The following is a 57671-nucleotide window of genomic DNA, read 5'->3' as shown; positions in this document are numbered from 1 at the left end:
CCGGGAGATCGGTGCGAGACCCGGAGGAACGCCCGCTACGGGACGTTCGACGCGATCTCGGGCCGATCACGGGCCGACGCACGCGGAGGGTGGTTGACTCCCCGGGGAACATCGGGGAGGGCACGCGGTGATCGTCGGGAAGGTCGTCCGGGGGCGGGCCCGTGCCTGAGCTCGGGACGCTGCGGCGCCTCGTCGTCCCGGTGCTGCTGCCCGCCGCGGTGTTCGGCGTCGGGCAGGGGGCCGCCGTCCCGGTCGTGGCCCTGCAGGCCAGGGAGCTCGGCGCCTCGGTCGGCGTCGCGGGCCTCGTCGTCGCCCTGCTCGGGCTGGGCCAGGTGCTCGGCGACCTGCCGGCCGGGCGCATCGTCGCCCGCATCGGCGAGCGGGCGGCCGTGCTGCTCGGCAGCGCCGTCGGGGCCGCCGGAGCGGCGCTCGGCCTGCTGTCCTGGTCACCGGTCGTGCTCGGGATCGGGGTCGGCCTGTTCGGCGTGGCGAGCTCGGTGTGGGGGCTCGCCCGGCAGGCCTACATCATCGAGACGGTCCCGCTCGCGCAGCGGGCCCGGACGCTGTCGGCCATGGCGGGCCTGTCCCGCCTCGGCACCCTGCTCGGACCGTTCCTCGGAGCCGGGGTCGTGCTGCTGCTCGGTCCGCGCGGCGGCTTCCTGGTGCAGCTCGCCGCCGTGCTGGTGGCGGCGGCTCTGATGGCCGCGATGCCGCGCGTGAAGGCCGACCGCCGCGCCGCCGGCCCGACCCGGACGTTGCGCGCCGTGCTCGCCGAGCACCACCGGGTGCTGCGCACGCTCGGCACGGGCGCGCTGCTGCTGGGCGCCGCACGGGCCTCCCGCACCGCGGTGCTGCCGCTGTGGGCCGACCACATCGGGCTCGACGCCGCCACCACCAGCCTGCTGTTCGGGGTCGGGGCCGCCGTCGACGTCGCGCTGTCCTACCCGGCCGGGCGGTGGATGGACCTGCGCGGCCGCCGCCCCGTCGCCGTTGCGTCGCTGGTGGCGTTCGCCGCGGCCCACGTCGTGCTGCCGTTCGCGGGCGGGCTGGTCGCGCTCGGCGTCGTCGCGGTGCTGATGGGCCTGGCCAACGGCCTGAGCAACGGCGTGATCATGACGCTCGGCGCCGACGCCGCGCCGGTGCAGGGGCGCGCCGAGTTCCTGGGCGCCTTCCGGCTCTGCCACGACATCGGCATGCTGACCGGGCCCCTGCTGCTCGCCGGCGTCGCAGCGGCGGCCACGCTGAGCGCGGGCTCCGTGGCGCTGGGAGCGGTGTCGACTCTGGGCGCCGCCGGCATGGCCCGCTGGGTGCCGCGGCGCGGGGCCGCATCCGGATGACGACCGGCCGCGGCGCGCCCAGCGTGGCGGGCCTCGTCGCCCCCGCCCCCGCCGGGCCCTCCCGTAGGGCGTCTACCCCGGGATAGACGCTTGCGTCTATCCCGGGGTAGACTTAGAATTTGAGCAAGCCGAGGGACATCGTCAAGCGCATCAGCCGGGAGGCCAAGCGCCAGAACCTCGACTTCGCCCTCCACCGCGAGGGCGCCAACCACACGATCTACACGCTCGACGGGCTGAAGATCCCGATCCCACGACACCGTGACGTCAACGAGATGACCACCGAAGGGATCTACCGCGAGTGCGAGCAGAAGCTCGGGAAAGGCTGGTGGAGACGATGAGCACGTACACGGCGCACGTCACCCGCAGCGGCCGCTACTGGCACATCCACATCCCCGAGATCGACCGCGTCACCCAGGCGCGCAACGTCGGCGAGATCGATGTCATGGCCCGCGACCTGATCGCCGTCATGCTCGACATCGAACCGGACTCGTTCACCGTGGATGTCCAGGTCACCATGCCCGCCTCAGTCCGGGAGCACCTCGACCGCGCCGAACAACTGCGCGCCGAGGAACTCCGCCTGCGCTCCGAAGCGGCCGCAGAGGTGCGCGCCGCGGCGCTGGAGCTGAAGGAGTCCGGCATCCCGCTGCGGGACCTCGGGAAGCTCCTCGGCGTGTCGCATCAGCGAGCACACCAGCTCGTCAGCTCCTGAAGTTCGCACCACGCTCGCGCACCTCCGGGATGCCGGGCGTCAGTCGTCGGACTCCGTGCCCGACAGGGCCCGGCCGTCCACCAGGTGGGGCCGCAGGCGGTTGTCGAACATCGTCAGCGCCGAGCCGATCGCCATGTGCATGTCGAGGTACTTGTAGGTGCCCAGCCGCCCGCCGAACAGTACGTTGGCGTTGGCCGTCTCCTTGCGCGCGAGGTCGCGGTAGCGCTGCAGCTTCGCGCGGTTGTCCGGGGTGTTGATCGGGTAGTACGGCTCGTCCCCGGACTCGGCGGACCGGGAGTACTCGCGCACGATCACCGTCTTGTCCGAGCGGTAGTCGCGCTCGGGGTGGAAGTGGCGGAACTCCAGCACCCGGGTGTAGGGCACGTCGGCGTCGTTGTAGTTCACGACGGCGGTGCCCTGGAAGTCGCCGGTCTCGACGACCTCCTGCTCGAAGTCGAGGGTGCGCCAGCCGAGCTCGCCCTCGGAGTAGTCGAAGTAGCGGTCCAGCGGACCGGTGTAGACGGTGGGCGTCCCGGCCGGGATCTGGTCGCGCACCGCGAAGTAGTCGACGTCGAGCCGCACGTCGATGTTCGGGTGGTCGGCCATCTTCTCGAGCCACGCGGTGTAGCCGTCGACCGGGAGGCCCTCGTACGTGTCGTTGAAGTACCGGTTGTCGAACGTGTAGCGGACCGGGAGCCGGGTGATGATCGACGGGTCGAGCTCCGTCGGCTCGGTCTGCCACTGCTTGGTCGTGTACCCCTTGACGAACGCCTCGTAGAGCGGGCGACCGATCAGCGAGACCGCCTTCTCCTCGAGGTTCGCCGCGTCCTTCGTGTCGATCTCGCCGGCTTGCTCGGCGATCAGCGCCCGCGCCTCGTCAGGGGTGTGGGAACGGCCGAAGAACTGGTTGATCAGCGCCAGGTTCATCGGGAACGCGTAGACCTGCTCACCCACCCGGGCGAAAACGCGGTGCTGGTAGCCGGTGAAGGCGGTGAAGCGGTTGACGTACTCCCAGACCCGCTCGTTCGAGGTGTGGAACAGGTGGGCGCCGTACCGGTGGATCTCGATCCCGGTCTCCGGCTCGACCTCCGAGTAGGCGTTGCCACCGATGTGCGAGCGCCGTTCGAGCACCAGGACGCGTTTGCCCAGTTCACCGGCGGCCCGCTCGGCCACCGTGAGGCCGAAGAACCCGGAGCCGACGACGACGAGGTCGTATCCCGCGTAGGTCACGGCCACCGAGGGTAGCGGGGTGGTGGACGCCTCCCGGGCACGCCCCGGCGGGTTCGCAGGACGCCCACGTCAGACGTGTAGGTTCGCGCCGGTTGCCGGCGATCCGGTGACGGCGGCGATCCGGGGGTTCGGGCGGTGGGAGCAGGCGGCCACGTCGTGGTGCTCTACGTGCTCGCACTGTGGGTACCGGGCCTCGTCCTCGCCGCGCTCGCCGGGGTGCGCGGGTGGACGCTCGCCGCGTTCGCCCCGCTGCTCACCTACGCCGTCGTCGGGCTGTTCGGGCCGCTGTTCGCCGCGATCGGCATCGACTGGTCGCCCACGAGCGCGGGCCTGCTGCTCGTCGTGCTCTGCGCGGTGGCGGTGGCCGCCCGCGTCACGATCCGGTACCGCTCCGGCGCACCGCCGCCTGCCGCGCCGCCGTTGTGGAGCCGGTGGGCCCACGCCGCGGTGGCGGTGTCGCTCGCCGGGATCGTCGTGCTCGGCGGCACCGTCATCTGGTCGGGACTGGGCCACCTGTCCGCGATCCCGCAGGACTGGGACGCCGTGTTCCACGCCAACGGCATCCGGTGGATCGCCGAGACCGGCGACAGCAGCCTCGTCGGGATGGGCCAGGTCAACTGGTTCCTGAACGGCGTCGAGGTCTTCTACCCCAACGCCTACCACCTGCTCGCGGCGCTGGTCCTGCAGATCAGCGGCACGGATGTGCCCACCGTGCTCAACGCGCACACGGTGCTGCTGCCCGGCATCGGCGCGCTCGTCGTCGTCGCGCTCGTGCACCGCTTCGGCGGCCGGGCCGTGCTCGCCGTCGCGGCCGCGGGCTGCAGCGTGGCGATCACCTTCTTCTACGACATGCTCTGGCGCGGACCGCTGCTGCCGTTCGTCACCGGCGCCGTGCTGATGCCGCTGGCCGCCGTGCTGCTCGTCGACCTGCTCGACGCCCGGGGCCGGCTCTCCCGCGTGCTCGTGCAGGGGCTGCTGTTCGGGATGGGGCTGCTCGGCATGATCGCCCTGAACCCGGCCATCCTGTTCACCGCGGCCCTGTTCGCCATGCCCGCCGTGGTCCAGCGCTGGGCGACCGACCCCCGACTGCTGCGCCGCGAACCGCTCGTCGTGCTCGCGGCGGGGGCCGGTGCCGCCCTGCTCGCGCTGCCCCAGCTGCTCGGTTCCCTGGGCAGCGCCTCGGGTGAGCCGCCCTACGACTGGCCGGCCGAGATGACCCAGTCCGAGGCGGTCGGCGAGCTGGTGGCGCTGGCGCACGACGGCCTGCGCCCGCAGTGGTGGCTCGTGGCCGCCGTCGGTGTCGGCCTCGCGCGCTTCGCCCACCTGCGCGGCCTGCGCTGGACGGCGGCGTCCGGCGCCGCGTTCGCCGGCCTGTTCGTGGCCGTCGCCTCCTCGGACGCCTGGTGGGTCACCGCCATCACCCGCCCCTGGTGGAACGACGAGTGGCGCCTGGTCGGGCTGTGCGTCGTCCCGATCGCGGTGCTGGCCGGGCACGGTCTCGCCGAGCTGCAGCGGGGGGCGGCCACGGGGATCAGGGCGCTCGCCGAGAAGGTCGGCGCCGGCCCGCCGGAACCGGCCCGGCAGGCCGCCTCGATCGTCGCGACCGGGCTCGTGTTCTCCCTGTTCTTCGTGGCGAGCAACGAGCTCTACCTGGCGCGCAACGTCGGACGGATGCAGCTGGCCGCACCCGACGGCCCGGTCGTGTCCTCCCTCGAGGTCGACGCGATGCACGAGCTCGCGAAGGTGGTGCCGCCGGGCCAGCGGGTGCTCAACGACCGCGGCGACGGCTCGGCGTGGATGTACGCGATCGCCGGCGTGCTGCCCATCGCCGGGCACTACAACGCCTCCCAGATCGACGACAGCATCCACCTGCTCAACGCGCGGTTCAACCGCTACCCCGACGAGCCCGAGGTGCGCGCCGCGGTGGAGGAGCTCGGCGTCCACTACGTGATGCTGGGCCGCGGGTACGTGCGATCGGACTGGCGGCGCGCCCCCGGGTTCATCGGGCTGGAGAACGCCGACTGGCTGCAGGTCGTGTACCGCAACCGCGATGCGGTGATCTACCGGATCCGGCCCGACGCGCCGGGCGGGCGGTAGTGGCGGCGGGCGCTAGCGTGGCGCCGGTGACGCGGACGGACCGGCCGGGGTGGTCCCCTGCCCCCGCTCCCCGCGCCGTCCCGCCGTGGCTCGCACGCGTCGGCCTCGGCGCAGGAGAGGTGCTCGTGGCGCTGGGCGCCGCGCTCCTCTCGGTGCAGCTGAGCCGCTCGGTGGTCGTCGACCCGCTGGACCGCATCGGGCAGGTCAGCGGACTGGCCGCGCTCGACCTGCGGTTCGTCGTGCTCGGCCTCGTGGTCGTGCTGGCCGCCGTGGCGGCGAGCCGGCACCCGGCGGTGTGGGCGGTGGTCAGCCGGCTCGCGTGCGCCGCGGTGGCCGGGCTCGCCACCGGGCTGGTCGCGGGTGGCGTCCTGCTCGCGCTGCGGGGCACGGACTGGCCCCTGTTCGCCAACTGGGGGGACTCCGGGCAGCTCATCCGCTGGGCCGACGACATCCTCGCCGGACGCGGCGTCCCCGCCGACTACCCGCCTGCCGTGCTGCACGTGATCGCCCGGTGGGCCGAGCTCACCGGCGACTCCACCGCGAGCGCGCTGCGGACCGTCCAGGTGGTGGCCACGGCGCTGTTCGGGCCGCTGGCCTACCTGTCCTGGCGGCTCGTGCTGGCCCCGGTGTGGGCGCTGGCCGCCACCCTCGTCGCGGCGATGCCGATGCTCGAGCCGTACAAGCCCTACACCACCGTCGTGCTCGTCGCGCTGGTCCCGCTCCTGATCGCGTTCCTGCGGGTGCTGCGCCGCGCCGAGGCGCTGACCTGGACGCGCGTCGCGCTCGTCGGCGTCGCGACCGGCGCCGGCCTCGGCGTGCTGTTCTGCCTCTACTCCGGGTGGTTCCTCTGGTCGGCGCCCGGCGCGCTGGTGGCGGTGCTGGTCGTGTTCCCGTGGCGCGCCGCGCCGCTGCGCGGTCTCGCGCTGCTCGGGCTGGCCGCCGCGGGCCTGGTCGCCGTGGCGTGGCCCCACCTGCTCGGGCTGCTCGGCGCCGCCGGCACGGTGCAGGACCGCTACTTCTACTTCGACACCGCCGTCGAACCCGCCTACATCGCGATGTGGCGCAACGACCTGCCCGGCGACGTCGGCCCGTGGCCGCCGCCGGGCGAGCTCGCCGGGGTGGGCGTCTTCACCGTCCTGCTGGTGGTCGGGCTGGGCCTGGCCGTCGCCGTCGCGGGACGGCGTACGGCGGTGCTCGCCCTCTGCGCGCTGATGGCGGGCGCGTGGCTGATGCGGTTCTGGATCGCGTCGCAGATGTACGCCACGCTGACCGTGCAGCTCTACCCCCGCACGACCGCGCAGATCCTGTTCTGCCTGCTGCTGCTGGCGGTGTTCGCGGCGCTGTACGGCGGCCGGCGGGTGCAGGAGGTGTGGCACGCGCGGTTCGGGTCGGGCGACCGCGTCCCGGCGCGTCCGGTGGTCACGGTCGGGGCGCTGTGCGCCGCGCTGCTGCTCGCCCTGTCCATGGGCTCGGCGACCGCGGACCGCTACCTGCCGCGCGACGACGGCTCGGTCGGGCTGCTCGCCCACGTGGCCCAGCACGTGCGGCAGCCGGACGGGACCTGCCCCGACTACAGCGTGGCGGACGGGTGCGCGCCGGATCCGGGGGCGCTGCTGGGGGGCGGGTGGCAGCCGTACGGTGAGCCGATCACCCGCGGATCGCGCTGACCGTCACCGGCCGGGCGGTGGCACGAGCACGTCCCCGCAGGACGCCCGCGGCGAACGGCGCGCGGCGTCGTCGGCAGCCGCTGCCGCGCTCGCGCGGTCCCGCAGCGCCTCCAGGTCACCGGGCTCGAGCACGTCCCGGCGCACCCGGTCGGTGAGGCCCGCCGTGCTCGTCCTGATCTCCACGTAGTCGGCGGCCAGGCGGGGATCGTCGAGCAGTCCGGTGAGCCGCGCCCAATCGGAGTTGAGCGTGAGGAAGGTCGGACGCACGTCCTCGAAGACGTGGTCGCGCAACCCGGCCATGTCGCCGTTCCCCCAGAACCGGGCGATGCGGCGGTCGGCGAGCCCCGCCACGTCGACGACGCGAAGGCCGCTCACGAGCGCCGCACCACCGATGTCGGGAGCAAGCAGAACGGCGTCGGGCACATCGACGACATCGGCGTAGGCGTTGATCGCGTTCCCGGTGTTCTGGGCGACCAGGCACAGCGGCGCGGTCGGCGCGGCGCGGAACGCACGGGCGGAATCGACGAGCGCGAGACCGGACACGAGAGCGGCCCCGACCGCGAGCACCGCCCCGACCACTCGCGCGCGCATCGACAGCACCGGCGCCACCACGACGGCGGCGGTCATTCCCGCGAGCGCCGCCAACGGCCAGACGGGGGTCGCGAATCGCAACTGCCCCATCCAGTCCGGCTCCAGCACCCCGAACGCCAGCACCGCGAGCGCGAGCGGTACGAGCAGCGCCACGAGGGCCCGGTGCCCGGGTCGCGTCACCACGGCCCCGATGGCGGCCACGGCCAGCAGTGCCGCGGGCCACCCCGCGTAGCCGATCAGCTCGGCGGGCCGCAGGGCGGCGGCCACCCCGGGCAGCCCCTGCGACTTGGCGATCGCGGTGTTGGGCAGGTACTCGCCGAAGGTCGCGAGCCGCCAGGCCAGGTACGCCCCGACGGGCACCGCGAACACGAGCACGCCGAGCACGACGGAGCGCACGGCCCGGGCGAGGTCGGCGCGACGCAGCAGGAGGAGCACCACGAGCGGGAACGCCGCGACGTACACGAGGCCGTCCGGGCGGGTCAGCGCGGCCAGCGCGGCGAGCAGCCCGCACCACACCGGCGTCGATGGCGCGTACAGCCGGCCCGCGGCGACCGCGCGCACGAGCACCGCCGCGAGCCCGGCCGCGGCGAACGCGAGCAGCGCGTTCTCCAGCCCGGACACCGTCCAGATCACGAACGACGGGACCGCCGCCGTGACCAGTCCGGCGAGGACCGTCACCAGGACCGGGCGGCGGGTCAGCGCCGACGCGGCCGCGTAGCAGCAGGCGAACACGCCGGCGACCAGCCCGAGCGCCAGCAGCTTCGGGAAGGCGACGAGGTCGGGCACCCCGAACCACGCGCCGCGGTCGAACAGCCCGATCCACCGGCCGAGCACGAGCACCGCGAGCCATGCCGGGTTCGAGTACCCCTCGACGGGCTCGGCACCGGGCTGCAGGACCGGCCCCTCACCCGTGGCGATCGACCGGGCGTAGGCGAACGTGATGGCCGCGTCGTCCACGATCCACCGGCCGTAGAGCAGGGCGTGGACGCCGACGGCGACCGTGGGCACCGCCACGGCGACGAGCGCCCAGGGCCACGGGCGCAACGGCGCGGGTGCGTCGGTGGCGGCAGCCGGTGGGCGCGCCACGGCGCGGATCACGCGCCGAAGGCGTGCCGGGCCAGCGTGCGCACCCCGCCGACGCCGCCCCGGCGCGCGGCGGCCGGCAGTCGCGTCAGCGCGTTGATGCGCGAGGAGAGGTGCCGCCGGGCCGCGCGGGACGCGCGCGGCCAGCCGCGGGCCGCCATCCGGTCCGCGGTCTCGACGAAGAACTTCCGTTCCTCGGAGAACCGCCTGCCGTCCGCGGCGTGGGCCGACGACACCGACGCCCGGTGGCGCCGGTAGCGGAAGCAGACCTCGGGCTGCACGAGCAGCGACTCGCCGTCGAGGACGAGGTCGAGCACGAGCGCGAGGTCCTGCACCACGTCGACGCCCTCGCGGAAGCCGGTGCGGCGCAACGGCTCGGAGCGCCAGCAGATCGACGGGAAGTACAGCCAGTTGCCCCGCAGCAGGCTCACCGCGAGCTCCTCGCCCGCCAGCACGGTGGACCCGGACACCCGCGGCGCGTAGACCCAACGCTTGCTCAGGTCCACCAGCGTGCGGGCCGGCGCGCCGTTCTCGTCGACCACCTCGACCCCGGGCTGGACGATCGCGACCTCCGGGTGCGCCGCGTGCGCCCGCCGGACCGCGCCCACGTAGCCCGGCAGCATCAGGTCGTCGTTGCCGATGATCACAGCGAGGTCGTGTTCGACCAGGTCCACGCACTGCTGGAAGTTGCGGTTGATGCCCAGGTTGCGGGGGTTGCGGTGGTAGCGCACCCGCTCGTCGCCGAGCCCGGCGCACCAGCCCTCGACGGCGTCGTCGGCGAGCTCGCCGGAGTCGTCCACCACCGTGAGCCGCCACCGCGGGTCGTCCTGGGCGAGCACGCTGCGCACGGTCTCCTGGAGCAGGTCCAGCCGGCCGTAGTGCGGCAGCATGACCTCGACCGTGCCGACGGGGGCGTCGTCGCCGGTCGTCACCGCCCGCCGTCCTCGGGCGCGACGGGCGCGCGGTCGCCGTCGCCGGTGGCGACGCTGACGACCTGGGCCGAGTGCAGACCACGCTCACGGTTGATCAGCTCCGCCTCCCGGATGGCGACGGTGCGCGCCAGCTCGGTGTAGCGCCGGTCGACCACGCGGAAGCGCTGGTACATGCTGAACATGCCGGCCATGAACGCCACGACCAGCGCGTAGAGCACGAGGTCGGTGCCGCGGCCCACACCGAGGAAGTGCGCGATCACCGAGAGGTCGTTCGGCCGCATCACCGCGTAGACGTTCGCGACCGCGAACAGCACGAGCCCGATCCGCTTGCTCGCCTGCACGTAGACCGCGCCTGCGCTGCGGACGAAGACGTACAGGATGACCATGACCGCGATGACGAGGATGAACTGGATGAGCACGGCGGGTCAGCCTCCCCGGTGGCGGACGGACAGGTCGAAGAGGATGTTGACGCCGTTCAGCAGCGACTGGCCCTTGCTGCGCGAGTACTCGGTGTAGCGGATCGACACCGGGATCTCGCGGACCCGCCACCGGGAGCGCCCGAGGTAGGAGACGATCTCCGAGGCGTGCGCCATCCCGTTCATGGTGATCTGCAGCTGGTCGGCCACCGGCCGGGTGAGCACGCGCAGGCCGTTGTGCGCATCGGTGAGCCGCAGCTTGCGGCCCGCCGGGCTGAGCATCACCGCCACGCGCAGCACGATGCGCTTGAGCAGCGGCACCGACGCGGCGTGGTCGGCGAAGCGGGTGCCGAGCACCACGTCGGCCTGCCCGGAGCGGGCCACCTCGAGCATCGCGGCGGCGTCCTCGAGCCGGTGCTGGCCGTCGGCGTCGTAGGTGACGATGTACTGGGCGCCCGGCTGCACCCGCGCGTAGGACAGGCCCGTCTGCAGCGCGGCGCCCTGGCCGAGGTTCACCGGGTGGCGCACGAGGTGCGCGCCGGTGCGCAGCACGACCTCCGCGGAGCCGTCGCCGCTGCCGTCGTCGACGCACACGACGTTCGGGAAGACCTCGAGGACCTGCCGGATCACCGACTCCAGCACCGGCGCCTCGTTGAAGACGGGGATCACGACCCAGACGTCGTCGTTGCGCCGGCTGTCGGCGGTGGTCACACCGTCCTCCTCCTCGTGGCGTGCTTCGGGTGATCCGGACATGGCCGCGCCAACCTACCGGCGCCCCGTCGCGGAGGACGCACCCACGCCCGTCCGCACCGCGCGCAGCGCCCGCAGGACCCCGACGAGGAGCACCGCGAGCACCACCAGTGGCCCGACGAGCTGCGCGAGCAGCGCGGCCGGGATCGGCTCCGGTCCCACCACCAGTACCACCAGGAACACGACCGCACCCACGATCCACCCGGTCGTGACCGTGCGCTGGCGGTTCAGCGCCACCAGCGTGGGCTGCACGACGAGTGCGAGCATCATCACCAGGGTGGCCGCTCCGAGCATGCCGAGCGTGGTCACCGACGGGCGGTACGCGGTGTTGAACAGGACCTCGGCGGCCCAGGGTCCGAGCCACACGCAACCGCCCACCCCGAGCAGCCCCAGGGCCGTGACCAGGGCGAGCGCCTGCCGGAGCCGGTGCGTCAGCTCCACGTGGTCGCCCTGCGCTGCCGCCCGCGTGACGTGCGGCAGCAGCACCGCCTGCACGGGCGCGAACAGGAACAGCGGCACCCGCGCCAGCACGAACGTGGACGCGAAGACGGCGGCGGCAACCAGGTCGTCGGGTGAGCGGTAGGTCACGACGACCGGGGCGAGGTTGGCCAGCAGCTGGCTGAGCGCGATGGCCCCCACCAGGTAGAGCAGCGACCGGCCCATGCCGTCGGGCGGGCTCGCCCCCTCGGGCGCCGGCGGGAGCCGCAGCGCCGCGACCACGCTCAGCGCCGCGATCGCCGACCCCACCGCGAACGCGAACCCGTACGCGGACGGCCACTCCAGCGCGAGCGCGAGCAGCACCAGGCACGGCAGCAGCCGGACCGCGCCTTCGACGTAGAGCGTGCGGGCGTAGGGCCCGAAGCGCTGCTGCCCGCCGAGCAGCCCGCGCGCCCAGTACACACCGCCCGATCCGGCGATGGCGACGAGCAGCGCCAGCAGCAGCCCCACCCGCCACTCGAGGACCCGGCCGAGTACCAGCGGCCACGCGACGAGGACGACCGCGACGAGCGCACCGAACGACCACAGCGCGAGCACGCCGGCCCGGCGCGCGATCGGGCGCAGGGGCTCGCCGCGGGCGGCGGCGGCGCTGACGGCGCGGCTCGTCTCCTGCTCCAGCGCGGCGAAGATGCCGGGGCCGATGATGTTCACGAGCATGTACAGCGAGACGAGCGCGTTGAGCGCGCCCGCGTCGACCGGGCCCTCGAACACGTGCCCGACGACGGCGACGAACGCGTAGCCGGCCGCACCGAGCACCCCGAGCCCCGCGGCGAGGTGCGCCGCGGTGCCGAGACGGCCTGCGGGTTTCACGTGCCCACGGTAGCGGCCGCTCAATTCCGGGCGAGGGTCACGAACTCGTTGTACGGGAAGACCCGGCCCGCCGGGCGCGGGAACGGGAACGAGTACTGCCGCGCCACCGTCAGGCCCACGGTCTCGCACAGGGCCGCGACCTCGGCGAACCCGCAGAAGCGCACGTGCGTGGCGTCGGTGGTGTAGCCCTTCTCCTGCGGCGTGATCAGCACGACCTTGCCGCCCTTGCGCACGAACGGCAGGTAGGTGCGCAGCAGCCCGACCGCGTCCTCCTCCGTCATGTGCTCGACGACGTGCGCGGCCAGCAGGCTGTCGAACGCACCCTCCCGCGCCTGGGGGCCCTGGAGGAACTCGTCGCTGGTGTAGGCCTCGAGCCCGCGTTCCCGGGCCACCGCCACCGAGGAGGCGTTGTGGTCGACGCCCACGCCGTCGCCGCCGAGGTGGGCGAGGTTGCGGCCCAGCCCGCAGCCGATGTCGAGGGTGCGGCCCAGGCCGAGGCGGCGGATGTTCCAGCGGTACGGCGCCTGCACGTCCAGCCACTGCTTCCACCGGGCCTGCTCCAGCGTCTTCAGGCGTTCGGCGTAGTCGGGGGCGTCGGTGCCGGGGCGTCCCTCTGGTTCCGTCACACAGGCAGTGTGACGGGCGAGGGACGCCGCGGGCGAAACCACCCCCACCGCGGCCGACCGCGGGCTCGCACACCGATTCCTGCGCTGACACACCGACTGCAGTCGGTGTGCGGGCACCACGATCGGTGTGCGAGGGAAGCGATGCAGGGCTCGCCCGCGCCGAGGGGCGGCCGGCGTCCGACGATCGCGCGCGAGGCCCTGGACCGCTACCTGAGCGGCCGGGCGTAGTCCGGACACGCGTCACCGCGCGCCGGTCGCCGCCGACCCGGCAGCTACCATCCCCGCCGTGCGTGCGGTCGTGACCGGTGGAGCCGGCTTCATCGGGTCCCACCTCGTGGACTCCCTGGTCGCCGACGGCGCCGACGTCCTCGTCCTGGACGACCTCAGCCACGGCTCGACCGCCAACCTCGCCGGCTCCCCGTCGGCGGAGCTCGCGCAGGTCGACGTCCGGGACGCGGCGGGCGTGCACCGCGCCGTCACGGGCTTCGCGCCCGACCTGCTGTTCCACCTGGCCGCGCAGATCGACGTGCGCAGGTCGATGGCCGACCCGGGCACCGACACCTCGATCAACGTGCTCGGCTCGGTGAACGTCTTCTCCGCGGCGCTCGCGGCGGGGGTGCGGCGCGTGGTGAACACCTCCACCGGAGGAGCGATCTACGGCGAGACCGACGTCGTGCCCACCCCGGAGACCGTGGCCACCGACCCGCTGTCGCCCTACGGGCTGGGCAAGCACACCGTGGAGCGCTACGGCAGCTGGTTCCGGCGCAGCCAGGGGCTCGACGTCGTGACGCTGCGCTACGGCAACGTGTACGGCCCGCGCCAGGACCCGCGCGGCGACGCCGGCGTGATCGCGATCTTCTGCGACAAGGTGTTGGAGGGCGGCCGGCCCACGGTGTTCGGGGACGGCCGCCAGACCCGCGACTACGTGTTCGTGGGCGACATCGTCGCGGCGAACCGGGCCGCCGCCGCGGCCGCCGACCTGCCGCACGACGCCTACAACGTCGGCACCGGCACCGAGGTCGACGTGCTCGCCCTCACCGCGGCCGTCGCGGCCGCGGCGGGGGTGGACCCCGCCGCGTTCGCCCCCGAGTTCCGGCCCGCGCGCGCCGGCGAGGTGCTGCGCAGCTGCCTCGACGTCTCCCGCGCCCGCACGGAGCTCGGGCTGCCCGCCCCCACCGACCTGACCGCCGGGCTGCGCGCCACCCTCGACTGGGTGCGCACCCTCCCCCGGGAGACGACGGCATGACCGACACGCTCCAGGTGCGGCAGACCTCCATCCCGGGGCTGCTGCACGTCGACCTCGTCGTCCACGAGGACGGCCGCGGCTGGTTCAAGGAGAGCTTCCAGCGCGCGAAGCTCGAGGCGCAGGGCTTCCCGCCGTTCGAGATCGTGCAGAGCAACGTCTCGTTCAACGCCGAGGTGGGCGTCACCCGCGGCATCCACGCCGAGCCGTGGGACAAGTTCATCTCGCTGGCCCACGGGCGGGCGTTCGCCGCGATCGTCGACCTGCGGGCCGGGGAGACGTTCGGGCGGGTGGAGACGGTCGAGCTGCACCCGGGCAACGCGCTGTACGTGCCCCGCGGGTGCGGCAACTCCTACCAGACCCTCACCCCGGACGTCGTCTACTCGTACCTGGTGAACGAGCACTGGTCCCCGGACGCCCGCTACACGCTGATCCAGGCCTACGACCCCGGCCTGGGCATCGACTGGCCGATCGGCGAGGACGCGGCCATCCGCTCGGACAAGGACCGCGGGCACCCGCCGCTGGCGAGCGTCGCCCCCATGGAGGTGTGACCGTGCGCGTGCTCGTACTCGGCGCCGGCGGGCAGGTCGGGCGCGCGCTGGTGGCGGCGCTGCCCGGCGTCACGGCGCTCGGGCACGCTGAGCTCGACATCGCCGACGCGGCGAACGCCGCCATCGACTGGCCCGCATACGACACGGTCGTGAACGCGGGCGCGTTCACCGACGTGGACGCCGCCGAGACCGACGAGGGCCGCGCCGCGGCATGGCGCGCCAACGCCGCCGGTCCCGCCGCGCTCGCCGCGCTGTGCCGGCGCGGCGGCGCCACGCTCGTGCACCTGTCCACCGAGTACGTGTTCGACGGCCGCGCGGCGCAGCCGTACCGGGAGGACGCGCCGGTGGCCCCGCTGTCGGCCTACGGCGCGTCCAAGGCCGCGGGCGACCTCGCCGTGCAGTCCCTCGAGCGGTACTACCTGGTGCGACCGACCTGGGTGGTCGGCGAAGGCCGCAACTTCGTGCGCACGATGCTGGGCCTGGCCGCGAAGGGCGTCGAGCCGACGGTGGTGGCCGACCAGGTCGGGCGCCCCACGTTCGCCACCGACCTCGCGGCCGCGATCGTGCACCTCGTCGCGGACGGGGCGCCCTACGGCACCTACCACGTGACGGGCGGCGGCGAGCCGGCGTCGTGGGCGGAGGTCGCGCGCGCCACGTTCGCGCTGGCCGGCCGCTCCGACCTGCGCGTCACCGACACGACCACGGCGGAGTACTTCGCCGGCAAGCCGCAGGCCGCGCCCCGCCCGCTCAACAGCGTGCTGGACCTGTCCCGCGCGTCCGCGGTGGGCGTGGAGCTGCCGGACTGGCGCGAACGGCTCGCCGAGTACGTCAGCTCCCACCCTTGAGGGGCTCCCACCACGAGCGGTGGTCGCGGTACCAGCGCACGGTGGCGGCGAGCCCCTGTGCGAACGGCACCCGCGGCGCGTAGCCGAGCTCGTCGGCGATCTTCGACCAGTCCACGCTGTAGCGGCGGTCGTGGCCCAGGCGGTCGGCCACCGGCTCGATCATCGACTCGTCGGCGCCCACGGCCTCGATCAGCCGCAGCGTCAGCTCCTTGTTGGTGAACTCGGTGCCACCGCCGATGTTGTAGACCTCGCCGTCGCGGCCCTTCTCGGCCACCAGCTGGATGCCGCGGCAGTGGTCGTCGACGTGCAGCCAGTCGCGCACGTTCAGGCCGTCGCCGTAGAGCGGCACCTTCTTCCCGTCCAGCAGGTTCGTGACGAACAGCGGGATGACCTTCTCCGGGAACTGGTGCGGCCCGTAGTTGTTCGAGCAGCGGGTGATGCAGACCGGCAGGCCGTGCGTGCGGTGGAAGGACCGCACCAGCAGGTCCGAGCCCGCCTTCGACGCCGAGTAGGGCGAGTTGGGCTCCAGCGGGTGCGTCTCCGGCCAGGCACCCTCGTCGATCGAGCCGTACACCTCGTCGGTGGACACGTGCACGAACCGCGAGACGCCGCTCTGCAACGCCGCCTGCAGCAGCACCTGCGTGCCGACGACGTTGGTGGAGACGAAGTCGGCGGCCCCGGCGATCGAGCGGTCCACGTGCGACTCGGCGGCGAAGTGCACCACGACGTCGGTGCCGGACATGACCCGCGCGACGGCGTCGGCGTCGCGGATGTCGCCCTGGACGAACCGCAGCCGCGGGTCGTCGGCGACGGGCGCGAGATTGGTGCGCGTGCCCGCGTAGGTGAGCAGGTCCAGCACCACGACGTCGGCGTCGGCGTACGCCGGGTAGGCGCCGCCCAGGAGCGACCGCACGTAGTGCGAGCCGATGAAACCGGCTCCTCCCGTCACCAGGACCTGCACGCGAACCTCCTCAGCCGGCGAACGACTTCGCCACGTCCATCACGTACTCGCCGTAGCCCGACTTGGCCTGCCGCTCGCCCAGCGCGTAGCAGGCCGCCGGGTCGATGAAGCCCATCCGCATCGCGATCTCCTCGATGCAGGCGATCCGCACACCCTGGCGATTCTCCAGCACCCGCACGTACTCGCCCGCCTCCAGCAGCGACTCGTGGGTGCCGGTGTCCAGCCAGGCGAAACCCCGGCCCAGGTCCACCAGCCGGGCACTGCCGCGCTCGAGGTAGGCGCGGTTGACGTCGGTGATCTCCAGCTCGCCGCGCGCCGACGGCGAGAGCCCGGCGGCGATCTCCACAACGTCGTTGTCGTAGAAGTAGAGCCCGGTCACCGCGCGGTTCGAGCGTGGGTGCTCCGGCTTCTCCTCGATCGACAGCAGCCGCCCGTCGGCGTCGGCCTCGGCCACGCCGTAGCGCTGCGGGTCACGCACCGGGTAGCCGAACAGGATGCAGCCCGTCTCGCCCGCCGTGACGTCGGCGATCGCCCGCTGCAGCAGCCCGGAGAAGCCCTGCCCGTGGAAGATGTTGTCGCCGAGCACCAGCGCGGCCGGGTCGGAGCCGACGTGCTCGGCCCCGATCACGAACGCCTCCGCCAGCCCGTTCGGCGCCGCCTGCTCGGCGTAGGAGATGCGCATCCCGATCTCGGCGCCGTCGTCGAGGAGCCTGCGGAACGCGGGGAGGTCCTGCGGTGTGGAGATCACCAGGACGTCCCGGATCCCGGCCAGCATCAGCACCGACAGCGGGTAGTAGATCATCGGCTTGTCGTAGACCGGCATCAGCTGCTTCGACACCGCGCGCGTGATCGGGTGCAGCCGGGTGCCCGAGCCCCCGGCCAGGATGATGCCCTTCATCCTCAGGAGTAGACCGCGAGCACCAGGGTGCCCACCCAGAGCACCGCCAGCACCTGCAGGACGCGGTCGCCGAGCGCGATCTCCTCGGGCTCGCCGCCGTTGCCCGAGTCGACGTCCACCGAGTAGCGCAGCACGGCGATCACGAACGGGACGATCGAGATCACCGACCACACCGTGTTGTGCCGCTCGACGCCGATGTCGAAGGCCCACAGCGAGTACGTGGTGATCAGCACGGTGGCCGACAGCGCCCACACGAACCGCAGGTAGGACGCCGAGTAGCTCTCCAGCGACTTGCGGATCTTCGCGCCGGTGCGCTCCGCGAGCATCATCTCCGCGTACCGCTTGCCCGCCACCATGAACAGCGAGCCGAAGCCGGCGACCAGCAGGAACCACTGCGAGAGCACGATGCCCGTGGCCGCACCGCCCGCGATCGCCCGGAGCAGGAAGCCGGAGGCGACGATGCAGATGTCGAGCACCGCCTGGTGCTTGAGCCAGAAGCAGTAGGCCAGCTGCACCGCGATGTACACGGCGAGGACGATCACCAGGTCGATGCGCACGAGCAGGCCCAGCGCGAGCGACCCGGCGAGCAGCACCACCGCCACGGCCATCGCCAGCCGCGGCGAGACGATCCCGGCGGCGATCGGCCGGTTGCGCTTGGTGGGGTGCGCACGGTCCGCGGCCACGTCGTTGGCGTCGTTGACGAGGTAGATGCCCGACGCGGCCAGCGAGAACGCCACGAACGCCACCGCGAGCGACACCGCGATGCCCTCGCGGAACAGGTCGCCGCCGGCGAACGGCGCGGCCAGCACGAGGACGTTCTTCACCCACTGCCGCGGGCGCATCGTCTTGAGCACGCCGCGGGCGACGGTCACCGGCGTGCGGTGCGGCACGGCGTGCTCCGTCGGGACGTCGGTGCTGGTCATCGGTTTCCCTTCCGGGCGACCCGGCGCGCGGTGATCGCGACGGCGGCGCCGAGCGCGGAGCCCGCGAGGACGTCGGTGGGGTAGTGCACGCCGAGCACCATCCGCGAGACCGCCATGGGCGGCACCAGCGCGGCCACGAGCGGCTTGCGCAGCAGGGCGCCGAACAGCACGGCGGCCGCGGTGGTGGACGTGGCGTGCGCGGACGGGAAGCTCAGCCGGCTCGGCGTGCCGACCAGTACCTGCACCCGCGGGTCGTCCGGCCGCGACCTGCGCACCACGCGCTTGACGCCGACCGACGCCCCGTGGGCGAGGGCCACGGCGGCGGTGGCGGTGATCCAGTCGCGGCGGCGCCTGCGATCGACCAGCGCGCCGACCGCGCCCATCGCCAGCCAGCCGGCGGCGTGCTCGCCGAACAGCGACATGCCGCGCGCCACGCGGACGACCGGTGGCCTCGCGAGCGCTCCCTGCACCGCCGCCAGCACCCGCACCTCGGCGGCCGCGGGCGGCACGTCGACGGTGCCGTCCGGCTCGAAGATCGGGGTGGCGGGGCGGTCGAGGAGTTCGGCCACGCGGAGGCCTCCAGTACGACGGGCAGGAGCCCGCACGACCACCCGCCCACGGCGAACGGTCGTGCGCTGTCGCTCGATGCTACGCCCGGTCACTGGGAGTAGCCGGGCGTGGTCGGCGCCGTGTCGACCGGGGGATCAGAACCAACGCTCCAGGACGAGGGCCAGCCCGTCCTCGCCGTTGCCCGCGGTGACCTCGTCGGCCACCTCCAGCAGGGCCGGGTGGGCGTTGCCCATCGCCACGCCGTGCCCGACCCACCGCAGCATCTCCAGGTCGTTGGGCATGTCCCCGAAGGCGATGACGTCGGCCGCCTCCACCCCGTGGCGCTGGGCCACCTCGGCGAGGCCCGTGGCCTTCGTGACGCCGGGTGAGGAGATCTCGACCAGCCCACGCGGGTGCGAGAACGTGAGGTCCGCGGCGTCACCGATCACCGGGGTGAGCGCGGCGACCATCGCATCGCTGGACAGCCGCGGCTCACGCACCAGCAGCTTCACGGCAGGCCGGCTCAGCAGCTCGGCCCGGTCCACCGTCACGTCGTCACCGTCGACCCAGGCGTGCCGGTACCCCGGCTCCGCCACGAACGGCGCGCCGTCCTCCGCCCTGCCCACCCGCTCGACCGCGAGGCCGCAGCCGGGCAGCGTCTCGTCCGCGGCCGCGGCGAGCAGGGCGAGCGCGTCCGGCTCCAGCACGCGCGCCCACAGCACGCGGTCCTCGAGGGCGTCGTAGAGCACGCCGCCGTTCGCGCACACCGCGAGCCGCGCGACGCCCACCTGCGCCACGATCGGCGGGATCCAGCGCGGCGGGCGCCCGGTGACGAGCACGAACCCCACGCCGGACGCCACGAGCCGCTCGATCACGGCCGCGGCACGCGGGGAGACCCGGTCGTCCGGGTCGAGCAGCGTGCCGTCGACATCGGTCGCCACGAGGTGAGGGGCCTGCACGCACCCAGGGTACGGAGGCGGGCGGCCGAGGACGGGCCGACGAGACGCACGGCACGGCGCCCGGCTGCCCCGGCTCCCACCCGGACGAACGGCACCTTCGTCGGCTAGGTACCGACGAAAGTGCCGTTCGTCATGCGAAACCCGTTTCCGGGAGTCGCACCGGCATCAGCAGTGACACCGACCGCGGCGATCGGATCACCAGCGGGGCGACCGGGCCGTCGAGCGAGAGCGTCAGCTGCCCCTCGCCGCCCGCGTCGAACGCCTCCAGCAGGAACGCCCGGTCCACCCCGATCCCGTCGCCGTCGCCGTCGCCGCTGACCGCGACCCCGCCGGCGGTCGGGACGAGGACCGCGACCGCGCAGTCGGCGCCGTCCTGCTCGCGGCGCACGGTGCGCGTCGGCGCGCCCGCCACCGCCGCCCGCAGCGCGGCGTCCACCGGGACCGGGCGGTCGTGCGCGGGCAGCAGCCGCCGGTGGTCCGGGAACGCCTCCGGGATCACGGCGCCCTCGAGCGTCCGGCCCTCGGCGCGCACGGTGACGTCCCCGGCGTCGATCGTGATCGCGACCTCCCCGGTGGTGGGGATGCGGTCGGCGAACGCCGCGGGGACGACCGCGGCCACCGCGGGCCCGTCCAGGTCGCGGACGTCGACGTCGGCGATCGCCAGCCGGTAGCGGTCGGTGGCCACCCGGGTGACGGCGCCGGTCGTCACGTCGAACAGCACGCCGGTCAGCGCCGGGAACCCGGGGTCGGAACCCACGGCGAACCGGACGGCGCGCAGGGCGTCGGCCAGCTCGGGGCCGCGGACGGTGACGGTGGTCGGGGGCACGGGTTCCTCCAGCGTGATCAGGGACCGGACGCGGGAGAGCTCGTGGCGGGCGTCGGCCAGGCCCTGCTCCAGGCGGTGCAGGTGCCGGTCGAGCACGGCGTCGACGGCGGCCGGGTCGTGCCGGCGCTCCAGCACCTCCCGGATCCGCGTCAGCGGCATCCCCACCCGCCGCAGCGAGGCGACGAGGCGGGCGGCCACGACCTGGTCGGGTGCGTAGTAGCGGTATCCGCTGCCCGGGTCGACGCTCACCGGGACCAGCACCCCGGCGCCGTCGTAGAACCGCAGCGCGCTGACCGACAGCCCGCTCTCCCGGGCCAGCCGCCCGATCGTCCGCAAGCTCTCCACGGTCAGCGACCCTCGTGCCTCGACATGGTCGAGAGTCAACTCCTCAGACCCGGATGACCTCCAGGCCGGCGACTCCCTCCAGCGGAGCGAAGTCCTCGTCCTGCGTGACGACGGGCAGCCCCCGGGATGCGGCGACCGCCGCGATCCAGAGATCGTTGACGCTCACCCGCCGGCCGCTCTCCGCGAGGTGCACGCGCATTCGCGCCCACGTCCGCGCCGCGGACTCGTCCACGTCGATCAGCTCGATGTCGCCGAGGGCGTCGAGGGTGAGCAGGCGCCGGGCGCGGACGTCGACGTCGGACGCGGCGAGCACCCCGGCCTGCAACTCGGCGACGGTGACGACCGACACCGCGGACTCCTCCGGGATCCGCGACTCGTCGAGCGGCCGACCGCTCTCCGCGGCGATGAACACGCTCGTGTCGAGCAAACCCTTCACCGGATCGGCCCAAGATCGTCGGTCGTGTCACCCGCGAGCCGGGCGAGGTCCTCCCGGAGCCCCGGATCGGCCTGGGCCCGGCGCAGGCGGGCCACGAGTGCCTCCCGGCCGATCCACGTCCGGCGGGCCCGCTGGACCGGGACGAGCTCGGCCACCGGCCTCCCGTTGACCGTGACCGTCACACGCTCGCCGGCTTCGACACGCCTCAGGACGCCGGCTGTGTCGTTGCGGAGCTCACGCGAGGGAACCAAGGACATGCTCCGAGCGTAGCAGTTGCGTAGGCCAGCGTAGGTCAAGCGCGAGCGGGTACGCCCGGGCCATGGCCGACGACCGGAAGATCCTGCGCGCCCTGCTCGACCGCGCCGGCACGACCTACGCCGAGCAGGCCGGGATCGGGCTGAAGGACACGCCCGCGCCGCTCTACCGCCTGCTGGTGCTGTCGGTGCTGCTCTCGACGCGGATCAGAGCCGACATCGCCGTGGACGCCGCTCGCGCGCTCGCCGACGCGGGGATGGGGACGCCGGCGAAGATGCGGGCCGCGTCCTGGCAGGACCGGGTCGACCCACTGGGACGCGCGAGCTACAAGCGCTACGACGAGAGCACCGCCACCGCGCTCGGCGAGGGCGCCGACCTGCTGCACCGCGAGTACGGCGACGACCTGCGGCGCCTGCGCGACCGGGCCGAGGGCGACGCCACCCGGGTCCGCGAGGCCCTCACCGCCTTCCCACGGCTGGGGCCGGTGGGGGCGGACATCTTCTGCCGGGAGGTCCAGGACGTGTGGCCATCGTTGCGGCCCGCGATCGACCGGAAGGCGCTCGACGGCGCCCGGCGCGTCGGGCTGCCGGCCGACGCGCGGGAGCTGGCCCGCCTCGCGCCGGGACCGGCACTCGCACCGGTGGCCGCGGCGCTCGTGCGCGTGGCGCTGGACCGCTCGTTGGCCGACGAGGTGCGCGGCACGGCCTGAACGGGAGACTCGCCCTGTCAGGACGGGAGACTCGCGCTGCTCGAACGGGAGACTCGCGCTGTCGGGGCGGGGGACTCGCGGGTCAGAGGATGGCGACGGCCACCACGAGGCCGAGGGCGACGTGCGCGGCCGCCACCACGAACGCCTGGGGCTGCAGCCGCTCGGCGGCCAGCACGGCGCCGATGTCGATCCCCGTGACCCACTCCAGCAGCCGCACACCGCCCACCTGCGCCAGGATCCCGACCAGGCCGAAGACCAGCGCCCCCAGCAGACCCTCGAGCAGGCCCCCTGTCGAGCGGTAGACCGCGACGACGACGATGAACGCCATGCTCACCATGCCGGCCGCGGTGACCAGGACGGCGCCCGGCAGCCCGGCGCGGACCATCCGGTTCAGCTTGCCCGGCGTCGTCACGTCCACGGCGTAGAAGCCGAGCAGCATCAGCAGCACCCCGGCCACCGCGTAGAGCAGGATCGCGCCGATCCCGGTGCCGAGCACCCCGAGGAAGCCCGGGCTGATCTGGGCCGTCACGACAACCTCCAGGGCTGGCTCGGGGTGCGGGGAGTCCATCGCGGACCGTAGCGGCCCGGACCGCGCGGCGCGGCGGCCGACCGGCGCGGGTCCCCCGGCCCGGCGGGCACACCACCCGTCCGTGCCCCCCGGCCGCTCACAGGTCCTTCCCGCGCGCCGAACCGCTGTGCAGCCTCCGGTCGACCGGCGCGCGTTGACGTTCGCAGCACGCCGACGACCGATGGTCGCGCGATCCCGACCGCGCCTCTGGACGTGACCGGAGGTAACGGCATGATGACGCCCGACATGGACCGAACCCTCACCGCACCCGGCAGGCCCGGCCCGCGCGGCAACGCCCCGCGGAGCGCAGGGGACGCGCAGACCGTCGTCGTCCCGGCCGCTGCCCGAGCCGGCGCCCACGGCCCCCGGCTCGACGCCGCACGCGCGGCCGCTTTCGGCCCCGCAGCGCGTACCGGACGCCACAGCGTCCCGGTCCCGACGGCCCCGACCAGCCCCCCGCCGCCGGCCCCGCGCGCGCCGGAGCCGCGGCTGGTCCGGCGCATGGTGCTCGGGGTCCTCGTGGGGTCGCTGACGATGCTCGGCGTCGCCACGCTCGACTCGTTCGCAGGCGCCACCGTCCCGGTGCTCGGGTCGTTCGCGGCGCTGCCCGCGGCGATCGACGAGCCGGAGGTCCGGGAGGTCCCCGCCCCGCCGGCCACACCGGGAACGTGCCTCATGTGGAGCCGGCCGGACGCGGCCGACACCGCGGTCGTCGACTGCAGCCAGCCGCACCTGTTCGAGCAGGCCGGTTCCGTCACGCTCACCGACCAGGCCACGCTGCCCGACGACCGGCAGTGGCGGCAGCTCGTCAACGAGCGGTGCGAGCCGGTGGTCAAGGACTACCTGGGCGGCCAGTTCGACCCCGACGGCCGCTACCGCATCGGCGCGCTCAAGCCGTCGCCCGCGAAGTGGGCCGAGGGCGACCGCCAGCTGCGGTGCGGGTTGCAGAGCGCGTCGCGGTCCGGTGCGCTCTACCCGCTCGCGGGGAAGGTCGCCGAGAGCGACCAGGCCTCCGTGCACGAGCCGGGCACGTGCCTGGCCATCGACGGCCGCACCATCGGCGACCCGGTCGACTGCAGCGGGGTGCACGCGGTCGAGACCGTGGGCATCGTGGACCTGTCGGAGAAGTTCTCCGAGGGCTTCCCCGCGGTCGGTGACCAGGACGCCTACCTGCAGTCGGCCTGCGTGGACGTCGCCAACGAGTACGCGGGCGGCGCCGAGGTGATCGCGCAGAAGGAGCTCACCGTCTACTGGGACAACCTCACGGAGGAGTCCTGGAACGCCGGCACCCGCAAGGTGAACTGCAACCTCGCCGCGCTGCTGCCCGACCGCAGCGGGTTCGCGCCCGTCACCGGCCCGGTGCGCGGCGACGTGGTCGTGGGCGACACGCCCGCCCCGCCGGCGTCGAACACCCCGGAGCCCGGCGTCCCGGCGCCGTCCGACTCCACGCCGGTCCCGCCCACGGACGGCCCGCCCGCGGAGGAGCCCCCGGCGCCCACCACGGAGCCGGACGCGGAGGACCCCCCGCCCGCCGACGACGAGGACACGACCCCGACCGGCGCGCCGACGACCACGCCTGCGCCCACCTCGGAGCCCGAGCCCTCCGCCGAGCCCACGCTGCTGCCCGCCTCGCCCGAGACCCCGTGACCCGAACCGCCGCGACCGGGGACACCGCGGCGGAGCCCGTCCGGGCACGCTGATGGACATGACGCGACGGCGGTTCGAGGAGCTCGTCTCCGACGCGCTCGACACGATCCCGCCCGAGCTCACCGCGGCGATGGACAACGTCGTGGTGCTCGTGGCCGACCGCCACGAGACCGAGCCCGACCTGCTGGGCCTCTACGAGGGCGTGGCGCTCACCGAACGCTCCTCGTCCTACGGCGGGGTGCTGCCGGACCGCATCACGATCTACCAGGACGCCATCCTCGACATCTGCGCGGACGAGGACGACGTCGTGCAGGAGGTGGCGGTCACCGTGGTGCACGAGGTCGCCCACCACTTCGGCATCGACGAGGAGACCCTGCACGAGCTCGGCTGGGGCTGACGCCCGGCTCAGGCCGGCGTGCCGCCCGCGGTCACGTCACCGGGCTGCGGCACCGCGCTGTCCCAGTGCTCCAGTGCCCAGCCGGCGCCGTCGGGGCGCAGGACGACGAGCCCGGTGTTGGGGACGTACAGCGTCTCCGCCGTGTCGCCGAGCAGCGCGGCGGCCGCGAGGCGGATCGCCGCGCCGTGGCTGGCGAGCACGACGTCGCCGGTCGCGCCGTCGAGGATCGCGTCGACCGCGGGCAGGAACCGCTCCCGGACGTCGTGCGCCGACTCGCCGCCGGGGAGCCGGGCGTCGAGGTCACCGGTCCACCAGGCCTCGTAGACGGCCAGGAACCGCTCCAGGGCGTCCTCACCGGACCGGCCCTCGAGCTCGCCGCAGAACACCTCGTGCACGCCCTCGACGACCCCGACCTCGAGCCCGTGGGCGGCGGCGACCGGTTCCGCCGTCTGTCGCGCCCGCGTGGCCACCGAGGCGTGCACGGCCGTGACCGGGAACCCGGCCAGCCGGTCGCCGAGCGCCGCGGCCTGGGCCAGGCCGAGCTCGTTCAACGGGGCGCCCGGCGGGCGGGTGTCGAGGACGTGCCGGGCGTTCGCCTCCGTCTGCCCGTGCCGCACCATCACCAGACGAGGGCCGCCCGTCATGCGGTGCTCCCGGCCCGCAGCCCGGCGAGCCACTCCTGCGACGCCGCGAACTGCGCCGCGTCCGAACCGCCGATGGGCAACGGCGGGACCTCCGGACCCGGATGCGACGCGCCGTTGCCCGCGCGCGGGTAGGACCCGAGGAAGCGGACGCGGTCGCAGCGCCGGTACAGCGCCGCGAGGGCCTCTCCCATCGCCGGCTCGGCGACGTGGCCCGTGCAGTCGAGGTGGAACCAGTACTCGGCGTGTCGGTCCTTGATCGGCCGGGACTCGATCCGCGTGAGGTCGATGCCGCGCACGGCGAGCTCGGTGAGCAGGCCCAGCAGTGCGCCGGGGCGGTTCTGGGTGGTGGCGGCGAGCGAGGTGCGGTCGCGACCGGTGGGCTCCGGCGGCGGGCCGGGCCGGGCCACGAGCGCGAAGCGGGTGACCGCGCCCGCGTTGTCGGCGATGTCGTCGACCAGGACCTCCAGGCCGTGCTGTTCGGCGGCCAGCGGCGCCGAGACGGCCGCGTCGAACTCGCCGCGCGCGACCTGCGCGGCAGCCTCCGCCGTGGACGTGGAGGACACGACCGTGGCGTCGGGGAGGTGCGCCGCGATGAAGCCCCGCGTCTGGGCGATCGCGTGCGGGTGCGATGCGACCGTGCGCACGTCCGCCGTGGTGGTGCCGGCCCGCACCAGCACGGCGAACCGCACCGGCAGCAGCGCCTCGCGCACGATCACCAGCGGCGGGTCCGCGATGAGGCCGTCGAGCACTGCGGGCACGGCGCCTTCCACCGAGTTCTCGATCGGGACGCAGCCGGCCTCGGCCGTGCCGTCGCGGACGGCGGCCAGCACGGCGGGGGAACCCGCGCAGGGCACGAGCTCCGCTCCGGCGGTCCCGGGCATCGACCGCAACGCCTGCTCGGTGAACGTGGCGCGCGGCCCGAGGAACGCGAGGCGGGACACGCCGGTGACCCTACTGTGGGCGGATGGACGACCTGACGCTGGTGCTGGTGGCCGTGGACGCCCCCATGGCCCGGGCCTGGCGCACCATCGCCGCCGACCGGCCCGGGCTCGTCGTGCACGAGGGCTCGATCACCGATGTGGACGCCGACGCCGTGGTGAGCCCGGCCAACTCCTTCGGCTTCATGGGCGGGGGCATCGACGCCGTGTACGCGCGCTGGTTCCCCGGCATCTCCGGCCAGGTGCGGGCGGCCTCGGGAGCCGACCGCGGGGGCGAGCTCCCCGTCGGCGAGGCCGTCATCGTGCCGACGGGTGCGCCCCGGCCGGCCTGGCTCGTCAGCGCACCCACGATGCGGCAGCCCGGCGAGCGGCTTCCCGCCGACGGCGCGGCCGCCCGGGCCGCCGCGGGCGCGGTGCTACGCCTGTGGCGCGACGGGTCGCTGCCCGACGGCCGCCGCGTGCGCGACGCCGTGCGCAGGATCGCGCTGCCCGGCCTCGGCACCGGCGTCGGCGGGCTCTCCCCCGAGGTCTGCGCCACCCAGGTCGGGGCGGCGTGGGACGAGCTGCTCGGCACCACCTGACCGGAAGGGTCAGGCGAGCAGGCCGAGGTCGGCGAGGCGGGTGGCCGGCACCGGCTCGGGATCGGCGCCACAGCGCGAGAGCAGCCCGCGGACGCCCTTGACGGCGCGCTCGGAGAACTCGCCGACCTCGTGGGCGAGCGCGGACCCGTCGGTGCTCTCGAGCGCCGTCCGGACGTCGCCGCCCGCGAGCGCGCGCGCGACCCCGACGAGCAGGTTGAGGATCCCGTGCTGCACGGGCCGCACGCCGTCGTCGAGGCGGACGACCTGGCGCAGGCCTAGGGTCGTGAACGGGCGCCCGGCGTCGACGACCACGCGCACGAACTCCTCGACCTCGACCACGGAGGGCACGTCGGAGGCACGGGGGCCGCCGCAGCGCAGCTTGGGGGCGCATCCGTGCGCGGCGACGCGGCGCACGGCCTCGAGCCACTCCGCGGTGCTGTCCGGACCCGTGGAGGCAGGCCTGCGCGGCTCGACGACGGCCATGACGTCCTCGGGGACGAACTCCGACACGCGCTCCAGCCAGACGCCGTCGACGTCGGGCGGAGCGGCGGTCTCGACCGTGCGCGGGGTGAGCAGGCTCGACCGGGAGAACACGGTGGACAGCGCCTTCGGCACCGCGCCGAGCCCCGTGTCGACGACGAGCGACACGTCGACCGGACGTGACGGAACCGACCGCGCGAGCTCCTGCACCAGCGCCGGGAGCCGCGAGACGGGGCAGACGAGCTGCCCGACGAGGCCGCCGTAGCGCCCGTCGCGGGCGCTGAGGTACCGGGCTACGACGGCATCCACCCCGAGTGCCTCGGACTTCGGCTGCAGCAGGCTCGTGTCGTCGACCAACTGCGCGAAGAGCGGAGGGATGGCCCAGGGGTCCGCGCCGGCCGCCGTCGTCACGGTCACAGACCTTACGGGTGGCTTCCGAGAGCGTGACAGCGGCCGTGCGTTCAGGGCCTGGACAGCGCTCCGCCGCCCCTATAGCTTAGGCTCACCTAAGTCTCGGAGGTGCCCGTTGGGATCCACGCGGCCACGACGACCGCCCGCCCCCACCGCCGCGGAACGCGCCCGCAGCCTTGCCGCGCGCGGCGGCAGCGCGTGCCTCGTCGGCACCGGCGCTCCCCAGGCCACGCCGCTCGTGCACCACGTCCGCGCCGACGGCTCGGCCGTGCTGCTCCTGGACGACGCCGAGCCGGTGCTGGACGCGATCCGCGCCGCCCCCGGTGGGGAGTTCTCGGCCATGCTCGAGGTCGCCGACCACGCCCCGGTCGACCTCCGCGAGCCGGTGCGAGGGCTGCTGTGGATCACCGGCCGGATGCGGATCCCGGGCCCCGAGATCGCCCGGCGGATCGCCCTGCAGGTCGCGGACGTGCGCCCGCACCCCGACCTGCTGAACCTCGGTCACGGCGCCACGCTCGTCCGCCTCGATCCCGGCTCCGCCGTGCTGTCGGACGCCGAGGGCTGCGCGGCCCTCTCCCCCGTCGACCTCGCCGCCGCCTGGCCGGACCCCTTCAGCTGCTACGAGGGGCACTGGCTCGCGCACCTCGAGGAGGCGCACCCGGACGTGCTCGACGTGCTGGTGCGGCACCTGCCGCCCGCGCTGCGCGACCTGCGCGGGGCACGCGTGCGCCCGCTGGGCGTCGACCGCTACGGGCTGCGCCTGCGCGTGGAGGCTCCGGGGCGCGACCACGACGTGCGGATCGCCTGGGCCGAGCAGGCCACCACGGTGGCCGAGCTGCGGGAGCAGATGCAGCGGCTGATGGGCTGCCCGATGCGGCGCGGGGCGGGCACGGGTCCCACCGCGCCGGGCGGGCGCGCTAGCTGACGGGTGTGCGTCCGGCGCGCACCCGGTGGGTGACGCGGCGCTCGGCCACGAACGAGGCCACCGGCACGGTGCCCGCGATGAGGATCAGCACGGCGTCGAGCGGCTTCCACCGGCAGCGCTCGGCCAGCAGCAGCGTGCACACGATGTAGATCATGTAGAGGAAGCCGTGGGCGACGCCCACGATCGACACCAGCTCCGGCTGGCCGAAGATGTACTTCAGCGGCATCGCCACGACCACCAGCACCAGGAGCCCGACGCCGGTGACCCAGGCGGCGATGCGGTAGGCGAGCAGGGCGGTATCGATCGACACGGTCGTCTCTCTTCGGCGGTCAGTCGTCGGAACGGCGAGCGGCGAGCTGCGCCAGCATCTGGTTGTAGGCGGCGAGCTCCGGGTCGTCGTCGGCCGGGCGCGGCAGCGTGACACCGCGGGGACGCGGCCCGAACGGCGACGGCGCGCCCGCGGTCGCGAGCGGCGGGGCGGTGCGGGGGGCCGGGACCGGTGTGGCGGCCTCGGCGGGAGCAACGGGCGCGGGGACGCCGCCCGCCTGCTCCCCGACAGTCGACCCGGCGCCGGCCGCACCCTCGTCGGGGGCGGTTCCGCCGGCGGCAGCCGCGTCGGCGGCTTCCTCCAGCTTCGTCGCTTCCATGCGCAGCATCCGCCACCACATGACGCCGAAGAACACCGCGAACACGGGCCACTGCAGCCCGTACCCGACGTTCAACGCGCTGCCCATCGCCGATCCGGCACGCTGCCACTGCCAGGCGGCCAGCCAGCCGCAGGTGGCCATGGCGCCGAGGGTGAGCAGGTGCCACACGATCCATCGTGGGGAGAGGATCAGCTGCCGCACACAGCCAAGAGTACCTGGCTAGTAGCGTCCGCGATCGTGCCCCGCTCGAAGGCCGTCCGGAGCTGGATCGCGCCCCCGCCACCCGGTGTCGCCCCCCTCACCGATCCCGCCGCGCGCCGGCTCGTCGGCACCGAGGTCCTGGTCGTCCTGACGGTCACGCTCGGGCTCTCGGCCGTCCGCAGCGCCCTCGCCCTGCTCGACGCCGTGCTGCAGCCGGTGCCGCTGAACGAGCAGCAGGTGGCGCTGAACGCGCCGGCCGCGCAGGTCGGGCTCGTCGAACTCGCACTGCAGCTCACCCGCGTGCTGCAGCTCGTCGGCTGGGGCGCGCTGGGCGCCTACCTGCTGCTGCGTGCGGGCTTCGCCATGCGCGCCGTCGGGCTCGACCGCACCCGTCCCGGCCGGGACGCGCTCGGCTCCGCGGGGCTCGCCGCGCTGATCGGGGTGCCCGGTCTGGGCCTCTACCTCGTCGCCCGCGCGGTCGGGGTGAGCGTCACCATCGCGCCGACGACGCTCGACGACACCTGGTGGCGGCTGCCCGTGCTGGTGGCGTCCGCGTTCGCGAACAGCTGGGCCGAGGAGGTGGTGATGGTCGCCTACCTCATCACGCGGCTGCGCCAGCTCGGCTGGTCGGAGAACCGCGCCCTCTTCGCCCAGGCCCTGCTGCGCGGCGGCTACCACCTCTACCAGGGCCTGGGCGGGTTCGTCGGCAACATCGTGATGGGTTTGGTGTTCGGCCGCGTCTGGCAGCGCACCAACCGCCTGTGGATGCTCGTCGGCGGCCACGCCCTGATCGACATCGTCGCGTTCGTCGGCTACGCGGCGCTCTCCGGGCGGGTGGGCTGGCTCCCCTGACGGCCCGCCGCCTGCCGCGGCTTCCTGCGGGTGGGGTGGATTGCGTGAACACGCCGTTCCCGGCTCGAGGCGAGCCGCCCCACCCACACCTGGGCCTCCCCGGCCGGCCGGGTTCCCTGCCCGACCTCCGTGCCCGGGCGGGTTGCCGTGGGCGCGCCGTTCCCGGCTCGAGGCGAGCTGCCCCACCCATGGCCCGGGCGTCCCCCGCAGTTTGGCCCGGCACCCTGCACAACCTCCGTGCGCCGGTGGACCTGTTGGCACAACTACCGGGTGACGTGGTCGCGCTGACAGCCGTCCCCGACTTCCCGGCACGCCCGTCCACGACGAGAACGCCCCCGCCAGGTGCCACGCAACTTGCTGTGGTGCCGTTCCGGGACCTCTACGACGGCCATGATCGGCGAACCCGGGACATGACCTGCAGCGCTGCAGCGCATGCCCCATTCCCGCTGATCACGGGCCGGATGTGGCCTCGGACCGGCCGGATGATCACAGGTCAGGGGTTGGGACGGGACCACCGCAAGATGCGCGGGCACCCGACAGGCACGGTCTCGTCGCGAAACGGGCGTGCCCGGAAGTCGGGGACGGCCGCCCACCCGACCACGTCACCCGGCAGTTACCCCAACCCGACCACCCGCCCACGAAAGGGGCGACGGGGACCGGGGGATCGCGCCGAAGACCCCGAGCCCGGACGCGCGGCAGCGGTCGCGAGCCGGGAACGGCGCGCCCACAGCAGGTTTCCATGGTCACATCGACACCAGCGCTGCCGGACCGCCCGAAAACAGCGCTGAGCTCGACCTGATCATGCAACGGGCGCGTTCCGCGGAACCCGACCCGGCCATGATCAGCAGAAGTGGTGCCGGAGCGGCAGATCTGCCGCTCTCACACCATTCCTGGCGATCACCCCGCGGAGCCGGGGCGCGAGAGGTACATGAGAGCGGCCGCGACGACCCTGACGTGCGACTCGGACCGATCACGCAGCACCCAGCACGATCCACCGCCGCACCTGCCTCGCGGCTAGCGCAGGGTGACCTGCTTGCCGGCGAGGGCGTCGCGGGCGCGGCGCTCGGCGTCGGTGAGCGGGGCGTCGTCGGCGAGTGCGGCGTCCAGGCGCGTGGCGAACGCGGCCACCGGCTCCGCCCACTCCTTCGCGTGCAGCTCCCGGTCCAGGTCCCACACCGGCACGAGCAGGCCGTGGGCGCGGAACGAGCCCGCGTAGCGCGCCCCGTCGGCCAGGGCCAGCTCACCGCGGGCCTGCAGCCGCGCCAGCGCGGCGACGAGCGCCTCCTCCGGCTCCGGACGCACCCAGCGCAGGTGCGCCTTCGAGCCGGTGTCCACCCAGTAGGCGGCGCGGACGCCCTCGGCCAGGACAGGCTCGGTCGGCATGATCACGGCGTTGGCGCGTTCCAGCGACGCGGCCACGTCCGGTGCGGGCTCGCTGCCGTCCTCGCTCGGCGGGATCCACCAGCCGAAGTCCGGGTGCAGGGTGAGGTCCAGCGTCGCGGCCGGGTCCAGGAAGTCCTGGATCCGCACGAGCTCGCCGCCGATGCCGGGCCCGACGACGGACAGCGCGCTGCCCGGCTCGGCGTCCTGCGCCCAGCGCAGGGCCTTCGCCAGGTCCGCGGACAGGTCGCCGGAGCGGGTCTGCACCTGCATGCCCAGCAGCATCGTGCCGTCGGGACGCACCACCGCGGCCGCAGCGCCGGGGAGGACCGTGGCGAGCGTGACGGGCGCGGCGCCCGGCTCGCGCAGCGGCAGCGGCGCGGTGGCCGACGGCAGGAACTCGCGCATCGCCACCAGGTCGCACTCGGCGGCGAGGCCCTCGAACGGGCGGGTGACGATCAGGTCGTCACCGGCGCCGTGGCAGGCCTTGTACCGCTTGCCCGAGCCGCAGGGGCAGGGGCGGCGGGGGTTCTCACCGGCGGGCGCCGCCGCCTTGTCACGTGTCTTCTTGGCCATGGTCCGGCAGACGTTAGCGGGTGCCGGGGAGGAGGATGAGACCCCCACCACCACCTCCGGAGGGCACGCTGACCCCGTTCGACCCGGGCGACCCGGACTTCCTCGCCGACCCCTACCCCACCTTCGCCGCCCTGCGGGCGCTCGGTCCCGTCCACGACCACCCGCTGCTGGGCGTCCCGGTCGCGGTCTCGCACGCCGCGTGCTCCGAGGTGCTGCGCGGCCGCGACCTCGGGCGCATCTGGGTGGACGCGGAGCCGGCCGCCGCATTCGGAGCGTTCAACCTCCTGCACCGCAACTCGCTGCTCGAGCGTGAAGGGCCGCCGCACGACCGGCTGCGCCGCCTGGTGGCGGGCGCCTTCAACCGCGGGCACACCGCCCGCCTGGAACCCCGGGTGCGCGCGCTGGCCGACGAGCTCGTGGGCCGGCTCGCCGAGCAGGTGCGCCACGACGGCAGCGGCGACCTCATCGCCGGGGTCGCCGCCGTCCTCCCGGTGGAGGTCATCGCCGAGCTGCTCGGCGTGCCGGAGCCGGAACGCTCGGCCCTGCGCGGCTGGTCGAACACGATCGTCACGATGTACGAGCCCGACCCGGGGCGGATCCGGCGGGCGGCGGCCGAGCGGGCGTCGGCCGAGTTCGTGGAGGCGCTGCGCGGGCTCGCCGAGCACCGCCGCCGACGGCCCGGCGACGACCTGGTCACGGACCTGCTGGACGCCGACCTCGACGCCGACGAGCTGGTCGGCACCGCGGCGCTGCTGCTGATGGCCGGCCACGAGGCCACCGTGAACGTGATCGGCAACGGCGTGCTGGCCCTGCTGCGCCACCCGGCGCAGTGGCGGCGCCTGCGCGACGACCCCGCCCTCGACGCGACCGCCGTGGAGGAGCTGATCCGCTACGACCCGCCGCTGCAGCTGTTCGAACGCACCGCGGTGGCCGACACCACCGTGGCCGGCCATCCCGTGCCGGCCGGCACGAAGATCGCGGCGCTGCTGGGTGCGGCCGCCCGCGACCCCGCGGTGTTCGCGCGCCCGGACGAGCTCGACGTGGCCCGCCGGCCGAACGCCCACCTCGGTTTCGGCGCCGGGGTGCACTACTGCCTCGGCGCCCCGCTCGCCCGGGTGGAGGTGGCCGCCACCCTCGACGCGCTGCGCCGCGCCCTGCCGGACGTGCGGTTGGCGGCCGAGCCGCCGCGGCGGCCGGACTTCGTCATGCGGGGGCTGCGGGAGCTGCAGCTGGCTTCGGGTTGACGCGCACCAGCAGTTCCCGGCGACGCGGCCCGCCCGGGGAGAGCAGCCGGGTGAGCCGCAGGACGAGCCGGGCCGTGACCGCGGCCGTGACCGCGGCGAGCAGGTCCAGCACCGCGTGCAGGACGACGCCGTCGGCCCGGGCCTGCACGCCGGTGCGCAACGACCACAGCAGCACCACCGCGGAGAGCACCACGCCCATCGCCCACAGCGCCCACCAGACGAGCAGCAGCCGCGACGGCCGCGGTCGCCTGCCTGGCGGCAGGCCGAGTGCGCTGTGCTCGATCTCGGCCAGCACCGAACCCGGCACCGAGAGGTTGACCCCGGGCACGAGCCAGCCGAGGACGATCGTGCGCGTGGACCGGGCGGGCCGCACACCCGCCGCCGTGGCGGCGGCCTGGGTCGCGCGCACGCTCCACAGCACGGTGAGACCACCGGCCACGAGGGTGAGGATCGGGGCGACGGTGCCCGCGGACGCGACGAGCGCGTCGGAGGCGGCGACGGCGCCCGCCGACAGCGCCGACTCGCGGCTGGCCAGCAGCAGCGCGTAGCGCCAGACCTCGGCACCCGCGGCGAGCAGCGCGACCGCCGACGTGGCCCACAGCATCGGCACCAGCGTGCCGACCAGGGACCGCGTGACCTGCAGCGGGTCGCCGGCCGCTCGTTCCTGCTGCGGGGGCGTCCACCCGCCGAGGGGGAACCCCCAGCGGGGCAGCACGCGGTAGCGCGGCGGACCGGTGTAGCGGCGCGGCGGAGGCGAGGGCGGGGGCGCTCCGACGCCCGGCGGCGGCTCGGCCACCCACCGCAGGGCGGCCAGGTAGCGGCCGCAGAACGGGCAGAACGGCCCGCCTCCCGCGGGCGCGCGCCGGCCGCAGCGCGGGCAGGGCGGCCCCATCCGGGCCTCCCCCGCGTCGGGCGCCGACGGGTGCACCGGTGCTAGACGATCTGCGGCTCGGCGCCGCCGTCGGCCACGACCTCCCGGCCCTGACCCGCCCACGCCAGCATGCCGCCCTCGACGTTGACGGCCGGGTAGCCCTGACCCGCCAGGTAGGCGACCACCCGCGCCGAGCGGCCACCGGAGCGGCAGACGACGTAGAGCGGGTCCTCGTCGGGAAGCTCGTGGATCCGCCCGGCGAGCTCGGACATGGGCAGGTGCGAGGCACCGGGGGCATGGCCCGCGGCCCACTCGTCGGACTCGCGGACGTCGAGGAGCGCGGCGTCGGCGGGCAGCTGCGCCACCGACACCACCGGGACGGCTGGACCGGTCATGCCCCCATCCTCGCACGCAGGGGCGTCACGATCCGGTGAGCGCAGAAGGGCCGGAACACGAACGGGGCCGCCCTCCCACCGGGAGAGCGGCCCCGTCGCGATCAGGGTGGCGGCGTCAGTGCGAGACCGCCTTCTCCGAGCCGGCCCCGGTGAGCGAGCGGACCTCCATCTCGGCGAACTTGCCCTCCTCGACCGGGTGCCTGCCGCCGACGTAGGTGCCCACGACACCCAGCACGAACGACAGCGGGATCGACACCAGGCCGGGGTTGCGCAGCGGGAAGATGTCGAAGTCGGCGCCCGGGATCATGGAGCTGGCCGAGCCGGACACCGCGGGCGAGAAGACGATCAGCAGCACGCAGGACGCCAGACCGCCGTAGATGCTCCACAGCGCGCCCGTCGTGTTGAACCGCTTCCAGAACAGCGAGTACAGGATCGTCGGCAGGTTCGCCGACGCCGCCACCGCGAACGCCAGCGCCACCAGGAACGCGATGTTCTGGTTGCGGGCCAGGATCCCGGCCGCGATGGCCAGGATGCCCACCACGACCGCGGTGATGCGGGCCACCCGGACCTCGGCGTCCGGCTCGGTCTGCCCCTTCTTGATGACGTTCGCGTACAGGTCGTGCGCGAACGAGGCGGACGCGGCGATCGTCAGCCCCGCCACCACCGCGAGGATCGTGGCGAACGCGATCGCGGAGATGATCCCGAGGAGGACCACGCCGCCGAGTTCGAAGGCCAGCAGCGGCGCCGCCGAGTTCGTGCCGCCGGGGGCGTCCGTGATCCGCTGCGCGCCGCCCGGCACCAGGGCGGCCGCGCCGTAACCCAGCACCAGCGAGAACAGGTAGAACAGGCCGATCAGCCAGATCGCCCACACGACCGAGCGCCGCGCCTCCTTCGCGGTCGGCACCGTGTAGAAGCGCATCAGGATGTGCGGCAGGCCCGCGGTGCCCAGCACGAGCGCCAGGCCCAGCGACAGGAAGTCGATCTTCGAGAGGGCGGTGGCGCCGTAGGCGAGGCCCGGGTTGAGCAGGTTGTCGCCGAGCTCCTTGGTCGTGCCCGACGCGCTCGTCACCGACGGGTTCGCCTCGACGGCCGCGCCGAGCAGCGCCGACAGGTTGAACCCGTAGATCCCGAGGACCCAGATCGTGATCACCGCGGCGCCGATCATCAGCAGCGTCGCCTTGATGATCTGCACCCAGGTGGTGCCCTTCATCCCGCCGACGAGCACGTACGTGATCATCAGGATGCCGACGATGGCGATGACGATGCCCTGTCCGAGCACGTTCTCGTTGTCGATGCCGAGCAGCAGGGTGATGAGCGCGCCGGCACCGGCCATCTGCGCGAGCAGGTAGAAGAACGACACCACCAGCGTGGACGCCGCCGACGCGGCGCGCACCGGACGCTGCCGCATCCGGAACGACAGCACGTCGCCCATCGTGAACTTGCCGGTGTTGCGCAGCAGCTCGGCCACCAGCAGCAGGGCCACCAGCCACGCCACCAGGAAGCCGATCGAGTACAGGAACCCGTCGTAGCCGTTCACCGCGATCGCACCCGCGATGCCGAGGAACGACGCCGCCGACAGGTAGTCACCCGCGATCGCCACGCCGTTCTGCGAGCCGGTGAACGACCGGCCCGCCGCGTAGTAGTCGGAGGCGGTCTTGTTGTTCCGGCTCGCGCGGAACACGACCACCAGCGTCACCACGACGAACGCGGCGAAGATGCTGATGTTCAGCAGCGGGCTGCCGACACCGCCCGATTCCTCCTGGGCCTGGGCGAGAACGTTCATGCGACACCCTCGATCCGCTCACGGAGCTGCTCGGCGGCCGGGTCCAGGTGCTTGTTCGCGTACCGCACGTACACCGTGGTGATCACGAACGTCGACACGAACTGGAGGAGACCGATGATCAGACCGACGTTGATGTTGCCGAGGACCTTGATCGACATGAACTCCGGCGCGTACGACGCGAGCAGCACGTACACGAGGTACCAGATCAGGAACGCGGCACTCATCGGGAAGACGAAACGCCGCAGCCTCCTCCGCAGATCGGCGAACTCGGGTGTCGCTTGGACCTGCTCGTACACGGTGCCTGTGGATCGCTCTCCTGTGGAACTCACCGCGTCCTCTCCGTTCTCTTCCGCCCGTGCACCGCGTCATCGCCGCGCCTTTCGGGGGCACAACGCCGCGAACGATAGGTCAGTCACACTCGGACGCCGGAATACTCCACCTGGGTGATGGCGGGCGCCACGCGCGTGTAGCGGCGAAGTCCCGATCGGCGGACGCGGTGACACGACGAGCGGACGACCAACGGTCGACGAGCGGCCCGCTGCGAGTGGCGCGCCCTCGAGGTGTGACGTTCGGTTCACCTGGTCGTGGCCCGAGATGGCGGCCCGGTTTCTCAGAGAATGGGACGCTGCTGCCGCTCCTCCAGGCGGTCGCGGCTCAGGCCGAGGCGTTCGGGTGCGTGCAGCCGCAGCAGCACCTGGTCGGCGTCGAGGGGCCGCTGCCGGGCCGTCAGCCTGCTCACGACGATCATCGTGAGGAACGCGGCGGGCACGGTGGCGAGCGCGGGCCGGTAGAGGAGCACCCCCAGCCAGCCCGAGCCCCCGTACCCGGCGAGGCTCACCGCGACCGCGACCGCGGAGGACAGACCACCGACCAGCACGCCCGCGATCCCACCCACCGCGGTGAGCCCGCGCCACCAGATGCCGAGCACCAGCAGCGGGCAGAACGTGGACGCCGCCACCGCGAACACCAACGCGACGGCCTCGGAGAAGTCCAGCCGCGTGACACCCACCGCGAGCGCGAGTGGCACCGCGCCGGCGATCACGGCGGACAGCCGGAAGTCGCGCACCCGGCTGCTGCCGAAGATGTCGGTGGAGAGCACCCCGGCCACGCTCACGACGAGACCCGAGGACGTGGACAGGAACGCCGCCCACGCACCCGCGGCCACCAGGGCGCCCAGCAGCGCCCCGGCCCACCCGCTGCCGAGGATGGCCGACGGCAGGAGCAGCACGGCCGCGTCGGTCTCGCCGCTCACCAGCAGCTGGGGCGTGTACAGCCGGGACAGCGCGCCGAGCAGCGTGACGGCGAGGTAGAACCCGCCCAGGAGCGCGAGGACGAACACCGCCGAGCGCCGGGCCGTGCGGCCGTCGGGGTTGGTGTAGAAGCGCACGAGGACGTGCGGAAGGCCCATCGTGCCCAGGAACAGGGCGATGATCAGCGAGTACGTGGCGAGCAGGCCGTGCTCCCGGCCGTCGGGGAACGGGCTGATCCAGGTCGAGTCGGACACCGGCGCGCCCGCCACCACGGGAACCGCGGAACCGGCGGAGAACACCAGCTCCGACTCGGCCGCGACGGTGTGCCTGCCGCTCTCCCAACGCAGCGGGTCGTCGTGCACCCGCACGCCGTCGACCACCCCGGTGGCCGTGAAGACGACCGGGACGTCGACCTGCAGCACGACGTCCGTGCGGATGTCCACACTCGTGTCCGCGGGGAACTCCGGTGGGGCCTCGCGGCCGAAGCTGCGCTGGTCGCCGACGAAGAAGGCCGCCCCGATGATCGCGGGCAGCAGCAGCGCGGTGAGCTTGAGCCAGTACTGGAACGCCTGCACGAACGTGATCGAGCGCATGCCGCCCAGCACCACCGTGGCGACGACGACGAACGCCGCGACGGTGGCGCCCGACCAGGCCGGCAACCCCGTGACGGTGGTGACGGTGAGCCCCGCGCCCTGGAGCTGGGGCAGCACGTACAGCCAGCCGATCACCACGACGAACACCGCGCACACCCGGCGCAGCGCGGCCGACCGCAGCCGGAACTCCGCGAAGTCCGGCACCGTGTACGCGCCGGAGCGCCGCAGCGGGGCCGACACGAACAGCACCAGCGCGAGGTAGCCCGCGGTGTAGCCGACCGGGTACCAGAGCGCGTCGACCCCGTCGCGCAGGATGAGCCCGGCGATGCCCAGGAAGGACGCCGCAGACAGGTACTCCCCGGAGATCGCCCCCGCGTTCGCCACGGTGCCGACGGTGCGGGAGGCCACGAAGAAGTCGGACGTGCTGCGGGCCATGCGCACGCCGAGCGAGCCGATCACGGCCGATGCCAGCGCGACCATGGCCATGGCCACGAGCGCGATGAGGCCGACGGTCGTCACGGCCCCACTATCCCAACGCGCGTCACGCCTGGCCAGGGCGGTTGAGGCGGTCGGCGGAAAGGCCCAACCGCTCGGGGGCGTGCAGGATCAGCAGGGCGCGGTCGACGTCGTGCGGGATCGCGGCCCGCGTCAGCCGGCTCACCACGATCATCGTGAGGAACGCCGCGGGCACGGCGACCGCCGCCGGGCGGTACAGCAGCACGCCGAGCCAGCCCGGTGGCAGCACCGCGAAGAGCGAGACCGCGACGGCCACGCCCGACAGCCCGCCCCCGACCAGCACCCCGGCGATCGCACCCGTCGCCGTCAGGCCGCGCCACCAGATCCCGAGCACCAGCAGCGGGCAGAACGTCGAGGCCGCGACCGCGAACACCAGCGGCACGGTCAGCGCGAAGTCCAGCCGCGTCACGGCGAGGGCGAGCGCGAGCGGCACCACCGTGGACAGGACCGCGGCCAACCGGAAGTCGGTCCACCGTCCGCGCAGCACGTCGGTGAACAGCACCCCCGCGAGGCTGACCACGAGCCCCGACGAGGTGGCCAGGAAGGCGGCGGCGGCACCGGCGGCCACGAGCCCGCCGAGGAGCCAGCCCGCCCAGTTCTGCCCGAGCACCGCGGTGGGGACCAGCAGCACCGCGGCGTCCGTCTCACCCGTGACCAGCAGCTGCGGGGTGTAGAGCCGCGACATCGCGCCGACCACCGTGACGAGCACGTAGAACAGGCCGATCATCCCGAGGACGATCACGGTGGTGCGCCGGGCCGCGTGGCCGTCCGGGTTGGTGTAGAAGCGCACCAGGACGTGGGGCATCCCCATCGTGCCGAGGAAGCCCGCCACCAGGATCGAGTAGATCTCCAGCAGCTCGTGGCCCTGGTCGCCGGCCAGCGGTTCGAGCCACTCGCGGTCGGTGGCCGGGGCACCGGCGGTGGTGGGCACCGGCGCGCCGGCGGAGAACACCAACGTGGTGTCCTCGGCGACCTCGTGGCGGCCGGGCGCCCAGGTGAGCTCGCCACGCACCCGCTCGCCGTCCACCACGCCCTCGGCCCGCAGGCGCACCGGCTCCACCACGTCGAGGACCACCTCGGTGCGTACCTGCACCGTGGTCTCGTGGGGGAACTGCGGCGGCGCCGGGCGGTCGAACGAGCGCGCGGCGCCGAAGAACATGCCCAGCACCACGAGTGCGGGCACCGCCATCGCCGTGAGCTTGAGCCAGAACTGGAACGCCTGCACGAACGTGATCGAGCGCATGCCGCCGCCGATCACCGTGAGCAGCACGATCAGACCCGCGGCCGCGATCCCGCTCCAGGCGGGCAGCCCGGTCAGGATCGTGAGGGCGAGCCCGGCCCCCTGCAGCTGGGGCAGCAGGTACAGCCAGCCGATCACGAGCACGAACGCCGTGCAGAGCCGCCGCAGCGCCGGTGAACCGAGGCGGACCTCGGCGAAGTCGGGCACCGTGTACGCACCGGAGCGGCGCAGCGGCGCGGCCACGAACAGCAGCAGCGCGAGGTAGCCCGCGACGAACGCGATCGGGTACCAGAGCGCGTCGGCGCCCTCCCGCAGGATCAGGCCCGCGATGCCCAGGAACGACGCGGCCGACAGGTACTCGCCCGAGATCGCACTCGCGTTGGCCATCGGCCCGACGGTGCGGGAGGCCACGAGGAAGTCCGAGGTGCTGCGCGCCATCCGCACCCCGTAGGAGCCGATCAGCGCGGACACGAGCCCGACGATCGCGATCGCGATGAGGGCGACGAGCGCTGGGACCGTCACCTTGCGCGCTCAGTCCTGGACGTGGTCGGCGAAGTTCTGCTCGACCCGCTCCGCCGTGCGGGTGTGCCACCATCCGAGCAGGAACAGGAACGGGTAGACGAGCACGCCCAGCAGGAGCCAGGGCAACCGCAGCCCGAGCACCTCGATGCGGCCGATCTCGGGCGCCATCGCGAACAGCAGCGGCAGCAGGCCGAGCGCGAGCCCCGCCCCGACCGCGAACCGGAGGGCCACGGCCAGCTGGGACCCGATCAGGTTCGTGCGCAGCAGCTCGCCGACGCCCGTGCCCTCCTGGATGTCGACGACCGTGCGCACGGGACGGGCCACGCCCTTGCGTTCCGCGAGCACGACGCGCACGCGCCTGCTCGCCTGCTCGTCCTCCTCGGTGCCGTCCCCGGCCCCGCCCTCGACGAGCTCCGGACGCGGCGACAGGGCCTGGAGCGAGCGGTCTCCGGCGCGCTGCTCGGGCACCCGGATCCCGTTCTTCCGCGGCTCGACGACCGGGGTGCGGTCGGTGAGCTCGGGGTCCTCGGGGACGGCCGCGCCGTGCGGCTCCTCGCCTGCGGTGCCGGGGGCGGCCGGCGGGATCGGGGTGGTCGCCTGCGGGGTGGTCGCCTGCGGGGTGGTCGCAGCCTGGTTCGGACCGGCGGGGGTGGTGGACGGCCCCCGGACGGCCCGTTCGGGCGCGGTTCCCTGCGCTCCCGTGGATCCGTTCGCGGGGGCGGCGGGGGGTGCGGTGCGCGCAGGCGGGCCGGCCGTCCGTGCGCGGCCCCGGGCGGCCCCGCGCAAGGCCGCGGCCGCGGCGACACCGGGACGGACCGGCCGCGACGGCTGCGACTCCGTGACCGGGGGCGGCTCGGTGGCCGGCAGCGGCTCCGCGGCAGCGGGTCCGGTCGCCGCGTCCGACCCGCCCGGGGCCGACTGCATCGGTGCCGTGGCGCTCGACTCCGCCGCCGGCGCGGCGCCCGCGGCCGGGCCGCTCGCCGCCTTCCCCGCCGGCGCCGGTGCGCCTGCGGTGGACCGGATCGGCGTCGTCTCGTTCGGGGCGGCGCCCCCCGGAGCGGGGTCCGCCGGTGCCGGCGCCCCGGGGGCCGGCCGGAGGGGTCCTGTCGCACCCGAAGGCACGCCACCCGCCGCCGTGTCGCCCGTGGCGGGGTCGCCGGTCGTGGGGTCGCCGGTCGTGGGGCCGGTCGATGCCACACCGCTCGATACCGCGCCACTCGACGCCGTGGCCTGGGCGGACGGGTCGTCGTCGGCCGCAGCGGGCGGTGCCGGCGCATCCTGGGCCGGCGCATCTGGAGCCGCCGACGACCCGGTCGACGGCGCTGCGCTCGACGCCGGCGCCTGCCCCGCCTCAGCCTGCGCAGCCGCGGGCGCCTGCTCACCGCCCGGTGCGGCCACCGGCCCCGCTGCACCCGCAGGCGGGGCACCCGGCGTGGCCCGGCCCGGAACCGGGCGGGCCTGTCCCGGAGGCGCCGGCTCGGGCGGAGTCCCGGCCGGAGCGGGGGCGTCCGGCGTGGTCGAGCCGTCGGTCGGGGGCGCAGGTGCCGCGAGCGGAACCGGCGTCACCCGGGCGGTGCCCCCGGGGGCGTCGCCCGGACGGGACCAGGCCGGGGCGGCAGCGGTGCGTTCTCGCCGCAGGAGCTCACCGGCCTGCGCGGACATCTGGCCGCCCACGGGTCCCGGTCGTGGAGCGCCGGGCCCGGGCGTGGCGACGGAGTGCCGCGGCACGTAGCCCGCGGCGCCGCCGGTGGGGCTCGGGGTGCCGTGCCGCGCGTGCCGTCCGGTGCTGCCGGACGTACGCCCCTCGGCGATGCGGCGCTGGATCTCGTCGCGCAGCCACGAGGATCCGGTGTCGGACACCTCGTCGGCGTCCGGACGACGAGCCCGGCCGCCGGACGACGTCTCCGACGAGGCGTCGCGAGGACCCGAGCCATCCTCCGGCTCGGGGGTCACCGACGGCGGAGCGCCGTCGGCGAAGGTGGTCACCGCTGGCTCCACGCCTGCTTCGTCGCGCGGACCAGCCGGTCCTTCAGCTCGCGCGTGTGGCGGCGGCTGACGGGGAGCTCGGCGCAGTCGGGCCCGGTGCCGACCCGGACGACGTACCCGGATCCGGACAGGCGCAGTTCGGTGACCAGCGGCAGCGCCACCAGGAAGGAGCGGTGGATGCGCACGAAGCCCGCGTCGCGCCAGCGGTCCTCGAGCACCGACAGCGGGATGCGGACGAGGTGGCTGCCCTCGTGCGTGTGCAGGCGCGCGTAGTCGCCCTGGGCCTCGACGTAGCGCACGGCCGAGCGGGGCACGAGCTTCGTGGTGCCGGCCAGCTCGACGGGGATGACCTCGTCCTCGCTGCCCTGCTCCGGCTGCGGCTCGGTGACCGTGGCCGCCCGGTTGGCCAGGATGCGGTCGATGGACGCGGCGAGGCGCTCGGACCGGATGGGCTTGAGCAGGTAGTCGACGGCGCCGACCTCGTAGGCGTCGACCGCGCGGTCGTCGTGCGCCGTGACGAACACGACCGACGGCGGGACGGCCATCGAGGAGAACACCCGCGCCAGCTCCAGGCCGTCCAGCCCGGGCATGCGGATGTCGAGGAACACGATCTCGACGTGGGTGCGGTCGGCGACGCGGGTGCCGCTGACCGGGTCGGACATGCCGCCGCGGGGACCCGGCCCCGCCGTGGCCGCCTCGCGCACGCCTTGCCGGCTGTTGAGGATGCGCAGGGCGTCGGTGGCGTCGGACGCCTTGAGCACGGTCCCGACGCGGGAGTCCTCGCCCAGCAGGAACGCCAGTTCTTCGAGAGCCGGCAGCTCGTCGTCCACCGCGAGGACGACCAGGCCACCGGAGCTGTCGTTGCTGTCCACGATCTCCTCATCCTGCGTGTCCGGGGCTGGCGCCGGGGCCGGGACGCCTGCCCCAACTCCGTCGACCATGGTGACGGCCAATCCGTGTGAGTGCCAGAGCCCAGCACCAATCGGGTTCGTCCGGTCACACCGCGCTACAAACCGTACCGCGCCCACAGGGCTCGTATTTCAGCCGCCTCGGTGACACCCAGCACCGCATCGGTGCTGATCAAGCCGGTGGCGGCGGCCGGAGGGGCCAATCCGAGCCGGGCGAGGAGCGGCTTCCGCCCCTCCACCGGAACGAGCTCGGCGTCCGGGAAGCGCTCACCGAGCACGGGCCGGGCCGTGCCGAGCCCGTCCACGAGACCGAGCTCGACGGCGCGCGCACCCGTCCACACCTCCCCGGTGAACAGCTCGGCCCCCTCGTGCAGCCGATCACCGCGGCGGGACACCACCCACTGCTGGAACATCTCGTGCAGCTGGTCCTGCAGGTCGCGCAGCCACTCGACGTCCTCCTGCTTCTCCGGCAGGAACGGGTCGAGCCGCGACTTCGACGTGCCGGCCGTGTAGAGCCTGCGCTGCACGCCGAACCGCTCGATCAGCCCGTCCAGCCCGAACCCCTGGCTGATCACGCCGATCGACCCGACCAGCGACGTGGGGTGCGCGAAGATCTCGTCGGCCGCGCAGGCGAGCCAGTAGCCCCCCGAGGCGGCGACGTCCTCGCAGAACGCGAGCACCGGCACGCCCTTCTCCGCGGCGAGCCCGCGGATCCGGTCCGCCACCAGCGCCGACTGCGTCGGCGAGCCGCCGGGCGAGTTGACCAGCAGCGCGACCGCGGCGAGGCGCTCCGGCGCGAACGCCCGCTCGAGCGTCTTCTCGACCGCAACGGAGTTGATCACCGAGCGCGGCACCGGACCGGTGGTCGCCGTGATCACACCGTGTAGCCGGACCATCGAGACGACGGGCCGCTCGCTGCGCTCACCGAGGCGTCCGGGCAGGCGCGAGGCGAGCCGGTCGGGCAGCCGGATCACGTCCATGGCGCCACGTTACGCGGCCACAGCCACTCCGCAAGATCACCATCTCCCCGCGAGTCGGGGTCCCGGTGCTCTCGGGTCGCGCTCCGGGTGCACCCGCGTCGCGCCCGGAGCGCACGTCGATCACGGCCGCCCCAGACGCGAGCCTCCATGATCGATCCGACCCGCACACCAGCGCGGCCGCGACCACCGCATGGCACGGCTCGCACCGATCTCTCCTGATCGATCCGAGCCGTACACCAGAGCGTCGCCCCCACCGTGAGGTACGACTCGGAACGACCTCCCGCCGGTCATCGCGGCGAGCCGCACCTCAGCGCGGCCCGCACATCTCTGCGGTACGACTCGCAGTGACCTCACTCGTGATCAGCCCGAGCCGTACCGGGGCGGGTGGCAACAACAGCCCGGTACGACTCGCAACGATCTCCCCCGTGATCGGTCCGACCTGCACCTCAGCGCCGCCGCGACCGTCGCGCGGTACGTCTCGCACCGATCTCACGGCCCCCGAGATCCGTCCGAGCCGCACACCGACATCTCGCGCATGACGCCGAAGGCCTGTTCGCAGCGATCAGCGCGCGGCGGGGACTCAGACGCGGATGCCGGCGCGGAACTTCGGGACGCGCAGGGTGATCTTCATGCCCGCCCCGGGCGCGGTGTCCACGACCAGGCCGAAGTCGTCGCCGAAGGTGGAGCGCATGCGGTCGTCGACGTTGCCGAGCCCGACGTGCGCGCCGGACTGGTGGGCGTCGTCCAGGTCGTCGGTGAGGCGGGCCGGGTCCATCCCGATCCCGTCGTCCTCCACGATGATCACGCACTCCGCGCCGGCGTTCTCGGCGGTGATGGTGATCGTCCCGCCCGCCGGCTTGCTCGCCAGCCCGTGCCGGACGGCGTTCTCGACCAGCGGCTGCAGCGCCAGGAACGGCAGCACGACCGAGAGCACCTCGGGGGCGATCTGCAGCTTGATGTTGAGCCGGTTGCCGAACCGCGCCTTCTCCAACCGGACGTAGCGCTCGATGTTGGTGAGCTCGTCCTGCAGCGTCGTGTACTCGCCCGCGGTGCGGAAGGAGTAGCGCGTGAAGTCGGCGAACTCGATCAGCAGCTCGCGGGCGCGCACCGGGTCGGTGCGGATGAACGAGGCGATCGTGGTGAGCGCGTTGTAGACGAAGTGCGGCGAGATCTGCGCCCGCAGCGCCCGCACCTCGGCCCGGTTGAGCCGGGCCCGGGACTCGTCGAGCTCGGCGAGCTCCAGCTGGCTGGAGACGTAGCGGGCGACCTCCGCGGTGGCCCGCAGCAGCACCGGGCCTGCGGTGGACGTGGTGAGCGCGGCGAGGGTGCCGACGATCGCGCCGTCGGTCTCCAGCGGCACCACCACGATCCCGCGGACCTCGCAGTTCGGGTGCTCGCAGGACAGCGCGGTGTGCGAGAGCACCTGCTGGCGCCCAGTGGAGATCACGGTCTCGGCCAGCGAGCGGACGTCGGGCTCGTGCTGGTCCGCGTCGCCGTCCCAGGCCAGCGTGGCGCCGCGGTTGTCGGTCATCGCCAGCGCGCACGTGTCGAGCAGCTGGCGCAGGTAGGGCAGCGCGAACGACGCCGAGTTGGGCGACAGGCCCTCGCGCAGGGAGGGAGCCGCGAGCGCCACCGTGTGCAGCGTGGCGAACGTGGCCCGCTCCAGCGGCGTGGCGAACGTGTTGCGCCGGTTGCGCAGGATCAGCACCACGACCAGAATGATCATCAAGATGATGACGCCGCCGGCGATGAGCAGCGCCGTGGAGCTGCCGAGCAGCTCAGCCACGTTCCACCTACCTACCTCACCAGCCGCGACAGCCGCCGGTCGGCGAGGGGCTTGCCGCCGGTCTGGCAGCCGGGACAGTACTGGAACGACTTGCTGGCGAAGGACACCTCCCGCACGGTGTCGCCGCACACCGGGCACGGCAGCCCGGTCCGGGCGTGCACGCGCAGCCCGGAGCGCTTCTCGCCCTTGAGCTGCGCGGCGCCCTGCCCGACCGACCGCTCGACCGCGTCGGTGAGCACCGAGCGCATCGCGGCGTACAGCTCGTCGACCTGCTCGCCGGTCAACCGGCCCGCGGTGGCGTACGGCGAGAGCCGGGCGGTGTGCAGGATCTCGTCGCTGTAGGCGTTGCCCACGCCGGCGATCGTCGGCTGGTCGGTGATCAGGTTCTTGATCCGCTCGGTACGGCCCCCGAGCAGCGCGGCGAACTCGTCGCGGGTGAGTGCCAGCGCGTCCGGACCGAGGCGGGCGATGCCGGGCACCTGCTGCGGGTCGGCCACCAGGTACACCGACAGCCGCTTCTGCGTGCCGGCCTCGGTGAGGTCGAACCCGGGGCCGCCGACGGTGTCGAGGTGCACCCGCAGCTCGAGCGGCCCGCGCCCGGGCTTGGGCCGGGTGGTGGCGGCCGTGTCGTGCCAGCGCAGCCAGCCCGCGCGGGACAGGTGTGTGATCAGGTGCAGCGGCTCGTCGGGCCGGTCACCGAACTCGACGGACAGGAACTTGCCGTAGCGCGCCGCGCCGGTGACCACGCGGCCCGCCAGCGCCGACATCGGCGGGTCGAAGGTCTTGACGGCGCTCATGCTCGCCACGTCGACCCGCGCGACCGGCCGGTAGACGGCGTTCTCGCGCAGGTGGTGGGCCAGCGCCTCGACCTCGGGGAGCTCGGGCATCGCTTCAGTTCACCGGTTGCAGAGGGCTGTCGGCGTGGCCGGGGGTGCCCTGGGTGCGGATGCGGCGCACGATGATGCGGATCTCCTCCTTCGCCTTGCTCCCGCCGCGGACGAGGCCGGTCCAGCGCTCGGCGGGCAGGTCGTAGCCGCCCGCGGTCTCGGCGACGACGGTCCACGGTCTGCGCAGGTACCAGCGCACCGGGAAGAACCCCACGACGAGCACCGCGACGACCCAGAGGAACCACGGGATGTGCACGCCCGCCGGCTTCCAGACGATGACGATCACCCAGAACACGAAGAGGGCGGACAGGATGAGCACCGCGGCGCCGCGCCCGCCGTCGACGTCGTGCTCGAAGTCGTCGCCGGTGGCCGGCAGCGACCACTCGATGTTGCGACGCACGGACCACATCCGCCCGTCGACACCGGCGACCGTTTTCGTAGCCATCTACCCCGCCGTCGTGAGTGCCGGATGTTCCCCACCACTTTCCCACAGAACGGACCCGTTGCGGCCCTACCAGCGCAGCGGCAGGGAGGTGATGCCGTTGATGAAGTTCGACACGAGCCGGCGCGGCTCGCCGTCCTGCTCCGGAGGGGGTAGGCGCAGGAACTCGGTGAAGAACTCGCGCATCTGCAGCCGCGCGAACGCCGCCCCGAGGCACAGGTGCGGGCCCTGCCCGAACGACACGTGGTCATTGGGCTCGCGGGCGAGGTCCACCCGGAACGGGTCGGGGAAGCGGCGCTCGTCGTGGTTGGCCGAGACGTGGTAGACCACGACCTTGTCGCCGCGAGCGATGCGCTGCCCGCGCAGCACCACGTCCCGGGCCGCCGTGCGCCGGAACGTCAGCACCGGCGGGTGCACCCGCAGCAGCTCCTCGATCGCCGACGGCAGCAGCGAGGGCTCGGCCCGCAGGCGCCGGTGCTCCTCCGGGTTCTCCAGGAGGGCGAGGACGCCACCGGGCAGCGCGCTGCGCACGGTGTCGTTGCCGGCGATCACCAGCAGGAAGAAGAACATCTTCAGCTCGGCGTCGGTGAGCCGCTGGCCGTCCACCTCGGCCTGCACGAGCGCGGTCATGAGGTCGTCGGCGGGCTCGACGCGCTTGCGCTCGGCCAGCTCCTCGGCGTAGCCGAACATGTCGGCCAGCTGGGCGGGCGAGCGCGGGTTGACCGGCCGCCCCTCGGCGTCGGTGACGACGTGCGCGTGCTCGGGGTCCTGGTAGCCGATCACCCGGTTCGTCCACTCCAGCAGCAGTGCGCGATCGCCCGCGGGCACGCCGAGCAGGTCGGCCAGGTTCTGCAGCGGCAGGTCGTCGGTGACCTCGCGCGGCAGGTCGCAGCGCCCCCGCGCGACCGCGGCGCCGAGCAGGCCCGCGGCCCGCTCCCGCACCACGTCGGCGAAGCGCTCGAGGCGGCGGCGCGTGAACGTCCCGGTGACGATCCGGCGCAGGCGGACCTGCTCCGGCGGGTCCATGTTGAGGATCATCCGCCGCAGGAACGGCAGGTCGGCCGGGTCCGGGTCACGGATCTGGGTGGCCCCGAGCGAGGAGGAGAAGTCGCCGGGCGTGCGCAGGACGTGCCGGACGTCGTCGTAGCGGGTGATCGCCCAGAATCCCGGGCCGGCGGGCCAGACGGCCACCGCGGGCTCGGGCTGCCAGCTCACCGGCGCCGTGTCCCGCAGCACGCGCAACGCTTCGTGCGGGACGCCGGCCCCGAACGTGCGGGGGTCAAAGACATCGACGTCCACCACGCGATCGCTCACACGTCGTGCCTACCGGTCGTCGCCGCCGCGGTCGAGCCCCCGGCACGGCGCGGAGATCCTGTCCCGAGGAGTGCGGTGATCGCCGGTTCGGTGCGCTCAGTGCTGGAGGCACGACCGCAGCCGCACTGAACCGGCGATCACTCGCTCAGCGGGAGCCGCTCACAACGGGCCGAGATCCAGCGCCGGGGTGAGCACGCCCTCCAGCGCGAGCAGCCACTCCTTGGTGGCCCGGCCGCCGCCGAAGCCGCCCAGGGTGTCGGAGCCGAGGACGCGGTGGCAGGGGACCACGACCGGCAGCGGGTTGGACCCCATGATCGAGCCGACGCCGCGCGCGGCCGTGTGCGCGCGGCCCAGCCCGCTGCGCGCCGCCAGCTGCCCGTACGTGGCGGTGGCGCCGAACGGCACCGTGTCGTACAGCGTCTCCAGCACGCGCCGCTGCGAGCCCGCGGTGAGCGACCAGTCCAGCGGCACGTCGAACACCCGGCGCGTGCCCGCGAGGTACTCGGTGAGCTGAGCCGCGGCCGCGCCGCCGTCGCCGTCGGCCAGCGACTCACCCAGCCGCGCGGCCGCCCGCTCGACGACCTCGGGACGGCGGCCGAAGGCGACGACCGCGAGCCCGGTCTCCGTGACGCCGAGGGTGAGCGCGCCGATGGGGGCGGGCGCGTCGAGCACGGTGCGGACGAGGGTCACGCCGCCAGTGTGACGCGTCCCTCCGACGATTCCGCCGGCCGCCTGGATACCGGCCGTGGGCCCGGCACCGCGTGATCGGTGTGAGCCGCACGTCAAGGTCCTCGCTGCCGCGCTCACGTACTTCTCGGCAGGGTGATCGCCAGGAGTGGTGTCACGGCGACAGATCTGTCGCCCTCCCACCACTTCTACTGATCATGGCCGGGTCGCGTTCCGGAACGCGCCGTGTACCTGACCCGGTCGACGTCATGGGTCTTCGGCCGCGAGCGCACTTCCTGGTGATCATCGGTCCGGTTCGAGGCCATCCAGGCGCTCTTGATCGGCGGAAACGGGACATGTGCTGCACGGGTGCGGCTCATGTCCCTGCTTCGCTGATCAAGGCTGTGTCGAAGGGGTTCTTGAACGGGACCACAGCCGGTTGAGTGGCACCCAGCGGGGACGGTCTCGTTGTGGTCCGGCCGGTGCCCGGTCGGGGACGGCCGCGCCCACCGCAACCCGCCCACCCGACAGCCCCGTAGGCCGGCTCACCGGGCCCCGGTGGTGCGCTCCGGTGGCGCGTCGCGGCGGAGGGGACCGCGGTGCTCGGGCTGCTCCGGCGCCGGTGGCCGCGGGCGGGGCACGAGCGGGCGCACCACGGCGTCGCGGCCGGTCAGCGCGACCTCCTCGTCCTCGTGCCGGATCGTGAGCGCGTCGCCCTCCTCCAGGGCGTAGCTCGCCTCGCCGTCGCCGATGCCGACCCGCAGGCGCGCGCCCCGGTGGCGGACCCGGAACGTCAGCCGCGTGAACCGCGACGGCAGCGCGGGGCGGAACCGCAGCTCGGCCCCGTCCTGCCGCATCCCCCCGAAGCCCGCCACCAGCGCGATCCAGGAGCCGGCCAGCGCCGCGAGGTGCAGCCCGTCGGCCGAGTCGTGCTCGGCGTCGCGCAGGTCGGCCAGCGCCGACTCGGCGAGGTAGTCGTAGGCCAGGTCCAGGTGCCCGACCTCGGCGGCCAGCACCGCCTGGCAGGACGCCGACAGCGACGAGTCGCGCACCGTGACGCCCTCGTAGTAGGCCACGTTGCGCGCCTTCTGCTCAGCGGTGAAGGCGTCCCCGCGCAGGTGCATGGCCAGCACGAGGTCGGCCTGCTTGACCACCTGCTTGCGGTAGAGCTGCAGGTACGGGAAGTGCGCCTGCAGCGGGTAGTGGTCGGGCGGTGTGCTCGCGAAGTCCCATCGCGGCAGGTCGGTGAAACCGGCGGCCTGCGGGTGCACGCCCAGCTCCTCGTCGTAGGGCACCGCCATCGCCGCGCCTGCGGCCTCCCACCCGTCGCACTCGTCGGCGTCCACACCGAGCCGCTCGGCGTCGGCCGGGTACTCCCGGGACCACTGCGCGGCGCACAGCAGGTTCTGCTGCGCCATGAGGTTCGTGTAGACGTTGTCGTCGCAGAGCGCGCTGTACTCGTCCGGCCCGGTCACACCGTGCAGGTGGAACCGCCCGTCCCGGCCGTGCAGCCCGAACGCCGCCCACAGCCGCGCGGTCTCCACCAGCAGGTCGAGGCCGGTGGTCCGGGCGAACTCGACGTCCCCGGTCGCGCCGACGTAGCGGATCACCGCGTCGGCGATGTCCGCGTTGACGTGCAGCGCCGCAGAACCGGCCGGCCAGTAGCCCGAGCACTCCTCACCGGCGATGGTGCGCCACGGGAACGCGGCGCCGCGCATGTCGAGCTCGAGCGCCCTCTTCCGGGCCTTGTCCAGCGTCGAGTGCCGCCAGCCCAGCGCCTGCCGGGTGATCGCGGGACGCAGCGCCGTCAGCACCTGCAGGACGAACGTCTCGGTGTCCCAGAACGCGTGCCCCTGGTACCCCGCGCCGCTCAGGCCCTTCCCGGCGATGGCGCGGCCCTCGGACCGGGCGGTGGCCTGCAGCAGGTGCCAGAGCGCGAACCGGATCGCCTGCTGCAGCTCGTCGTCGCCCTCGATCTCGACGTCCGCGTCGGCCCAGAACTCGTCGAGGTAGGCCCGCTGCGCGTCCAGCAGCCCGTTCCAGCCGGTGTGCCGGGCCGTGGTGAGCGTGGCCGACACCTCGTCGCGCACCGCGGTGATCGAGCGGTCCGCCGACCACGCGTAGCCGAGCAGCTTGACCAGGGTGATCTCCTCGCCGGGCGCCAGCTCGGCGGTCGCGGTCAGCCGGGCCCAGTCCTCGTCGGCGTCGACGTGCACCTCCAGCTCCGCCGGGCTCTCGAGCCGGTGGTCCGCGGCCGCGGCCACGCACAGCCCGGAACGGTGGGTCCGGTGCAGGAGCGCGATCCGGCCGCCGTCGACGTGGTGCTCCTGCGGCTCGAGGGGGTGCTCGAGCAGGTCGCCGGCGCTCGGCCGGCTCGGCAGGTGCGGTTGCACGCCGTTGGCGACCAGGCTGGAGGTCAGCGCGATCGAGATCGGTTCGTGCACCGCCCGCACGGTGTAGCGCACGGCCGCGACGCCCCGGTGCACGAACGAGACCAGCCGTTCCGAATGCACATCCACCTCGCGCCCGGCGGGCGAGCGCCAGCGGAGGCTGCGCCGGAGCGTGCCGGACCGCAGGTCGAGCACGCGCTCGTGGTGCGGCACCTCCCCCGCGCGCAGGTCCAGCGGCTGGCCGTCGACCGCGATGCGGACGTGCGTGCCGTCGATCGTGTGCACCAGCGTCTGGGTGGCCTCCGGCTCGCCGCAGCCGGTCTCGGTGTAGACGATCGAGCGCAGCTCGTGCAGCCCCGCGAGGTAGGTGCCCGGCATGTCGGCCGGGTCGCCCTCGTCGAACGTGCCGCGGATGCCGAGGCAGCCGTTGGACAGCGCGAACGCCGCCTCGATCTCGGCCATCGCGTCCAGGCGGGGCCGGGGTTGGCGGACGCACCAGGGCTCGACGGTGAAGGGGTCGCTCGTCCGGGGCGGCATGACCGCTCGTTCCCCGCGGGTGCGTCCGCTATGCCGGGTCCGGGGGGAACAGGTCCACGGCCACGTGCCGGCCGACCCACTCGGCCCAGTCCGGCGTCGTCCACCCCTGCGCGACGACGAGCAGCCCGTAGGTCTCCGGGGACAGCAGCGCCGCGACGATCTCGGTGGCCCGCTGCAGCGACACGTCCCCGGTGAACCCGGGCTTCTCCGCGAGCTCGTCCACGGCGAGCGCGTGCGTCGCGAGGGCCGCCTTGCGGGTGCGGTCCAGCAGTGCGGCCGGTTCCGGATCGGCGGCGGCCGCCCGCAACACGGTGTCGAGGGGGTACCGGCGTTCGATCAGCGGCGCCGTCTGCGTGACGTAGCGGCGCACCGCACCGGTGCCGGACGGCTCGGCGCGCAGCCCGGCGATGCACTCGTTCGGCTGATCGTCGGCACCGTTTCCCAGCGCGGCCTCCAGTACCGCGACCTTGCTACCGAAGGAGAGGTACAGCGTCTGCACCGCCACGCCTGCCGCAGCGGCGATGCCGGCCATCGTCGTCTCCAGGTAGCCGTCGCGCACGAACAGCGGCGCGGCGGCCTCGATCACGCGCTGCCGGGTGGCGCGGGCGCGTTCGGCCCGGGCGGTGCGCGCGCGAGCGGTCAACTGGAACTCCTTGCTGGAACGTCGTTACAGCTTCACGTTACAGCATTTTGATCCACATTTGCCTTCCATCGGGATGCCGCAGGTCCGCCGTCGCACAGCGGACCGGAGCAGGGCGCCGCGGTCAGGCCGCCGGTGCCGGGGCCGCCGCGCGCTGCAGGGCGTGCGCCGCCGCGCCGATGGCGAGGGCCGGCGCCACCATGGCCGCACTGACCCAGAGCGATGCCAGTGGCCCCGGCCCCGCGGCGATGGCCAACCCGCCCAGCCACGGGCCGAGGGCGGCGCCCACGTTGAAGGCCCCTGTGGCGAACGCGCCCGCCAGCGTCGGCGCTCCGGTGGCGGCGCGGAGCGCCTGGGCGATCAGCGTGGCGCCGACGGCGAACCCGAGCCCGCCCTGCACCAGCACGAGCGCCGACGACGCCGCCGGGTTCGCCGCCACCAGCGCGAAGCCGACCCAGCCGGCGAGCAGCAGGACCCCACCGACCGCGAGCAGCCGGACCGGGTGTGCGTCACCCAGCCGACCGGCCACGGTGACGCCGGCGAACGATCCGATGCCGAAGAGCGCCAGCACCGCGGGCACCCAGCCGACGGCGAGCCCGGCGACGTCCGTGACCAGCGGCGCGAGGTAGGTGAGCGCGCAGAACGTGCCGCCGTTCACGAGCGCACCCAGCAGCAGGACCACGAGCAGCCGGGGCCGGCGCAGCACCCGCAGCTCGCGACGTGCCCCGGGCGCAGCCGCTCCCGGCGCGCGGGCCGGCACCCACCGCAGGATCCCGGCGAGCGCGGGCACCGAGACGAGCGCGACGGCCCAGAAGGCCGAGCGCCAACCCCACGCCTGGCCGAGCACCGCCCCGGCCGGGACGCCGGCCACGCAGGCGAGCGTGGTCCCGGCGAGCAGCACCGACGTGGCGCGGCCGGTGGCGCTCGGGGTGACCATGCCGACCGCGGTGACCAGGGCCACCGCGAGGAACCCGGCGTTGGCCAGTGCGGCCACGACCCGGGTGGCGAGCAGGACCTCGTAGCTCGTCGTCACCGCACCGACGACGTGGACGCCCACGAACGCGCACAGGAAGGTCAGCAGCGACCGCCGCTGCGACCACCGCATGGACAGCACCGCCATCAGCGGCGCCCCGATGACCATCCCCACGGCGAAGGCCGAGGTCAGCAGGCCGGCCGCGGGGAGGGAGACGTCCAGGTCGGCGGCGATGTCCTGGACGAGTCCCGACAACATGAACTCGGATGTGCCCTGGGCGAAGACCGCCAGGGCGAGCAGGTGGAGAACGAAGGGCACGACGCAGCTCCGTCAGGGATCGTGCGGGAACCCACCGGCGTCGCGACGGACGGCGGCAGGCGGGATGGACCCGGACCCGGTGATCCGATGGCGGTGGGGCCGCGGACGACGCCGCGGCCACGCGTGGACAGCCACCGGAACCGGTGGCTACCTTCTGGACGCCTCGGGGCTGCTCATCGCGGAGGACGCTAACACCCGCCGTCCACCGCATTCGCCGTCAGCGACGCCCGACGCCGACCCAGCTGATGCCTGCCCGGCGCAGCACGTCCGGGTCGAGCAGGTTGCGGCAGTCCACCACGACCCGCCCGGCGAGCGCACCGGCGACGGCCGCCCAGTCCAGGGACCGGAACTGCGGCCATTCCGTGAGAACCACCAAGGCGTCCGCGTCCTTGGCGGCGCGCAGCGGCTCGTCTGCCACCGTGACGTCGTCGGTGACGCCCGGGACCGCGGCCGGGCAGCCGGGGTCGTAGGCCGTCAGCTCGGCCCCGCCCGCCCGCAGCAGCCGCGCGACGGCGAGCGCCGGCGAGTCGCGCAGGTCGTCGGTGCCCGCCTTGAACGTGAGCCCGAGCAGCCCGATCCGCCGGCCCGCGAGACTCCCCCCGACCGCGTCGGCGATCTTGCCGACCACGATCCGGCGCTGCCGCTCGTTCGTCGCGATGCTGGCGCTGACCAGCGGCAGCTCGATCCCGGCCGCCGCGGCCACCTGCACCAGCGCGTTCGTGTCCTTCGGCAGGCAGGAGCCGCCCCAGCCGGGACCGGGCTGCAGGAACGCCTGCCCGATCCGGCGGTCGTGCCCCATGCCCTCGGTGACGTCCGCGACGTCGGCGCCCAGCACGTCGCACATCTCGGCGAGCGCGTTGACGTAGGACAGCTTCATCGCCAGGAAGCAGTTCGCGGCGTACTTCACCATCTCCGCGCTCGCCGCGTCGGTGAGCACCGTCGGGGCTCCGAGCCGGGCGTACAGGGCGGCCACCCGCTCCGCGGCGTCCTGCGCGTCGCTGCCGACGACGATCCGGTCGGGGTGCAGGAAGTCGTGCACGGCGGAGCCCTCCCGCAGGAACTCCGGGTTGCTCACCACGGCGACGTCGCGGCGGTTCAGCAGCTTGCGGGTGGCCTCGGCGGTGCCGACCGGCACCGTCGACTTGTTCACGACCACGCAGCCCGCCGGCAGCAGGTGCCGGACCTGCGCCGCGACGTCGCGCACGGCGGCGAGGTCGGCGGCCCCGCCCTCCCCCATCGGCGTGGGCACGCAGAGGAACACGACCTCCACGGCGTCACCGTCGCGGCCGGCGACCGCGTCCCGCGCCCCCAGCACGAACTCCAGCCGCCCCGCGGCCTGGTTCTCGGCGACGAGCTCGGGCAGCCCGGGCTCCACGATGTCGACGACGCCGCGGCGCAGCCGCTCGACCTTCGCCTCGTCGACGTCCGCGCACACCACCCGGTGGCCGAGCGAGGCGAGGCAGGCCCCCGTCGTGAGGCCCACGTAGCCGGAACCGATCACCGCGATGCGCCGGGCGAACATGCCCCGCACGCTCCACCGGCGGGATGACCACCGGCTGGACCTCGGATGACACGCAGACGGCCAGTCGGCTCACACACCGGTTGTGGTTCTCGCACATCGACTGCAGTCGGTGTGCGAGCACCACGATCGGTGTGCGAGCCCTACAGCTCCCCTGCCAGCGGCACCTGCTCGATGGCAGGCGAGGTCATCCACTCGCGCAGGACGCGGGTGGCCGCGACGTCGTCGGCGTTGTAGGCGAGCAGCCGCTCGCGCTGCTGCAGGTCGGGCGTTCCGCCGTCCATCCCGACGGCGTCGCGGTACCAGCGCATGGAGTTCTCCCCGCCGGCCTCCGGGTCGCGCCACGAGAAGCCCGCGACCGGGGCGATCCGCTTGAGGCCCTTGCCCTGCGCGCACAGGAACCACTCGCTGACCACGGCGAACAGGTCGATCCAGCCGGGGTGGGCGATGAACTGCTCCACCTCGGCGATCGGGGGGATGCCGGGCAGGCCGGCGAAGCGGCTCGCCGAGGACAGCAGCCAGCGGTTCTCCGCCTGCTCGTTGTAGCAGTAGGCCGCGAAGCTGCGGCCGGTGGACGCCGCCTGCGCACGCACCCGGGAGAGCCAGGACCAGAACTCGGCGAACGAGCGGGCCTCGTCCTCGGTGGGCACCGGGTCCCAGGTGACGAACGCCCGGTACCCGTCGGGCTCGTCGCCCGGCCGTCGGCCGCCTGGGTGGCGCAGCAGCACGCCCCACATGTAGGAGCCGGCCTCGCCGAAGCTCTCCATGTCGATGTCGACCTCGACGTCGGCGCGGGGCACCGGCACCCGCGGCACCCGCCGCACGACGGTGAGCCCGCGCCGGCGGGCCCTGGCGAGCGCGACGAGGTCGGCGAACGGCAGCCCCGGCACCTCCACCGGGGGTTCGGCCGCCGGGTCGAGGGCGGCGAGCGCCTCGACCGTGCCGACCCCGACCTCGCGCAGCGCTCCCGCGAACTCGCCGCGCACCACCAGGCTGACGTCCTCGGCGCGCTCCAGCACGGCCTCGCACGTGGGCCACCACGGGCAACGTCTGCACTCGGTGATGCGGGAGGGCTCCGCGAGCGCGGGCGCGCCGGTGGCGGCCGCGGTGGCGACCGCGACGCGGTCGGCGAAGCGCGCGTCGTACTCCGCGAGGGTGGACCGCGCGCCCGGCCAGTGGCCCGCCCGCAGGTCGTGCCAGACGACGACGTCGGCGTCGAGGCCGATGACGCCGCCGTGGTCGCCGTGGCGCAGCTCGGGGGACGCGGCCCAGCCCGCGGCGTGCAGCATCCGGTTGAGGTGGGCGAGCCGCAGCAGGTCGCGCGGCTGCGACCGCACCTTGCGCGCGGGATCGGCCGCCGCGCGGCCGGGCCGCGGCTGGGTGAGCGGTGTGGTGAGCGCTCCGCTGCCCGGATCGGT

General features: G+C 74.1%; 56 protein-coding genes (1 of these 56 only partly in view). 15 read left to right on the top strand and 41 right to left on the bottom strand.

Annotated features, from left to right (window positions below; genetic code table 11):
• Positions 1 to 161: 161 nt before the first annotated feature.
• The 3 genes from FB558_RS15180 (at position 162) to FB558_RS15170 (ending at position 2046) form a co-directional block, all read left to right on the top strand.
• Positions 162 to 1337 carry an MFS transporter gene (locus FB558_RS15180; RefSeq protein ID WP_142053190.1) on the top strand — a complete coding sequence of 392 codons (1176 nt, stop codon included), beginning with the start codon at positions 162 to 164 and terminating at the stop codon, positions 1335 to 1337.
• A gap of 119 nt (positions 1338 to 1456) precedes the next feature.
• A complete protein-coding gene (locus tag FB558_RS15175) occupies positions 1457 to 1675 on the top strand; it encodes a hypothetical protein (protein WP_142053188.1) in 219 nt (72 codons plus the stop codon).
• Positions 1672 to 2046 (top strand): hypothetical protein, encoded by a 375-nt coding sequence (locus tag FB558_RS15170; protein WP_142053185.1) that lies wholly within the window; start codon positions 1672 to 1674, stop codon positions 2044 to 2046. Before FB558_RS15175 ends, FB558_RS15170 begins: the two co-directional genes overlap by 4 nt.
• Positions 2047 to 2085: 39 nt before the next feature.
• Here FB558_RS15170 and glf read toward each other — a convergent pair whose 3' ends face one another.
• Complete coding sequence (gene glf / locus FB558_RS15165; RefSeq protein WP_142053183.1) at positions 2086 to 3276, bottom strand: UDP-galactopyranose mutase; 1191 nt, start codon at positions 3274 to 3276, stop codon at positions 2086 to 2088.
• Between the two features lie 135 nt (positions 3277 to 3411).
• Between glf and FB558_RS15160 the strand changes: the two genes are divergently transcribed.
• Both FB558_RS15160 and FB558_RS15155 read left to right on the top strand, forming a co-directional pair.
• Complete coding sequence (locus FB558_RS15160; RefSeq protein WP_142053181.1) at positions 3412 to 5373, top strand: DUF6541 family protein; 1962 nt, start codon at positions 3412 to 3414, stop codon at positions 5371 to 5373.
• A gap of 26 nt (positions 5374 to 5399) precedes the next feature.
• Positions 5400 to 7040: a hypothetical protein gene (locus FB558_RS15155; RefSeq protein WP_142053179.1), complete on the top strand. Its 1641-nt coding sequence runs from the start codon at positions 5400 to 5402 to the stop codon at positions 7038 to 7040.
• Between the two features lie 3 nt (positions 7041 to 7043).
• Here FB558_RS15155 and FB558_RS15150 read toward each other — a convergent pair whose 3' ends face one another.
• From FB558_RS15150 to FB558_RS15125, 6 genes are read right to left on the bottom strand one after another with little or no spacing between them, the layout of a single operon-like run.
• A complete protein-coding gene (locus FB558_RS15150; protein WP_142053177.1) occupies positions 7044 to 8729 on the bottom strand; it encodes a hypothetical protein in 1686 nt (561 codons plus the stop codon).
• Positions 8726 to 9646 (bottom strand): glycosyltransferase family 2 protein, encoded by a 921-nt coding sequence (locus FB558_RS15145; protein WP_246106446.1) that lies wholly within the window; start codon positions 9644 to 9646, stop codon positions 8726 to 8728. Before FB558_RS15145 ends, FB558_RS15150 begins: the two co-directional genes overlap by 4 nt.
• Positions 9643 to 10065 carry a DUF2304 domain-containing protein gene (locus tag FB558_RS15140; RefSeq protein ID WP_211366420.1) on the bottom strand — a complete coding sequence of 141 codons (423 nt, stop codon included), beginning with the start codon at positions 10063 to 10065 and terminating at the stop codon, positions 9643 to 9645. The genes FB558_RS15145 and FB558_RS15140 overlap by 4 nt, the downstream gene beginning before the upstream one ends.
• 6 nt (positions 10066 to 10071) lie before the next feature.
• Positions 10072 to 10773, bottom strand: a complete 702-nt coding sequence (locus FB558_RS15135) for a glycosyltransferase family 2 protein (protein WP_246106445.1) — start codon at positions 10771 to 10773, stop codon at positions 10072 to 10074.
• A 54-nt stretch (positions 10774 to 10827) separates the two neighbouring features.
• The gene (locus tag FB558_RS15130) at positions 10828 to 12120 is read right to left on the bottom strand and encodes a lipopolysaccharide biosynthesis protein (protein WP_142053173.1); all 1293 of its coding nucleotides are present in this window, start codon (positions 12118 to 12120) and stop codon (positions 10828 to 10830) included.
• Positions 12121 to 12140: 20 nt separating this feature from the next.
• Entirely contained in the window at positions 12141 to 12746 is a 606-nt protein-coding gene (locus FB558_RS15125) for a class I SAM-dependent methyltransferase (protein ID WP_142053171.1), read from the bottom strand.
• A 286-nt stretch (positions 12747 to 13032) separates the two neighbouring features.
• On the opposite strand from FB558_RS15125, the gene FB558_RS15120 reads away from it, so the two are divergent.
• Genes FB558_RS15120 through rfbD form a run of 3 tightly spaced genes read left to right on the top strand, consistent with a single transcriptional unit; the run spans position 13033 to position 15385 of the window.
• Positions 13033 to 13992, top strand: a complete 960-nt coding sequence (locus FB558_RS15120) for an NAD-dependent epimerase/dehydratase family protein (protein ID WP_142053169.1) — start codon at positions 13033 to 13035, stop codon at positions 13990 to 13992.
• A complete protein-coding gene (locus tag FB558_RS15115; RefSeq protein ID WP_142053167.1) occupies positions 13989 to 14540 on the top strand; it encodes a dTDP-4-dehydrorhamnose 3,5-epimerase family protein in 552 nt (183 codons plus the stop codon). The genes FB558_RS15120 and FB558_RS15115 overlap by 4 nt, the downstream gene beginning before the upstream one ends.
• A 2-nt stretch (positions 14541 to 14542) precedes the next feature.
• Positions 14543 to 15385, top strand: coding sequence for a dTDP-4-dehydrorhamnose reductase (gene rfbD, locus FB558_RS15110; RefSeq protein ID WP_211366418.1), 843 nt, complete (start codon positions 14543 to 14545; stop codon positions 15383 to 15385).
• On the opposite strand, the gene rfbB is transcribed toward rfbD, so the two are convergent.
• The 8 genes from rfbB to FB558_RS45190 form a co-directional block, all read right to left on the bottom strand.
• The gene (gene rfbB, locus FB558_RS15105; RefSeq protein ID WP_142053165.1) at positions 15369 to 16346 is read right to left on the bottom strand and encodes a dTDP-glucose 4,6-dehydratase; all 978 of its coding nucleotides are present in this window, start codon (positions 16344 to 16346) and stop codon (positions 15369 to 15371) included. The two genes, rfbD and rfbB, sit on opposite strands and share 17 nt — an antisense overlap.
• 10 nt (positions 16347 to 16356) lie before the next feature.
• Positions 16357 to 17244, bottom strand: coding sequence for a glucose-1-phosphate thymidylyltransferase RfbA (gene rfbA, locus FB558_RS15100; protein WP_142053163.1), 888 nt, complete (start codon positions 17242 to 17244; stop codon positions 16357 to 16359).
• A gap of 2 nt (positions 17245 to 17246) precedes the next feature.
• The gene (locus FB558_RS15095) at positions 17247 to 18167 is read right to left on the bottom strand and encodes a decaprenyl-phosphate phosphoribosyltransferase (protein ID WP_142053161.1); all 921 of its coding nucleotides are present in this window, start codon (positions 18165 to 18167) and stop codon (positions 17247 to 17249) included.
• Positions 18164 to 18703, bottom strand: a complete 540-nt coding sequence (locus FB558_RS15090) for a phosphatase PAP2 family protein (protein ID WP_425468024.1) — start codon at positions 18701 to 18703, stop codon at positions 18164 to 18166. Before FB558_RS15090 ends, FB558_RS15095 begins: the two co-directional genes overlap by 4 nt.
• 168 nt (positions 18704 to 18871) lie before the next feature.
• A complete protein-coding gene (locus FB558_RS15085; protein WP_142053159.1) occupies positions 18872 to 19675 on the bottom strand; it encodes an HAD family hydrolase in 804 nt (267 codons plus the stop codon).
• 130 nt (positions 19676 to 19805) lie between these two features.
• Positions 19806 to 20846: a DNA polymerase III subunit beta family protein gene (locus FB558_RS15080; RefSeq protein WP_211366414.1), complete on the bottom strand. Its 1041-nt coding sequence runs from the start codon at positions 20844 to 20846 to the stop codon at positions 19806 to 19808.
• A 43-nt stretch (positions 20847 to 20889) separates the two neighbouring features.
• On the bottom strand, positions 20890 to 21273 hold the full coding sequence (locus FB558_RS15075; protein WP_142053156.1) for a type II toxin-antitoxin system VapC family toxin: 384 nt from the start codon (positions 21271 to 21273) through the stop codon (positions 20890 to 20892).
• Positions 21274 to 21278: 5 nt separating this feature from the next.
• On the bottom strand, positions 21279 to 21539 hold the full coding sequence (locus FB558_RS45190; RefSeq protein ID WP_142053154.1) for a type II toxin-antitoxin system Phd/YefM family antitoxin: 261 nt from the start codon (positions 21537 to 21539) through the stop codon (positions 21279 to 21281).
• Positions 21540 to 21601: 62 nt separating this feature from the next.
• On the opposite strand from FB558_RS45190, the gene FB558_RS15065 reads away from it, so the two are divergent.
• Positions 21602 to 22246: an endonuclease gene (locus FB558_RS15065; RefSeq protein ID WP_142053152.1), complete on the top strand. Its 645-nt coding sequence runs from the start codon at positions 21602 to 21604 to the stop codon at positions 22244 to 22246.
• An 82-nt stretch (positions 22247 to 22328) separates the two neighbouring features.
• Here FB558_RS15065 and FB558_RS15060 read toward each other — a convergent pair whose 3' ends face one another.
• The gene (locus tag FB558_RS15060; RefSeq protein ID WP_246106444.1) at positions 22329 to 22775 is read right to left on the bottom strand and encodes a DUF350 domain-containing protein; all 447 of its coding nucleotides are present in this window, start codon (positions 22773 to 22775) and stop codon (positions 22329 to 22331) included.
• 270 nt (positions 22776 to 23045) lie between these two features.
• Between FB558_RS15060 and FB558_RS15055 the strand changes: the two genes are divergently transcribed.
• Together FB558_RS15055 and FB558_RS15050 are read left to right on the top strand one after the other, a co-directional pair.
• A complete protein-coding gene (locus FB558_RS15055) occupies positions 23046 to 24461 on the top strand; it encodes a septum formation family protein (RefSeq protein ID WP_142053148.1) in 1416 nt (471 codons plus the stop codon).
• A gap of 52 nt (positions 24462 to 24513) precedes the next feature.
• Complete coding sequence (locus FB558_RS15050) at positions 24514 to 24858, top strand: metallopeptidase family protein (RefSeq protein ID WP_142053146.1); 345 nt, start codon at positions 24514 to 24516, stop codon at positions 24856 to 24858.
• Positions 24859 to 24866: 8 nt separating this feature from the next.
• Here the strand turns inward: FB558_RS15050 and FB558_RS15045 are convergent, their stop codons facing one another.
• Both FB558_RS15045 and pheA read right to left on the bottom strand, forming a co-directional pair.
• Positions 24867 to 25502 carry a histidine phosphatase family protein gene (locus FB558_RS15045; protein ID WP_142053144.1) on the bottom strand — a complete coding sequence of 212 codons (636 nt, stop codon included), beginning with the start codon at positions 25500 to 25502 and terminating at the stop codon, positions 24867 to 24869.
• Positions 25499 to 26443: a prephenate dehydratase gene (gene pheA / locus FB558_RS15040; RefSeq protein WP_142053143.1), complete on the bottom strand. Its 945-nt coding sequence runs from the start codon at positions 26441 to 26443 to the stop codon at positions 25499 to 25501. Before pheA ends, FB558_RS15045 begins: the two co-directional genes overlap by 4 nt.
• Before the next feature lie 23 nt (positions 26444 to 26466).
• Between pheA and FB558_RS15035 the strand changes: the two genes are divergently transcribed.
• Entirely contained in the window at positions 26467 to 27021 is a 555-nt protein-coding gene (locus FB558_RS15035; RefSeq protein WP_142053140.1) for a macro domain-containing protein, read from the top strand.
• A 9-nt stretch (positions 27022 to 27030) separates the two neighbouring features.
• Here the strand turns inward: FB558_RS15035 and FB558_RS15030 are convergent, their stop codons facing one another.
• Positions 27031 to 27918 (bottom strand): hypothetical protein, encoded by an 888-nt coding sequence (locus FB558_RS15030; RefSeq protein ID WP_142053138.1) that lies wholly within the window; start codon positions 27916 to 27918, stop codon positions 27031 to 27033.
• A gap of 109 nt (positions 27919 to 28027) precedes the next feature.
• Between FB558_RS15030 and FB558_RS15025 the strand changes: the two genes are divergently transcribed.
• Positions 28028 to 28837, top strand: coding sequence for a DUF2470 domain-containing protein (locus tag FB558_RS15025; protein WP_246106442.1), 810 nt, complete (start codon positions 28028 to 28030; stop codon positions 28835 to 28837).
• Here the strand turns inward: FB558_RS15025 and FB558_RS15020 are convergent.
• Together FB558_RS15020 and FB558_RS15015 are read right to left on the bottom strand one after the other, a co-directional pair.
• Positions 28830 to 29147, bottom strand: coding sequence for a DUF3817 domain-containing protein (locus tag FB558_RS15020; RefSeq protein ID WP_142053134.1), 318 nt, complete (start codon positions 29145 to 29147; stop codon positions 28830 to 28832). The genes FB558_RS15025 and FB558_RS15020 overlap by 8 nt on opposite strands.
• A gap of 19 nt (positions 29148 to 29166) precedes the next feature.
• The gene (locus FB558_RS15015) at positions 29167 to 29685 is read right to left on the bottom strand and encodes a hypothetical protein (RefSeq protein WP_142053132.1); all 519 of its coding nucleotides are present in this window, start codon (positions 29683 to 29685) and stop codon (positions 29167 to 29169) included.
• 36 nt (positions 29686 to 29721) lie between these two features.
• On the opposite strand from FB558_RS15015, the gene FB558_RS15010 reads away from it, so the two are divergent.
• Positions 29722 to 30537, top strand: coding sequence for a CPBP family intramembrane glutamic endopeptidase (locus tag FB558_RS15010; protein ID WP_142053130.1), 816 nt, complete (start codon positions 29722 to 29724; stop codon positions 30535 to 30537).
• Positions 30538 to 31551: 1014 nt separating this feature from the next.
• On the opposite strand, the gene FB558_RS15005 is transcribed toward FB558_RS15010, so the two are convergent.
• Positions 31552 to 32493, bottom strand: a complete 942-nt coding sequence (locus FB558_RS15005; RefSeq protein WP_142053128.1) for a DUF5926 family protein — start codon at positions 32491 to 32493, stop codon at positions 31552 to 31554.
• 35 nt (positions 32494 to 32528) lie between these two features.
• On the opposite strand from FB558_RS15005, the gene FB558_RS15000 reads away from it, so the two are divergent.
• Positions 32529 to 33737, top strand: coding sequence for a cytochrome P450 (locus FB558_RS15000; RefSeq protein WP_142053126.1), 1209 nt, complete (start codon positions 32529 to 32531; stop codon positions 33735 to 33737).
• On the opposite strand, the gene FB558_RS14995 is transcribed toward FB558_RS15000, so the two are convergent.
• The 19 genes from FB558_RS14995 to FB558_RS14905 all read right to left on the bottom strand — a co-directional run.
• A complete protein-coding gene (locus FB558_RS14995; RefSeq protein WP_142053124.1) occupies positions 33697 to 34629 on the bottom strand; it encodes a DUF4328 domain-containing protein in 933 nt (310 codons plus the stop codon). The two genes, FB558_RS15000 and FB558_RS14995, sit on opposite strands and share 41 nt — an antisense overlap.
• Before the next feature lie 41 nt (positions 34630 to 34670).
• A complete protein-coding gene (locus FB558_RS14990) occupies positions 34671 to 35003 on the bottom strand; it encodes a rhodanese-like domain-containing protein (protein ID WP_142053122.1) in 333 nt (110 codons plus the stop codon).
• Positions 35004 to 35118: 115 nt separating this feature from the next.
• Entirely contained in the window at positions 35119 to 36786 is a 1668-nt protein-coding gene (locus FB558_RS14985) for a solute symporter family protein (protein ID WP_142053120.1), read from the bottom strand.
• Positions 36783 to 37115 carry a DUF485 domain-containing protein gene (locus FB558_RS14980; protein ID WP_142053118.1) on the bottom strand — a complete coding sequence of 111 codons (333 nt, stop codon included), beginning with the start codon at positions 37113 to 37115 and terminating at the stop codon, positions 36783 to 36785. Before FB558_RS14980 ends, FB558_RS14985 begins: the two co-directional genes overlap by 4 nt.
• Before the next feature lie 281 nt (positions 37116 to 37396).
• Complete coding sequence (locus FB558_RS14975; RefSeq protein WP_211366412.1) at positions 37397 to 39148, bottom strand: sodium/solute symporter; 1752 nt, start codon at positions 39146 to 39148, stop codon at positions 37397 to 37399.
• Positions 39149 to 39170: 22 nt separating this feature from the next.
• A complete protein-coding gene (locus tag FB558_RS14970; RefSeq protein WP_246106441.1) occupies positions 39171 to 40907 on the bottom strand; it encodes a sodium/solute symporter in 1737 nt (578 codons plus the stop codon).
• Between the two features lie 9 nt (positions 40908 to 40916).
• Entirely contained in the window at positions 40917 to 42893 is a 1977-nt protein-coding gene (locus FB558_RS43915) for a hypothetical protein (protein ID WP_142053116.1), read from the bottom strand.
• Positions 42890 to 43765 carry a LytR/AlgR family response regulator transcription factor gene (locus FB558_RS14960; protein ID WP_211366409.1) on the bottom strand — a complete coding sequence of 292 codons (876 nt, stop codon included), beginning with the start codon at positions 43763 to 43765 and terminating at the stop codon, positions 42890 to 42892. The genes FB558_RS43915 and FB558_RS14960 overlap by 4 nt, the downstream gene beginning before the upstream one ends.
• Positions 43766 to 43899: 134 nt before the next feature.
• Positions 43900 to 44772 (bottom strand): S49 family peptidase, encoded by an 873-nt coding sequence (locus tag FB558_RS14955; protein WP_170231345.1) that lies wholly within the window; start codon positions 44770 to 44772, stop codon positions 43900 to 43902.
• Between the two features lie 589 nt (positions 44773 to 45361).
• On the bottom strand, positions 45362 to 46567 hold the full coding sequence (locus FB558_RS14950; protein ID WP_246106440.1) for a sensor histidine kinase: 1206 nt from the start codon (positions 46565 to 46567) through the stop codon (positions 45362 to 45364).
• 11 nt (positions 46568 to 46578) lie between these two features.
• On the bottom strand, positions 46579 to 47454 hold the full coding sequence (locus tag FB558_RS14945) for an Fpg/Nei family DNA glycosylase (RefSeq protein ID WP_142053110.1): 876 nt from the start codon (positions 47452 to 47454) through the stop codon (positions 46579 to 46581).
• A gap of 4 nt (positions 47455 to 47458) precedes the next feature.
• Positions 47459 to 47899 carry a cytochrome d ubiquinol oxidase subunit II gene (locus tag FB558_RS14940; RefSeq protein WP_142053108.1) on the bottom strand — a complete coding sequence of 147 codons (441 nt, stop codon included), beginning with the start codon at positions 47897 to 47899 and terminating at the stop codon, positions 47459 to 47461.
• Between the two features lie 66 nt (positions 47900 to 47965).
• Positions 47966 to 49210 carry a cytochrome P450 gene (locus tag FB558_RS14935; RefSeq protein WP_246106439.1) on the bottom strand — a complete coding sequence of 415 codons (1245 nt, stop codon included), beginning with the start codon at positions 49208 to 49210 and terminating at the stop codon, positions 47966 to 47968.
• A gap of 159 nt (positions 49211 to 49369) precedes the next feature.
• Positions 49370 to 49900 carry a methylated-DNA--[protein]-cysteine S-methyltransferase gene (locus FB558_RS14930; RefSeq protein WP_211366406.1) on the bottom strand — a complete coding sequence of 177 codons (531 nt, stop codon included), beginning with the start codon at positions 49898 to 49900 and terminating at the stop codon, positions 49370 to 49372.
• Between the two features lie 521 nt (positions 49901 to 50421).
• Complete coding sequence (locus FB558_RS14925; protein WP_142053106.1) at positions 50422 to 52803, bottom strand: glycoside hydrolase family 65 protein; 2382 nt, start codon at positions 52801 to 52803, stop codon at positions 50422 to 50424.
• Between the two features lie 28 nt (positions 52804 to 52831).
• On the bottom strand, positions 52832 to 53446 hold the full coding sequence (locus FB558_RS14920) for a TetR/AcrR family transcriptional regulator (protein WP_142053104.1): 615 nt from the start codon (positions 53444 to 53446) through the stop codon (positions 52832 to 52834).
• A gap of 121 nt (positions 53447 to 53567) precedes the next feature.
• Positions 53568 to 54734, bottom strand: coding sequence for a Cmx/CmrA family chloramphenicol efflux MFS transporter (locus tag FB558_RS14915; protein ID WP_142053102.1), 1167 nt, complete (start codon positions 54732 to 54734; stop codon positions 53568 to 53570).
• A gap of 217 nt (positions 54735 to 54951) precedes the next feature.
• The gene (locus FB558_RS14910) at positions 54952 to 56256 is read right to left on the bottom strand and encodes a UDP-glucose dehydrogenase family protein (RefSeq protein WP_142053100.1); all 1305 of its coding nucleotides are present in this window, start codon (positions 56254 to 56256) and stop codon (positions 54952 to 54954) included.
• Positions 56257 to 56396: 140 nt separating this feature from the next.
• Positions 56397 to 57671, bottom strand: the 3' portion of a protein-coding gene (locus tag FB558_RS14905) for a TM0106 family RecB-like putative nuclease (RefSeq protein ID WP_142054239.1). 357 nt of this gene lie beyond the right edge of the window; 1275 of the gene's 1632 nt are visible here — the last part of the coding sequence; the start codon falls outside the window, past its right edge; the stop codon is at positions 56397 to 56399.

Source organism: Pseudonocardia kunmingensis (assembly GCF_006716445.1).
GTDB classification, from domain to species: Bacteria; Actinomycetota; Actinomycetes; order Mycobacteriales; family Pseudonocardiaceae; genus Pseudonocardia; species Pseudonocardia kunmingensis.
This window is presented reverse-complemented; position numbering and strand designations above follow the sequence as displayed.

What these genes read in the sequence shown, in the direction of transcription:
- FB558_RS15095 (WP_142053161.1), bottom strand. Translation starts at nt 18,167, where the DNA reads ATGACCAGCACCGACGTCCCGACGGAGCACGCCGTGCCGCACCGCACG.
- FB558_RS15050 (WP_142053146.1), top strand. Translation starts at nt 24,514, where the DNA reads ATGGACATGACGCGACGGCGGTTCGAGGAGCTCGTCTCCGACGCGCTC.
- FB558_RS15000 (WP_142053126.1), top strand. Translation starts at nt 32,529, where the DNA reads ATGAGACCCCCACCACCACCTCCGGAGGGCACGCTGACCCCGTTCGAC.
- FB558_RS15005 (WP_142053128.1), bottom strand. Translation starts at nt 32,493, where the DNA reads ATGGCCAAGAAGACACGTGACAAGGCGGCGGCGCCCGCCGGTGAGAAC.
- FB558_RS14940 (WP_142053108.1), bottom strand. Translation starts at nt 47,899, where the DNA reads ATGGCTACGAAAACGGTCGCCGGTGTCGACGGGCGGATGTGGTCCGTG.
- FB558_RS15035 (WP_142053140.1), top strand. Translation starts at nt 26,467, where the DNA reads ATGGACGACCTGACGCTGGTGCTGGTGGCCGTGGACGCCCCCATGGCC.
- FB558_RS14990 (WP_142053122.1), bottom strand. Translation starts at nt 35,003, where the DNA reads ATGACCGGTCCAGCCGTCCCGGTGGTGTCGGTGGCGCAGCTGCCCGCC.
- FB558_RS14945 (WP_142053110.1), bottom strand. Translation starts at nt 47,454, where the DNA reads ATGCCCGAGCTCCCCGAGGTCGAGGCGCTGGCCCACCACCTGCGCGAG.
- rfbA (WP_142053163.1), bottom strand. Translation starts at nt 17,244, where the DNA reads ATGAAGGGCATCATCCTGGCCGGGGGCTCGGGCACCCGGCTGCACCCG.
- FB558_RS15055 (WP_142053148.1), top strand. Translation starts at nt 23,046, where the DNA reads ATGATGACGCCCGACATGGACCGAACCCTCACCGCACCCGGCAGGCCC.
- FB558_RS14910 (WP_142053100.1), bottom strand. Translation starts at nt 56,256, where the DNA reads ATGTTCGCCCGGCGCATCGCGGTGATCGGTTCCGGCTACGTGGGCCTC.
- FB558_RS15065 (WP_142053152.1), top strand. Translation starts at nt 21,602, where the DNA reads ATGGCCGACGACCGGAAGATCCTGCGCGCCCTGCTCGACCGCGCCGGC.
- FB558_RS15115 (WP_142053167.1), top strand. Translation starts at nt 13,989, where the DNA reads ATGACCGACACGCTCCAGGTGCGGCAGACCTCCATCCCGGGGCTGCTG.
- FB558_RS15170 (WP_142053185.1), top strand. Translation starts at nt 1,672, where the DNA reads ATGAGCACGTACACGGCGCACGTCACCCGCAGCGGCCGCTACTGGCAC.
- FB558_RS14985 (WP_142053120.1), bottom strand. Translation starts at nt 36,786, where the DNA reads ATGAACGTTCTCGCCCAGGCCCAGGAGGAATCGGGCGGTGTCGGCAGC.
- FB558_RS14995 (WP_142053124.1), bottom strand. Translation starts at nt 34,629, where the DNA reads ATGGGGCCGCCCTGCCCGCGCTGCGGCCGGCGCGCGCCCGCGGGAGGC.
- FB558_RS15045 (WP_142053144.1), bottom strand. Translation starts at nt 25,502, where the DNA reads ATGACGGGCGGCCCTCGTCTGGTGATGGTGCGGCACGGGCAGACGGAG.
- FB558_RS14925 (WP_142053106.1), bottom strand. Translation starts at nt 52,803, where the DNA reads ATGCCGCCCCGGACGAGCGACCCCTTCACCGTCGAGCCCTGGTGCGTC.
- FB558_RS45190 (WP_142053154.1), bottom strand. Translation starts at nt 21,539, where the DNA reads ATGTCCTTGGTTCCCTCGCGTGAGCTCCGCAACGACACAGCCGGCGTC.